Here is a 57,671-nt window from a genome sequence, read left to right on the forward strand (position 1 = left end):
TTCGCTAATCACCAAATTTATAGACACTTATAATTCGTCGAACTCACGTTATTTACTATGGTTTTGCATTTCTAGTTTTAAATAAATAGCGCCATTTTTGCCTTCGCGTCAACAAAAAAGTGGCATTTTTCCATGCATTATTTTCTGCGTTTTGTAGCAAAACGCATTGCGTTTAGCACCAAATAGCCTTGCGTTTTGCTGCATATTGCAAGGCGTTTTGCTGCTAAATGCAAGGTATTTTAATGGTTTTTACAGCGTCATTTTGCTGCAATATTAACAATAAACGCAACTATTTGCTCACCAAAACAAGATTAAGAAAACACAAAGCGCTTTTTACATCCAATTCACTAACAGCGTATAAAAAGCAGTCTCATCACAAACAAACTGGCGCTTCGCCAGCGAGAATTATCTTTATTGCAGGACTAAAAAGGGGTTTTTAGTATAAAAACACTGTAAACCACAAGAAATCAGCACCTTACAAACTTTAAAAATACGCGCGTTTTTTAGCCCTATACTCGAAAATTTCGCACCGAAGGCACTCTCAGTGTTAAAATTTAGTGCAAATATTTTACAATTCATCAAAACCATTAAACCCAAACCAGTCATTAGAGAGCCTAGAAACAACACAAAAACAAGAATTCTGGAAACATTGTGGCCTAATAACCGATTGGAGTTAAAAGTGTAAACTTGGTTCGCACTACAGCAAAATGCAGTTCCCTGCTCGTGGCTGTTAAAGCAAAACAATACCATCGAGCAAATTATAGCCCCCAAACGTCGTGGTGATGGTTATTGTTTGCGCAACGTTTTAGCCTTTCGCGGCAAATAAAGTTTAGCCGAGCCCACCGTATTTATTTGCTTATCCACCTCCATCAGTAATGGTGCAGAGATGGTTATAGCATCCTTTCCATGCAAGTTAGACAGCATTTTGCTATATTGCTTACGCATAAAATACAACAACGAATTGGCTTTGGGTTCGGCAGTCTGCAACTGATATAAAGCCGTGTAAGCACTTCGCAGCAGGTCAACAGCCTGTATTCGTTCTGGTGCGATGTCGGCATACCGGTCTAAAGTCAAAAGCATATCCCGCCACGAGTCGAATATTTGTTTGCAAAATTGCTCTCTTTTGCTTGCCATTGGCACAGCCAGCAGTCGTTCGAACCTAGCATCGAAGAGCCATGAAGGTGGCAAAAAGAAATGGCGTTGCAAAAACTTCACTGCATTTTTAGCTACGTGGGGTGGTTCTAGCTGATTGAACACCGAAGGAGGGAGATTGGCTTTTTTTATACCATTGATATGCCTAATCACATGAGAGAGCATGTGCTGATAATGCTCAACCAATCCTTCATGGCGGTTGCGGAAGAGATTTCGTTGCACACTGTCGCGCGAAATCCATATTGCAGAATCGGCACAAAGCAGCCTAATATTTTCTATGCCTTGCTCGTTAACCGCCAGATGGTTGTTACCCAAGTCTTCTGCACAGGCCATAACATCTGCTCCGCTGTCGAAAGCCAGCAAGCTATCGCCCTTGGTTTCGTTAATCCATCGACTGCGATTGGCCTGCCTCTCAGCCTCATCTTTACCCGGAAACCAGCGATAAGCACAGGCAATAGCCCAACAATCGTACACCCCTAATCGGGCAATGCGGTTGCGCAAGCTTACCTTATCAGTTGGTTTTAGCGCGTAGTTGCATCGCACATAGTCCATAACCGAGGTTGTTATGCCGTTGCGATGAAGGAAATCGTTGTTGCGAAGACTATCTAGCGAGAAATGCGAAGACGCTAAGAAATTGTGTTCTAAGCCCAATGAATGCCCCACTTCGTGTGTAAGCACCAATTCGAGCAGCACATTGAGCACCGAGTCGGGCAGTTCAGGCTGCCTAGCAGCAGGATCGTTGGCACCACATTGCACAAAATACCACTGCTTAAGCAAGTCTAACACCCCGCTAAACACGCCAATATGGCATCCCACCACTTCGCCTCCGCATGGTTCGCACGGTGTTGGCCCATAGGCATTACGAAAATTAGACTCCTTCCACGAAATAAACGGCACAGTTATGTCGTAGGGACAAAAGTAGGGATTAACCGAGTCTTCAGGTGCCAGCTGCGCATCAATGGCGTTTTTAAAGCCTGCTTGCTCGAAGGCTGGCAACCAATTGCGTACGGCTTTGATGGTTGCATTGCGAATTTGTTCGGGCATTTGGCGATCAACATAAAACACAATGGGGCGTATTGGCTCTACCAGTTCGCCATTAAGATAGCGTTGGTGCAGTGCTGGTGGCACTTCCAGTCGCCATCGCTTAACAATGCTGCGCCGAGAAGGCATACTTTCTCCCCCAATAGCTAGGCGCGAAATAGTAAAATACGAACCCAACCCTACCGTAACAGGCTCTAGCAATTGCTTAGGCATGAGTGCAATGCACACCCCCGTTAAGTAAGAAACCGTTTTAGGGGTTGTATCGGGCTCGTGGGGAGAAGATAAAAACGAATTATAATCATATACACGCGACACCTGAAACAAAAAACGGTCGGGCTTAACGTCAATCTTCTCTATCTTATCAAACTGCTTTTGCTTGTTGCCAAGCTTAAAATCTAAGAAGGCAATGCTCATGGAGAACAGCGGAAAATGCTTAAGCCACTCGCCCACTTCAACCAAAATGCTGTTGGCCGAACGCTGAATGATAGGCAACCGCTCGTAAACACGAGTAGTGGAACTGGTTAATGCAAGGCGCGAAAACACCGAAGTGCTATCCGTGAAATAGCGATTATACTGGGGATGAGTAATCCACAACTTGTCGCCATGCACCTCCATGCCAAAGAAAACAGGACCAATCATGTCGCCTGGATAACCCCATTTTGGGCCGCTTTGAGTTGTCTTATCCAGTTTTTGAGCCTTAAGCACCGTAATGGAAGACACAAACTCTCGCCCAAACAATGTGTCGGGGATTTCCCAATAAAGCTTTTCGCCCACCTTATATGTGGTGAAAAGTCCGTTCGACACATTTGTTTTGGGATTATTAGAAAAGAAATGAGAAACCGTTTGCCCCTTGGCCACCACAAAAAGCAGGGCAAAGACAACGATCAGACCAACTTTGCGCAACATGATTAAAATAATCGTTTCAAAGAAAAGAAAAACGCACGCTAAGCACAGTATGCCCAGCGCACGTTTCTCTTTACACCTTTATTCGTAACTATAAGTAATATCTGCTATTTTTCCAAAGGGGAGACTACCATTGCCATAAACAAAACTAGCGTTGGAAACATGCGCTAAGTCGCCCGAGGCAGTGAGTTTTAGTTCAACCACCATGCCTTTATCACCCTGATTATAAGCCACGCCCATCGTTGTACCCAAGATTTCGACCGTTTCGCGGTTCTTAAATTTGGCGCAAACCACCTGTGCATCGCTCGGTGCAGCATACACTTCAACCACCTTATTGCGTTTTAGGTCTACACGATAAACCTTGTTTGCAGCAGCCATAAACAGCAAGTCGGCCGAAAAGGCGTAGCTTGCAGCAAACTTAGCGGTGCTTAAATCTACCTCTGACGGCATGTTTACCGTGTATTGCGCCACGCAATGCGGCTCTGTGTCGCGACAACTAAACTTGTACACCGTGAGTTGTTTACTGCCCGTGCGATATCCAATGCCATATAATTGACTGCCATAGGCGCCACCAGCAACAATATCGGTAATGGTTAAGTCGGCCGGAATGGTATCAGGATTGAAGGCGTTGACATAAGTGTCGCGCTGCCCCACAGGTCTTACAGGCACACCACGGTCTACCCATGCGCTACCATATCGGCGCATAGAAACCGACTTATAGGGTGTGCCATAGAAGTCGGACAGTCCGAAAGCCGGCCGTTTTAAGAAGCGATGGTTTTGCGAATCGTAGAAATATAGCACGTTTTGGCCAGCCCCATAAGCCGAGATGGTGGGATATTTGTCGCCCTCTTTCACCGAATAGGGCACACACGTGCCATCCATGTGTGCGAAATAGGCTTTGCCATCGTTAACCAATAGTTCGCCATGTGCATCCATCTTATAGGTTTGCAACTTAATTTGCTTACCATCAGCAGTGGGTTCGAAGAGAATTTTTTCCGTGGAATATTTCACCGCAAGTGTGCTAGGCGTAACCAAAGCCACCCCCTTTGTGGTGGCAATAACCATTCCGGGATTGGCCGAAAAGCCCAAAAAGCCGAACACACTGGTGGCCTCTTTGCTGCCATACACCTTACGTGCAGCCAAGGCAAGCGGTTTTCCTTGGAGTGGGAATGGCTCGTTGCGTTCCGACTTGTAAACATCAGCATAGACAAAATAGCCATCGGGTGCGCCTTCAACGGCACCCAGCATCGTTTTCCCATCTTTTTCGTGCAACACAAACCAGCAAGGATTAAACGGTTTCACAATTTTCACCTGCGTTTTTTTGTACCATTGCGTGCCATTTGCTTTATCGGTCACCACAAGCAGCAGTCCGATATTGTCTGTCTGCCCAGCTTTCACCGTTACCTTGCACTCCTTACCCTTAGCATAAGGCATATAATCGTTCATATTATCCGATAGTGCTTTGGCATCTTCTTTGATTATCAGCCATTGAAAATCAAGATTTTCATCGCCCGTTGCCATCGTTTGCGCGATAATGGGCTTGAGTGTCACCTCGGCATCATCGGTTTTAGGCATACGTACTTGCGGTTCGTCTATCTCTATTTTTACGCCATTCACATCGTGGTAGTCGTAGTTTCCCTTATCTTCGTAGCATCCTGCCAAGACGAACACGGCACATGCAAGGGCAAACCTTATTATTTGTGGTTTCATTTTCATTATTACTGTCGATGTTAATTGGTAATTATTCTGGCTACACGTATCTATTTCTTGCGTTTTGCAAGATTTAGCGATGCATGAGCAACGTTATTGCGCCAGTTATTAACATTTACGAATTGCTTAGAAGGATATAGGCATGCCTTTATCGTCGACGATGGCCGGTTTACCTGCTGCCAAATAGGCTTCGTAAGCTTTGCTAACCGTATCAAAATCGTCGTAAGTGAGCTGCGAATAATCTTTACCCAGCACGTCCATCATATAGATATACTTGGCATCACTATATTCACCCCAGTCGCCTTCGTCCCAGTTATAGGGTCGCAATTGCCACCGCACGTTCACCAACATTTGGTTGAGTTCCACCAGTCCCTTATCAAATTGGTGGTTGGGATTGGCCTGATCGAACGCCACTAAGCATCCAAAGGCTTTGTTACCACGCTTAAGTTCGGGGCGTTTAACCCGATAGTAGTAGGTTTGGCACACGGTGTCAAGCGCCGAGAACGTGTATTTGTCGGCCAATTGCAGTTCGGGTGAAGCCTCATAGCCCTCAGCAGGCATCACTTTCAAGCAGAAGTTGCGTGGTGCTTCGAGGTTAACGCCCTGAATGCGCACAGCAAAGCTATCGGTTTTAAACTCCGTTTTCTTCACATAATCTGTATCAACAAACTCCACGATGCGTTGTCTTGCATAGAAGTTTACGCGTGAAGATTGGTTGTAAAGTTCAATTTCGTTTTGCTTACAGCCCACAAAGGCGCTTGTAACAAACAACAGTGAGAGCATATATAAGATGTGTTTCATACCTTCGTTACCTTAATTGTTATTACCATGTATCGTCTCATCATCGGGGAGTGGCATCCGATATTGCGTCTTAGTCATGCTATTGACACCGCATCCCAACCATGTTTCGTAGTTATGCGCTTTGAGAAAGAAGAACAATTTGCCCTCGGCGAAGAACTCCTTGCGATATTCTTTCATGATTTCGTTGATGCGTTTGGTTTGCGTTCTGGTTACTCCAGCCATGGGTTGGGCATCGTCATAATGCTCTGTGCGCACCTCATCGGCAAACGATATGCCACGCGCAAAGCGCACAGCATTAAGCGCATCGGCACTTTTCTGTGCATCGGGTTCGCATTCGGCAACGATATAATACATCTCGGGCAAGCGAATAAGCGGGATGGCATCGGCTCCAACGTAGGTGTAGGCTTCTTTCAAAGGTTTCTGATTATACTTACGACAGAAGGCTCTGACGTCAGAAGCGCCCGTTAGTTCGAACATTTCGGGCAGTTTACGCCAATCGGTAACGCCCACACCCGCTGTTTCGAAGAACTCGTTAAAATGGCTTTCGCTGGTGGTATAATGCATATCGCTGCGTTCGCCTTCGGCATCCATGCCATTGGCAGTAAGCAATTTGTCGAGTTCGTAGACCGAAAGACCAAATATTTGCTCGCTATAACGGATGGAATTATAATTGGCAGCCGACTGTGCATCAATGAGTTTGAAGTGTTGATTGGCGTCGATTACCTCGCGCGCATACTTCAAAGCTAGCGCTTTACTTTCGGCATCACCTTTATAACAATACACCCTAGCAAGCATGGCCTTTACGGCAAAGAGATTCATACGAAACTCGCGGTTGATTAAGAAGGCGTTTTTCGACTTATAACCCTCGTCGTAAGGGTCGGTAAAGAAGTCGAGTGGGTCTGATGATTTCAACAGGTCCTCTGCCTCGTGCAAGTCTTTTAGCACCGCTTCCACCACAGCTTGAGCCGTTAATATGGGTGTAGGCACGCGGTCGTAGGTGGTGCGATAAGCGATAGCCTTTGCGTTAGACTCTTCTTTATATATAGGTCCGAAGAGTCGCAGCAGGTCGAAATGCAAGAAAGCACGTAGGGCCAAGGCTTCACCGCGCATAGTTTCGTAATATCGCGGTGTAACAAGAACCTCGCGTTTGGATTCGGTGTGAGCAATAATATTGTTTACATTGGCAATGACATTATAGAAATCGGCGTAGATAGCGTTCTTTTTAGTCTTGAATTTATTATCGTAATCGTACACCATACTTTGGTCGAAAACGATAGAAGTTTCGTATCCAGGATAGCCCGAATAGATGCCTGCCAGTTCGTCTATGTAGCCATACGAGAGGTCGGCTCCATAAAGTGTGGCCGAACCCATTTTGATATACACGCCCGTTAGTGCGTCTTTAAATCCCGATTCAGAACTAAACTGTTTATCTGTAGGGATAGAGGTTTTGGGATTTACGTCTAACCAATCGTTACAAGCAGTAAGTCCCAGCATCGCTCCCAGCAATAATATCTGTATTTTCTTCATCATTGAGTTCTCCTAAATTAAAATCCGACGTTGAGCGAGAATATAAATTGGCGTGAGAAAGGATAGCTTGTACCCCTTTCGCGCTTGACAGTAGAGAGGTAGAAAAAGTCTTCCATGTTGAAAGCAAGCCTTGCCGAGTTAACGCCCACGCGTTTTAAGAAGGGAGTATTGTTGCGGTCCATGCGGTAATAAAGCGAGAGCGAACTACCTTGCAGCACATTTTCGTCCATAACAAAACGCGAGGTGGCCTTGGTTTCCGAGCCATTGGGGTTTATTTCGCGGAACATAGCCCTATCGCCAGGCCTTAGCCATCGCAGTTGCGTTACGCGGCGGTCGGCATTGTATTTAAGATTGGCATTCTCAACCTTATCAATGAGGGTTTGATTGTACACCTGCCCGCCGAAACGGAACAGCATGCTCGCGTCTATACCCCAGCCCATGTAGGTGAACGAGGTGTTGATATGGCCTTGCCAAGTTGGTTCGGTGTTGCCAACAGGTACTGCATCTTTGGCATCCCAATATACAGCACTAGTCATTTCGCCATCGCGTCTAAGCAAAATTTCATCGCCCGAGGCGGGATCGATGCCTAATGAGCGCACCACCCAAATGCGATTAACCGACTGTCCTTCTTCGTATCGAGGCAAGGGAGCATTTTTTAGGTTTCCAGCATTCACGTCATTGATGTGTCTCATGGCCTCTGATATTTCCAAGAGCTTGTCTGTGTTGTGCGAACCATTAATGGTAACAGTCCAATACGACTGTTTGGCCATGTTGCGATAAGGAATTGCCGAGAGTGTCAGTTCCCATCCGCGGTTCTCCAGTTTACCAATATTTTCGGGATATTGGGCAAATCCCACGGATGGAGCAAGGCTCACCATGGTTATCATGTTATTAGTAACCTTGCGATAGTATTCCACGCGTGCCGTAAGTCGATGGTCTAGAGCCCCCAATTCCAATCCCAAGTTGAGGTTATGTGTTGTTTGCCACTTTAGTTTTTCATTGTGCATAGCAAGAATTTCGCTACCTGTGGCGTCCGAAGAGTAGTAAGGCAGCAGCAAGTTGGCGTAAGTGTAGTAGCCATGAGCCTGATAGGGGTTGAAGCCTTGCGAGCCTGTAGTGCCGTAGGTGGCACGCAGAACGAAGTCGGAGAGCCACGAGAGGTTAGCCAACCACGTTTCTTTCTTAGCATCCCAACGCAAGCCAGCCGACCAGAATGGCGCCCAACGGTTGTCTTTACCAAACTCTGACGAGCCATCCAGTCGTAAATTGAAGTCAATCGAGTACTTATACTTATACGAATAGCCACCAGCCAGCACCCATCCAATGCTTCTGCTGGTGCTTTCGATGCCGTCTACCTTCTCATTATATTTCTTACCGAAGAGCAAGTTGTCCATATTGTCGTTTGGAAAGCCCGTAACATAGTTGCCATAGGTTTCTCGGCTGTGTTCTTGAACACTCATTCGGGCATTAGCCGTTATATAATGGTCGGCCAATTGCTTATTCCAGCTACCAGTAAGGTCGATGCCCCACTTCACTAATTCGCTTTGACTGCGGCGATAATCGCCCCTGAGTGTGGGGTCGGTTAGTCCATCAAAAGCCGTATGTTGTGCAGGTCGGAACTTATCTCTGCTTCCCACGCTCTTGGAGAGCGAGAAAGCAGCTTCCAATCGCAAATCTTTCAGCGGTGTATATTCCACCTTAAACAGTTCGCGAACACTAAAATTCTTACTTCTGTCTTTACTGTTAAACGTGGTGTTATACATTGGATTGAGGTAATCCGAGTCGCCTCCCAGTCCTGAGAAGTCGTCTAGTCGCTTCAAAAGTTCTCCATTTTCGCTATAAGGTTTAAGATATGGGTTGAGCAATGCATATTGGTCGAAGCTTCCCCAGGGCGATTCGTCGGCTGTAGAGTTATCCAGTGTGATGCTATTTTTGAGCAACACCTTAGGCAATCGATATTGAAAATCGAGTGCACCAGTAAGCACATCGCGCTTACTACCTTTCATTACGCCAGGCGAATGGTTATATCCCACGTACATACGATAGCGTAAAGCCTCATCGCCACCTTCCAACGTAACGGTGTGTCGTTGCTGTAAGGAAGTTTGCAAGGGTTTATCAAGCCAATAAGTATCGACTCCCGAAAGCACTTGTCGCAACTTAGATTGGTACAATCTCCATTTATCAACTGTTGCTCCACCCATAGTATACAGTCCGCTTATGCGTTCGGCCTCCAGTTTTTCGCTAGCGTTCATGAGGTTATACCCAGTGAGGTCGGGATTTTCCACGCGGAGTTCGCCGCCATAGGTCACCCATATACGTCCAGGTTTAGGTGTTTTTGTTTCGATTACGATAACGCCGTTAGCGGCTCTCGAGCCATAGATGGCCGTTGCGGCGGCATCTTTTAGCACCACAACAGAAGCCACGCGGTCGGGGTCGAGGTCGGCTAAAGTTTGCACACTTATTTCAAAACCATCCATGATAAGCAAGGGTTGGTTGGCATAGGTTTCGTATTCGCCTTGCACAGCAAGCACCTTACTGCTAGCCGAGCTAGCTAAATCCATGTTCGCACCTCCTCGCATGCGCATGTCGGGCAGGTTGTTGGGGTTAGAACCGCTAACGATATTCTCGGCGATACGTAATCCTGGAGCGATGGCCGACAAAGCTTTGGCGATGTTGGTGGCGCTGTATCGCTTGATATCTTCGCCTTTCATGGTAATGGCCGACCCAGTAAATCCTTCTTTCTTTCTATTAAACATACCCGTAACCACAAACTCGTCGAGCATCTTTGCACCCAATTTAAGCCTTACGGTGACATTAGCCTTGGCCCTAACATTGATGGTCTGCATACCCACATAGGTGATATGTAGTTCGGTTCCCTGCTTAATGCCCGGTAAGAAGAAGTTACCATCTCCGTCGGTCACGGTTTTTTGTCCTGTTGCGATAGCCGTAACGGTGGCTCCCATCACGGGTAATCCATCCTCATCTGCCACCACATGTCCTCTCACATCCACTCTGCCGTCGTCGCCTTTCTGCAAGAGTGGCGCGCGTTGTGCGCCCTTATCTGGTGCAGATGGAATGGAGCCCCAGGCACAGAAAAAGGGAAAAAGCAGAAGTGAACACGAGGTAATGCCTCTTAGCACTAGGTTCTTTTTCATAATCAGTTGTTTTGAGATTGGTATTTTGTAGCCTGTTCACATTGGCAACAATTTGCGCGAGCGCATCGAGTAAGCCTTGTTCTGGGCTATTGTGAAGCTAGTTGTTTGTGTGTCGGCATTGCATGGAGAAAGGTCGGCACGGGGTTAACGATGTGTCTAGTATATGGTATGTGTAGGAGAGCGGTGTCTTGGCACACACCCTAGTTACTTTAAAACATGTATTTACGTTCGCAAATTTAGGATTTATTTTACAAACATGCAAATATTTTGAATGTATTTGCGCCCTTTATTCATATTAAATAAAGTATAAGACAATTTGACTACGCTACAGCCAGAAGACAACGCTGCCACTAAAGACTATAACTCTCATCGCTATCGTTTGCCTACTGCAGACGAGTTTGAAGAGCTTCCAACAAAATGCGAATGAAAATGGGTAATACGCAATAATATTAAGGGTTATATTCTAAGTCGCAATGGTGCGTCTATCTTCTTGCAAGCAACAGACGATAACAACAATTTTCCCTCACTTAGATATTGGTCTCGCTCGCTCAATACTAAGAATTGCAATGAAGCAATGATTCTTCAAGCACAACATTTATTTGGCATTAAAGTTGTAAAGTAGAAGGATATGCCCGCACCCTTGGTAGCTTTATACGCCTTGTGCCTCAATAGTTACCATATAACCCGTGGCATAACCAAGCGTTACAACCAACAGCATTTCATCGCAACATGGTTAAACCACATGCATTTAGCTAGCAAACAATAGGCGTTGCGATGAGGGAAGCGCGAAAACGAAGTGCATTTCTCACACCCCTTGGCTACAGTCGTAGTCTTTATTGGGCAAAAACAGGGTGCGGAAGCCCTAGAACGATGCACACAATTTCAACTAATCAAAACAGACACAAGCCATGCAACTTAGTATATTTTTGTGCCTGTTTTTAATTTTTTTCGTTTAACACCACTAACGATTTGTGCGCTTAACACGTAATATCGCGGGCTTTGGCCATACAAAAATGCCACATTCCTTACGCGCTAGACAGCCAAGGTGCAACTCAATTCGCCATTTCCGAAAGGAACTTAATGCGCACCAACCTAATTTCATCGTCGGTATAATCACCTCCAAGTTCTTCTGCAGCCGTATCAAGGTCGTCGGTTTCGCTTTCCCTGAAATAGTCGTATATTTCATCAACGCGGTCTTCGTCAATCACTTCTTCAAGGAAATAGTCTATATTGAGTTTCGTTCCGCTGTTCACAATAGTCTCAATCTCACTCAAAAGGTCGTCAAACCCCATGTTAAGTGAGTCGGCAATGTCGTCAAGTGCCATCTGCCTGTCGATGTTTTGAATAATTTTTACCTTGTTCATGGATTTTTTGGCTACGGTTCTTACTCTTAGTTCTTCTGGCCTTTCAATCTGATTTTCTTCGCAATATGTCTTTATTAATTGGCAGAAAGCTTCCCCGTAGCGTTTAGCTTTACCCACTCCCACACCAGGAATGTTTTGCAATTCTTCAAGTGTAATGGGGTAAGCCACGGCCATTTGTTCGATAGACACATCTTGAAAGATAACATAAGGTGGCATGTTGTGTTTTTCAGCCACGTCTTTACGCAGCTGTTTGAGCAAGGAATACAATTGTGGGTCGAGTGTTGAGCCACATGCATCTCTCGATTCTTCTTCAAATTCGTCGTCGAAATCGGTATCTTCCACAATCATAAAGGGCTGCGGTTGTTTAATGAAACGTTTTCCAGCCGAAGTAAGTTTCAGCAAACCATAGTTCTCCACATCCTTTTTAAGATAGCCTGCAATAAGTGCTTGGTGTATCACAGGGTTCCAAATCTTGTCGTCTTCATCCTCTCCTGCCCCGAAATCTTCCAATTCGTGATGCTTATGCGACACCAAATCGTCTGTTGGTCTGCCCTTAACAAAATCGACAACATAGTCACTTCTAAAGTTTTCTTTAACGGCCATTACCGCTTTAAGCACGATGAGCAGAGCCTCTTTGGCCTCGCGTTTGGATTTAGGATGTAAGCAATTATCACAGTTATGACAGTTTTCTTCCATATATTCTTCGCCAAAATAGTGGAGCAACATTTTGCGACGGCACACCGACGACTCGGCATAAGCGGCCGTTTCCAGGAGCAATTGTCTGCCGATATCTTGCTCGGACACGGGTTTGCCTTCCATAAATTTCTCCAGTTTTTGCAGGTCTTTGTTAGAATAAAACGTCACACAAAGTCCCTCGCCACCGTCTCTACCCGCGCGACCCGTCTCTTGATAATAGCCTTCAAGACTCTTTGGGATGTCGTAGTGGATAACAAAACGTACATCGGGCTTATCAATTCCCATACCAAAAGCGATGGTAGCCACAATCACATCAATACGTTCCATCAAGAAATCATCTTGTGTTTGCGAGCGTTTGGCACTGTCTAAGCCTGCATGATAGGGTTCGGCTTTGATGTTATTGGCCTTTAATATGGCCGACAACTCTTCCACCTTCTTACGCGAGAGACAATAAATAATACCACTTTTACCTGCATGTTGGCGAATAAACATAATAATATTACGGTCAACATCTTGCGTTTTGGGGCGCACCTCGTAGTAGAGATTAGGGCGATTAAACGAACTTTTAAATTCCAATGCGTCGCAGATACCCAGGTTTTTTTTGATGTCCGACCGCACTTTGTCTGTTGCTGTTGCCGTAAGCGCTATAACGGGCGCCTCGCCGATACGCAAGATGGTGGGCCTAATATTGCGATATTCGGGGCGAAAATCATGTCCCCACTCCGAAATACAATGCGCTTCGTCTACAGCATAGAACGAAACCTTCACCGACTGCAAAAAGTCCACATTCTCATCTTTACCCAACGACTCGGGTGCTACATACAAAAGCTTCGTTGCACCACGTCTCACGTCGTTCATTACCTGCTGTATGGCCGCCTTATTAAGCGACGAGTTAAGATAATGAGCCACGCATCCGTCTTCGCTCATGCCGTTCATCACGTCCACTTGGTTTTTCATCAGTGCGATAAGTGGTGATATAACGATGGCTGTTCCTTCCATCAAGAGCGACGGCAACTGGTAACACAGGCTCTTACCGCCACCAGTTGGCATGAGTACAAAGGTGTCGTTACCCGCAAGAAGATTGCGGATGATAGCCTCTTGGTCGCCTTTAAACGAGTCGAAACCAAAATATTGTTTTAGCGGTTCTGTAAGATTAACGTCCTTAGTCATAAATGGTCTAGGTTTCACAGATGTGAGATTATTAGCTTTCGCGCAGGGAAAGAGCTGAAACAGGTGGCGCTGCCAACTTGGTTGTATTAGCCCAAGGGCCATTCTTGGCTAGCAAGCATGTTTAGACGTTTTTGTTTTGCGGCCGATTCTCGTCCACAGCGCCTCCTGTTCATGTTTTATTGTTTAGCCAGCCTGTTCTTGCAGGCCCGACTTGTCTAATTGTTCTTTAGCATAGGTCAAGGTAACATCGAAGTTTTTCACCTTCTTCGATGGCACTTCGAACATAGCATCCATCATCACAGCCTCGACAATGGAACGCAGTCCGCGTGCGCCAAGTTTATATTCCACGGCCTTATCCACGATATAGTCGAGCGCTTCGTTGTCAAAGTTCAGGTTTATGCCGTCCATTTTAAACAGTTTTTCGTACTGTTTGATAATCGAGTTTTTCGGTTCCACCAATATTCGGCGCAAGGCTTCGCGGTCAAGCGGATTAAGATAAGTGAGCACGGGCAGACGTCCAATGATTTCAGGAATCAATCCAAACGACTTAAGGTCTTGTGGAAGGATGTATTTCATCAAGTCGCCCTTGTCTATTTTGCGCACATTTTGCACCGAGTTATAACCCACAACGTGCGTATTGAGTCGTTGTGCAATCTTTCTTTCAATGCCATCAAAAGCCCCACCGCAGATAAACAGAATGTTTCTTGTGTCAACATGGATGTAATCTTGATCGGGATGTTTACGTCCACCCTTTGGTGGAACGTTTACCATGGTGCCTTCTAGTAGCTTTAGTAATCCTTGTTGCACACCTTCGCCACTAACATCACGTGTGATGCTGGGGTTATCGCTCTTTCGGGCAATTTTATCAATCTCGTCAACAAAGACGATACCTCGTTCGGCAGCGGCCACATCATAGTCGGCCACCTGCAAAAGTCGGCTAAGTATGCTCTCCACATCTTCTCCCACGTATCCAGCTTCGGTAAATACCGTAGCATCCACAATGGTAAAAGGTACGTCAAGCAGTTTGGCAATGGTTCGCGCCATAAGCGTTTTACCAGTACCAGTGCTACCCACCATGATGATATTGCTTTTTTCAATCTCCACGCCATCATCACCAATGGGCTGTTCCAAGCGTTTATAATGATTGTAAACCGACACCGAGAGGTAGCGTTTAGCCTCGTCCTGCCCAATGATATATTGGTCGAGATAAGCTTTGATGTCCATTGGTTTGGGAACATCTTTCAAGGCTTGGTTCTTTTTTCCCTTACTGGGTTTGGCCTTTGAAGCATTGGCCGACTTGGTTATCTCGTACGCCTGCTGAGCACAGTTATCGCAGATATAACCATTAAGTCCTGCTATAAGGTAGTTTACATCTTTCTCGCTTCTTCCGCAGAAGCTACATACATTCTTTGGCATTTATTCCTTTCGTTTGTTAACGGCTTAGTTCCGCTTGTCTTGTTGGTTTTGTTTGGCCTTCATGTAATGGTCTAAACAGATTGTCCCACACGCTATGCCGAGGTTCAACAGCTATGTACACCTGTGCATAGCCTTAGCCAATGCACAGGTTTTTCGCTGTTTATATTATTTCTTCACCAGCACAGAGTCTATCATTCCATACTCCTTAGCCTCTTCGGCGTTCATCCAGTAGTTACGATCAGAGTCGTTCCATACCTTATCGAATGGCGTATGCGAATGATTCGAGATGATGGTGTAGAGTTCTTTCTTAAATTTAAGTATCTCTTTAGCCTCAATTTCTATGTCAGAAGCCTGTCCTTGCACACCTCCCAATGGTTGGTGAATCATCACCCTACTATGAGGAAGAGCCGAACGTTTGCCTTCTTGACCCGAAACCAGCAACACTGCAGCCATCGAAGCAGCCATACCCGTACAGATAGTAGCCACATCGCTAGAGATAAATTGCATGGTGTCGTAGATACCAAGACCTGCAGTAACGCTTCCACCGGGGCTATTGATATAGATAGAAATATCTTTTCCTGCATCAACAGAGTCGAGATACAACAACTGGGCTTGCAATGTATTGGCCGTATAGTCGTTAATTTCGGTACCAAGGAAGATGATGCGGTCCATCATCAGGCGCGAAAACACGTCCATTTGGGTTACATTCAGTTGGCGTTCTTCCAAAATATAGGGGTTGAGATAAGCTGCCTGAGCCTTCATCACATCGTCTACCACCATCCCGTTCATACCGAGATGTCCAGTGGCATACTTTCTAAAATCGTTCATATTCGTATTAATATCCTTTCTTGATGATTGGGGTTTAGGGCCTATTGACCACCTATCCCGTTTGTTTGAACAACAAAGTTAATAAAAAAAGTGTCTACTCCAAAAATATTAAGGGTATTTTTCCACACCCTTTTTAATGGTGCGCACAACCGCTATGCCACCACCTCGCCACACCTATTATATAAGGTGCGTTCTATCTCGCCACACATGCAATGGCGCGATGCAATTACTTACGCACCAATAACACTGTTGCAAACGTCATACCACAACCACGTTAAATCAGCAACAAGCTATTGCGGTTGTCGAAATAATATCGTAAATTCGCAATTGGAATGTCCCTAAAAACCCTCATCCCTGCTCCGCACGCACAAAAGAAAATCAAACATCGCCAATTATGAAACAAATTTGCTTATTGATTTGTGGTTTGCTATGTTGCACAAACGCCCTTGCACAGGAACAAAAGAAGCTCCGAAAAACGGTGCAAACCACCGAACGACCGTTGCCCAAACCCCGACTGGCAGAGCCAAACCCCACGCTAAGTCCTGCAACGCCACTCTTCACCAGCCCCAACGTGCAAGAGAAACCGCTCTCGATAGCCGACTCCATTGCCATTGCCAACCGTTTTTGGAATGCAAACGACAACCTAAACCTACGCCTAACACAGCCCATGCCCACGCAAACAACGAGCCTATCTTCCACGCCTGCCACCAACTACAACCGCGCTGGACAGCTAAGCGAATGGAAAGGGCTAAACTTTTACGGGCAGAGCTACCGCGAAACTTTTCCTACCATGCTTGTAAGGCAAGGCGCAACGGTGGGCGTTAGTCGCACTTGGGACAAGCTTTCGTTCTCGGTTTTCGCCTCAGCCAACCGCTATCGCACATTCCACACAGCCACACAATTCGGTCTTGGCGGTTCGCTCTCCTATCGGTTCAGTCCTTATGTCAGTGCAACAGCCTTCGGTAGCTATTACAGCGTGCAGCCTTTCCTATCTATGGCCGCCTTTCCTTACGTCAACAGTTCGGCCTACGGCGGTTATTTCACCCTCGAAAACGATCGCTATGGTGTTGACCTTGGCGTGCAACGACGTTACGATTCCTATCGCCGCGAATGGATTGTTTCGCCCATTCTCACACCCAAATATCATTTTTCTAAGAAGTTCACCATAGAAGTTCCAGTTGGCGAAATGGTACGCGACGTCCTTGAAAAACTCATATTCGAGCGTCACAACAGTTCGCCCACAATCATGCCAGCAGTCCCTCACACTCGCTAGTCTCATTCAATGCTTGCACACCAGCCACCAATCTACATCTTTTTTATTTTGTGGAGTAGCACGTTTTCGCTACCTTTGCAGCAATGAGTGAACCATTAGCCGAAAGACTGCGCCCACGTTCGCTCGACGATTACGTTGGGCAGAAACATCTAGTTGGGCCAAATGCCGTGCTTCGCAACATGATTGAAGCAGGGCGCATACCCTCTTTCATACTCTGGGGGCCACCTGGGGTAGGTAAAACCACGCTTGCACAAATCGTTGCTAAGAAGCTAGAAACACCCTTCTACACGCTTAGCGCAGTGACAAGTGGCGTAAAAGATGTGCGCGATGTTATTGAAAAGGCCAAAGGTGGGCGCTTTTTTGGTTCGCATTCGCCCATCCTTTTTATCGACGAGATACACCGTTTTAGCAAATCGCAACAAGATTCGCTACTGGGAGCGGTAGAGAAAGGCGTGGTTACACTTATCGGTGCCACCACCGAAAACCCTTCGTTCGAGGTTATTCGCCCCTTGCTCTCACGTTGTCAGCTTTATGTTTTGCAGAGTCTTAGCAAAGAAGACTTGGAAGAACTGATACAACGCGCCCTCAAAACCGATGTGATTTTGCAACAGCGACACATCGAAGTGAAAGAGAATGCCGCCCTAATAAGGTATAGCGGAGGCGATGCGCGCAAACTTTTAAACATTCTTGAACTGGTGGTTGAGGCCTCACCGCTTAACACCGATGTACTGATAACCGACGAAATGGTGGTGAAATGCCTGCAACAAAACCCCTTGGCCTACGACAAGGATGGCGAAATGCACTACGACATCGTGTCGGCTTTCATCAAAAGCATTCGCGGAAGCGACCCCGATGCTGCTCTCTACTGGATGGCAAGAATGATTGAGGGGGGCGAAGACCCACAGTTTATTGCCCGCCGACTGGTTATCAGTGCTGCCGAAGACATCGGATTGGCCAACCCCAATGCCCTGCTCATCGCCAATGCGGCCTTTGATGCCGTGATGAAAATAGGCTGGCCCGAGGGTAGAATACCCTTAGCCGAGGCCACCGTCTACCTTGCCACCAGCCCAAAGAGCAATTCTGCTTATCAAGGCATCAATGCTGCACTCGAAACGGCACGCTCAACAGGCAATCTCCCCGTGCCTTTGCACCTGCGTAATGCACCTACAAAATTGATGAAACAACTGGGTTACGGCAGCGGATACAAATACTCACACAACTACGAGGGACATTTTGCACAACAACAATATCTGCCCGACGAACTTAAAGACGCACGTTTTTGGTTCGCACAAAACTCGCCTGCCGAAGAAAAGCTACACCAACGCATGGTGCAACTGTGGGGAGACAAGAAGAAATAGGCCACCACAATATGGCTTTCCTGAATAATTGCCACAAAATGCCTACTGCATCACTGGCAACAACGGCAACAGGCACTCTACTTGTTGGCTGCAAAACGCGTCAAAGATTAATATATCAACAACATATCACCCAAAAATAAAATTTAAAACATGAAAATCGTAATATTAGATGGCTATACTGCCAACCCCGGCGACTACTCCTGGAAAGAGCTAAACACCTTTGGTGAGGTGGAAATATACGACCGCACTTCGCCTAACGAAGTTATTGAGCGCGCTAAAGACGCAGACATGATTCTAACAAACAAGGTGGTTCTCAAGGGCGACACACTCGCACAACTACCCCAACTCAAATATATTGGCATTCTTGCCACTGGTTATAACATCATCGATGTTGACGAAACGCGCGCCCGCGGCATTGTTGTATCTAACGTTCCTGCATACAGCACCGACAGTGTTGCACAAATGACGTTTGCCCATGTACTCAACATCACCAACCGCATTGAACACTACGCCAACCAAAACCGTAAGGGACAATGGAGCGCAGCTGCCGACTTCTGCTACTGGGATACACCACTTTGCGAGCTGGCGGGCAAAACATTCGGTATCGTGGGACTAGGAAACATCGGACAAAAGGTGGCGTGCATTGCACGCGCTTTTGGCATGCGCGTCATTGCCCTCTCAAGCAAAAAGGCCGATGAAATGCCCGAAGGCATTATGAAAGCCAACCTCGACGAACTGCTTTCGCAAAGCGACGTGCTGTCGTTGCATTGTCCGCTCACCGAGAGCACACGCGAAATGATTAACAGCCAGTCGATTGAAAAGATGAAACAGGGAGCTATCTTGGTGAACACTGGGCGCGGACCGCTGGTTAATGAGGTCGACGTGGCCCAAGCTTTGGCCGATGGCAAGCTGGCTGGCTATGGCGCAGATGTGATGTGCAGCGAGCCACCCAAAGCCGATAACCCACTACTCAAACAGCCCAATGCCTTTATCACACCCCATATTGCATGGGCTACGGCCGAAGCTAGGGGCCGACTGCTGGCCACTGCCATTGCTAATGCCAAAGCTTTCATTGCAGGAAAACCCCAAAACGTGGTTAACGCTCTCTAACAAGCGCTGCCACCAATCACCTATAAGGCACGGCACGCAAGCTCTAAGCCCCGCCGTTCACTATAACAAGACAAACTATTTACACATCGAGCGTTCGCCTTGTGCGCGAACGCTCGATAACAACAAGTTCCCAAAACATGGGCTTTGCCCATCCCTTTCCCTTTCAGGATAATTTATAAGAAATGATATACAGAGACCCCGAACTGGTTCAAACCGTTCAAACCATTATAGAGATAGTAGGAACTTTCGCTTTTGCCATATCAGGCATACGCCATGCATCTGCCAAACAGGTAGACTGGTTTGGCGGATTGGTATGCGGCATCGCCGTGGCCATTGGTGGCGGTACGATGCGCGATGTAATGTTGGGCGTGCGCCCCTTTTGGATGACCTCCTCTATCTACATGATTTGCACCGTGCTAGCCCTGCTTTCCATCATCGTTTTTGCCAAATACGTAAGACGCCTTAACAATGCTTGGTTTGTGTTCGACACCCTCGGACTGGCCCTTTTCACCATTGCAGGCTTACAAAAAACCCTGGCTTTGGGCCATCCCTTTTGGGTGGCCATCATCATGGGCTGTATAACGGGTTCGGCTGGTGGCGTGGTGCGCGATGTGTTGCTCAACAATGTGCCCCTCATCTTCCGCAAAGAGATTTACGCCATGGCAAGCATAGCAGGCGGATTGCTCTATTGGGGACTTTACGCCTTGCGCATTGATGTTGGCCTCATCGTGGTTATCTGCTTCCTTTTCATCTGTCTTGTGCGCTTCTTTGCTATGCGCTATCACATCTCTTTGCCCACTCTGCGCGAAGAAGAGATAAAGGAATAAACTTACTAACATAGCTTTTAAGCCACAAATTTTATCTCCCCAAAAACCTCTCGTTATGCAAGAAAACAATCCTTGGTGCGCTGCAGCTGCACAACTGGCAAGGCAGCTGCATACCCATCAAACCGACAAAGCGGGCGTTGATTATTTTGAGGGCCACCTTTCCACTGTGGCCTCCATGGCAAAAACATGGCAAGCCTGCGTTGTAGGCTATCTGCACGACGCCAGCGAAGACACACCTCACACAGTAAACCAAGTTGTCGACATGCTCGAAAACATCTGCGGAGCATCGCTTTCGCCAACAGATAGGGCCGACATTACCACGGCCTTAACGCTGCTCAATCACCACAATGCGCCCGATAGAGAAACTTATATTCAGCGCATTGCACAAAATGCCCTAGCAACAGCCGTGAAACTAAACGACCTTACACACAACATGGACCTTAGCAGACTGCCCAATCCCTCGCCTAAAGACCTTACGCGCCTTGAACGTTATAAAAAAGAATACGCCTATTTGCAACTTTTTTGTCCCTAACTTAGTCTAATAGTAAAACAAAAACATAAAAATCATGAGTATAGGAAAAGGAATATATCGTTCAAGAGACCGCAAAATTGCAGGCGTTTGCGGTGGTATCGCACATTATTTTGACTTCGATGTCACATTGGTACGCCTTATTTATGCGCTCGCAACCGTAACAACCGCGTTCTCGGGTGTGCTCGTTTATCTCATTGCCTGGCTTGTTGTGCCTAGCGAAGAGTTCACCCTCGACAAACCCGAATAGGCTTAAGCCTTATTTAAGTAAACTGGAATAGTTCTAAATAATGTTCGTCTGTGCTTGCCCTTATTGGCAAAGCACTCCCCATCTGTGCCAACAAACTCTACATACGTTTGCCACAGATGGGTGTTATGTTTTTAAGGTTAGGCCTCTTTTTAACCCAAATCGATAGTTAGGGCCGTTAAAATTTTGCATCTTATTGAGCACATTGCCTCTTGTTATGCAAGACAACACCTTAACCCCTTAGCCTTGCCACCCATAAACACCTAAGATTTTGGCTTTTAGAAAGGATTTATTTGCCCCTTGTTTCATCCTTTTAAAGCCTACAAAACTGTAAAATATTTCCACTGTTTTTTAACATTATGAATGCCCTCGGCGCAAAATTCTCTGCCGTCGGGCTTATTTTCGCGCGTATTTTAAAAGTTTGTAACAAGCTGATTTACACCCATTTATTTATTTTTATGGTAAAAACAGCCCTTGTAAGGTCTTCATCAAGGATAAAATACCCTGCCAAGGTAGCAATTAATCAGCAACAACTTTTATTATTATATGCGGTTAGAAATTCTCTCTTTAAATCGTCTTTATGACATATATACGCGCATTTTACAAGCATATTGTTACTAAAACAATAAAGCAAAAATCAAAACGACAGCGTAATTTGCAGCAAAACACCTTGCATTTAGCAGCAAAACGCAGTGCAATCTGCAGCAAAATGCAAGGTGTTTTGCTGCTAAATGCAAGGCGTTTTGATGCAAATTACAAAACGAAAAGATAAGAAAAAGAACTGTTTTTGGGTTGTTGCGAACACCAATTTGGCGCAACTTTTCGTGAAATAGAAATGCAAAAACATAGTAAATAGCAAAAATCGGGGCGAAAAATGGGCTGAAACGTGCTTCCATTTTTCGCTCGCAGGGGTGTTTTATATAGGTTTTAGTAGTTTTTTTCGTCTAGAATGGTCGGCCAGAAAATCATGTTTTGTAAAATATATTTACTCAATTAACACATCGCAGCAACGATATTATCCCCAATCGGTCATGAGAGCCTAAACAGATTTTGTTTTATTGTTGAGCATATTGTCTGTATTTGTAGCGCAGGCGTAGCGGGCTACGTCAAGTTGCAAAGACAGGCAAGATGCCGACAAGAAAATAAAAGATGTTAGGAAACAACACAAAAACAAGAATTGTGGAAACATTGTGGTCTAAAGACCGATTGGGGATTATACTATAAGCAGTGCCAACAACCACAAAGATAGGCATTCAACCTCAGGAAAAAGCCAACCAAAAAGCGCAAAGAAACGACCAACAACCCAGTCCAACAGACATGCCATTGCAGCTATACAAAAAAATCAGTCTGCCCGTTTTGCAACAAGCAGACTGATTTGGGTTTAATCTTTGTAGCTAAGGGTGTGCAAAATCATGCAAGGCAACAAGCCATAGGGCTTTCGCCTTGAATGGTAATAAAAGCACTTAAGCGGCAACTATTTTTCCCATACCACAGTTTTAGTCTTCAGTTCTTCACTATTAGGACCAACCATGATTTCAAATTCACCCGGCTCAACCACATATTTCATGCTATTGGTGTAAAAACCCAAGTCGCGTACATGTAAATCAAACTCCACGCGTTGGGTTTCGCCACGCTTAATGGACACCTTTTTAAAGCCTTTCAGTTCTTTAACCGGTCTAACCATCGATGCCACTTTATCAGCCACATACAATTGCACCGTCTCTTCGCCATCCCTTTCGCCCGTATTCGTTACGTTGACAGCCACCTTCAAGTGGCCATTAGCATCAAAACGCGAAGCACACTCAACAGCGCCATAGGCAAAAGAAGTGTAACTAAGTCCGTAACCAAAGGGGAAAAGGTTTTTATTTTTCAGGTCGATATGGCGCACAGTAGACGTTTGTTCCATGTCGCCAGGTCTGCCCGAGCGTCTGTAATTATAATGATTGGGAATTTGTCCCTCGGCATAAGGGAACGAAACCGTGAGTTTACCCGAAGGATTAACGTCGCCAAAAAGCACATCGGCCACAGCATTACCACATTGAGTGCCAGGGAACCAAGCCTCAAGCAGTGCATCGGTTTGCTCGTTAACATGGCCCAGGGTGAGTGGGCGGCCATTCATCAGCACCGTAACAAGCGGTTTACCAGCCGTTTTAAGCGTATCGATAAGTTGCTGTTGCAAACCAGGCAGCGACAAGAAGGCACGGCTACGGCTCTCGCCACTCATCAAAGCCTTCTCTCCCACCACAGCAATCACCACATCGGCATTAGCAGCAGCCTGGCGTGCCTGCGCAAATTCGTTGGTTTTGGTATCAAGGAAGTCGCAACCGCGAACGTACACCACCTCGGTGGCAGTTCCCAGTTTGTTGCGCAAGCCCTGCACCACGGTAATCACGTCGGCATCTTCGCCACGAGCTTTCCACGAGCCCAACACTTCAGCCCTATTATCAGCCAAAGGACCAACAACGGCAATGCGTTTGATGTTTTTAGACAAAGGTAGCAGCGCATCTTTGTTTTTTAACAGCACCATACTCTTGGTAGCAGCCTCGCGGGCCAAGGCCATCAGTTCGGCCGACTTAACAGTTTGTTGCTCGCGCGCTTCGTCAAGGAAGGCATAAGCATCATCAAACAAGCCTAAACGATATTTCTGTCTGAGTATTCTTTCAACCGAAGCGTTCACTGTGGCCTCGCTCACCAAGCCCTTTTTCACAGCCTCGGCAATGTGTTCGTTGTAGAGTCCATCCACCATATCCATGTCGAGCCCAGCGTTAAGCGCCATGATGGCCGCCCCTTTATCATCTGCCGTCACGCCTTGCGTTTTGAGTTGCACCACGGCATTCCAATCGCTCACCACAAAACCCTTAAACTTCCACTGGTCTCTAAGCAGCTGGGTGAGAAGCCAATGACTTCCCGAAGCCGGTTCGCCATTAACATCATTAAAGGCCGACATAAAGGTTTGCACGCCAGCATCAATGCAAGCCTTATAAGGAGGCAAATACATCTCAGCAAGCGTAGAAGGTGCGAGGTCTACCGAAGCATAGTCGCGACCAGCCTGCGGAGCGCCGTAGGCAGCAAAATGTTTGGCACAAGCCAGCACCGAATTGGGTTTACCCAAGTTCCATTGAAAGCCTTTAACACGAGCCTCGGCCACCTTACAACCCAAGAAAGGGTCTTCGCCGGCACCCTCAACGATACGTCCCCAACGAGGGTCGCGTGCCAAATCCACCATCGGAGCAAAGGTCCAGTGTATGCCCGAAGCCGAAGCCTCGATGGCAGCAGCCTTTGCAGTGCGATACATCAGGTCTAAATCCCACGAGCACGACTCGGCCAAAGGTGTGGGAAAAATGGTTTTATAACCATGAATAACATCGAAAGCAAAGAGCAAAGGAATTTTAAGTCGCGAGAGGCGCATGTTTTTATCTTGCAATTGGCGCAAGTTGGCCACGCCACCCACATTCAATATCGAGCCCACCATGCCCCTAGCCATGAGCGAATCGCTAAGAGCACCACTCTTAGGGCCCGTTAACAGCGAGCCGCCAACGTATTGCGACAGCTGTCCCACCTTCTCATCGAGGGTCATTTTGCTAAGCAGTTCGGCCACAAACTTATCTTCGGCAGTGGCCTGCTGCGTTATTTTCTGTTGGGCAATGGCCTTTTTAGGCAATTTGGGGCGTGCCTTTTGGGCGTTGGTTACTAAGGCCGTACCCATAAAGAGCATGGCCAGCATCGTTGCACGTGGTAATTGCAATTTTAAATTCATGTTGTGTTATCTGTTGTTTGTTATGGGGAAATGCAGACCCTTTGTGATATTATTTCGCTTTAATTTCTAACTTTAACTCGGCATCTTCAAGGCCAATGGACTTTGCTTTTAGGTTAACTTCTCCCTCATCGTTGCCAGCTTGCACCACCACGAGGCACTTTCCAAAGAAAGCCTTACGGCGATTATCCTTAAATCGTTCGAGTGAGAAGGGGCTACCATTGTCAACCCCAGCGATGGAGGCATGGCCATTGAGCGAGAAAAACACCTCGTTTTCGGCCCAAGGACAAAGGTTTCCATCCTTATCCACCACTTCGACGGTAATAAACACCAAGCTTCGGCCATTAGCAAGAAGCGTTTTACGGTTGGGCGTAAGTCGCAGATGGTGAGGTTGTGCAGCCGTGTTGACGGTTCGTTCGGCCACTTGGCGTCCAGCCTTTCTCGACACCACGCGCACCGTTCCCGGTTCGAAGCGTTCGCGCCACATCACATGATACTCGTGTTCGTTGGCTTTTCGTTTCACGCCACGTGATTGTCCGTTAACAAACAGTTCCACCTCGTCGGCGTTGTTATAATAACACCACAGGTCAATTGTTTGTCCAGGCATCCAGTTCCAATGCGGGAAAAGATGCAACACCGTTTTGTTAGTCCACTCACTTTGGTAAAGATAATAGGCATCCTTAGGAAATCCGGCAAGGTCTACAATGCCAAAGTAGCTGCTTCGAGCAGGGAAATTAAAGGGAGTGGGTTCGCCAATATAATCGAAACCCGTCCAAATAAACTGTCCCGAGCAGAAGGGTGTGTGTTTCACCACATCCCAAGTAGCCTCGTGAGTGGCACTCCACGAAGTGCACGAGTTATCGTAAGACGAGCAAAGAAACGATGTATCGATAAACGGGCGGCGCTTACCTGGCAGTCGTCTTATCGAGTCGCTGGGCATGGCATAGAAGCCTCGCGTTTGCAAAGCCGATACACTTTCGGTCAACAAGAAGGGTTTGCCGGGGAAATTCTCGGGTACTTTAGCCACCTGCTTACTATGATAGTTAAAGCCAATAACGTCTATCGCCCCACTTTTAAACAAATGGTTGTTGGGCGAAGTTTCGTTACATCCCGCCGTAATGAGTCGCGAGGGGTCGTTACGGCGTACAATATCGGCAAGCCATCGCGTAATTTTAGAATTGTCGCTAAGTTCTTTATTATCTGCCAATCGCGAGGGGTCGCGGGCGTTATTAAGTAAGATGTTTACATCGTCGAGGTCAACCCCTTGGTTTTTGTCGGTATTCCATTGCTCAAGCACCTCGTTTCCGATACTCCAAAGAATAATACTAGGGTGGTTTCTGTCGCGAAGCACCATATCAGTGATGTCTTTTTCGGCCCATTTATCGAAGAACAAAGCGTAGTCGAACTGAGTTTTGCCAGTTCGCCATTGGTCGAAAGCCTCGTCCATCACCATCAGTCCCATGGTGTCGCACATGTGCAGCAGCTCGGGTGCAGGCGGATTGTGCGAGCAGCGAATGGCATTAGCGCCCATATCCTTCATCATGCGCAACTGTCTGTACAAAGCATCCTCGTTGATGGCAGAGCCTAGACACCCCAAGTCGCCATGCAGGCAAACGCCATTGAGCTTAGTGTTTCGGCCATTGATTGCGAAACCCTTTTTGGCATCAAAGGCAATATTGCGCAAGCCCATGGTGGTGGTGTCGCGGTCAAGCACCTTTTTGCCATCAATAAGTTGGCTCACCACCTTATATATATAAGGAGCATGTGGCCACCACAGCTTGGCATTAGTCATTTTTATCTTTTGGCTCACCGTGTTTTTGCCCTCATGGGCCACACAAGGAGTGGTGGATTGGGCCACGCAGCGTCCCTCGGCATCGTAAACCATCTGCTTAAGACTTAGCTTACGAGCTTGTGTAGCAAAACTTTCAATCGTAGAGTTGAGTGTAATGTTAGCCCCACGGCCTTTGAGTACGGGTAAGACCTGAACGCCCCATTGTGCAAGCCGAACCTCATCGCTACGCAAGAGGTATACATGCCTATAAATTCCGCATCCCGTGTACCATCGGCAGTTGGGTTGCTGTGCATTGTCTATGCGTACAGCTACGACATTTTCGCCCTTTTTGTTAAGAAAAGGCGTGATATCAAATCCAAAACCAATGAAACCATAAGGCCTAATGCCCACCAGCTTACCATTTACGTACACCGAAGTGTTCATAAACGCCCCATCGAAGTGCAGCACATATCGGCTATGCTCATTGTTGTCGGTGAGCATTAGGCGCTTGCGATACCACCCAACCCCACCTGGCAGCGCGCCACCAACAGCACCCGAGGGATTTTTAACATAGAAATTGCCTTCGATAGCCCAATCGTGGGGCAGGTTAAGCACACGCCAAGCAGAGTCGTCGTAGGAAAGTTGTGCCATCTCAGGACTATCAGCCAATGCAAATCGCCATTGGGCATCCCACAATTGGCGCTCCATGGCATGCCCGCCCATAGGCAAGCATGCCACGAGGCACAACAAGAGTGCTCGGCACAAACTCCCCGCACGAAGCGAGAAACAGCTAATGCGGCCCCCTAAAGAATGAAAGAGGGCCCGCATCATTTCACAATCACCTTTTTACCGTCAACCACATAAACGCCCGAATGCAGTTTGGTATGTTCAAGAGTGTCGGCAACCTTCACACCTGTAACGCTATAAACACCTGTTGAAGCCTTGTGCGATTGGGCCTTAGGCAAATCCACAGCCGTGACAACAGCCGTTTGTGCAGGCGTGTTAAGCGTAGCAATGAAGAGGCGCACATTGTGAGCACGAAGCACACAGCCATCTTTTTGAAGACGTTCAACCATTGCCTTGCTGCCAATGTTAAACACAGCATGGGTAGAACCTTGTTTCAAAGCGAACGAAGGCTTAACCAATTCGTTGCCATGAGCATCGCATAAAGTAACCGAAGGCGACGAACCAAAAGTCTCGATATCGAGCACAAGCGCGTCTTTCTCGTTAAGTTTGGCAAAACTGCTTGCATCCAACGCCACTTGAACATTGGGCGATGTAACTTGTTGCAGGTCTACCGAAGGCACTTCGCCAAACCAAATGGGTCTGTTGGCACGCTTATACACACGCACCCAATCAAGGTCGAGATGATATTTGGTGTTTTGGTTAAAACGCTTTCCCTTCAATTCAGGATTGTCTTCGGGATAACTAACGCCCAGATATTTGCCACCCATCTGCCCAGTAATAGCTAAATCCCATACTTGGTCTTCGCCTTTAGGCATGTTTTCGGGTTTGAGTAAACTTTCGAACTTACTAGTAGACTGCCAAACAGAGCGCACTTTGCCATCAAGAAGGAAAGTAACCACAATACCATTGCGATTGGTTTGCTTGTCTACCTGCACGCCATAAACATGGTAGTCGGCACCAGGATTAAAATCGACAGAGCGAATACGGTGGGCAGAGTCGTTGATGTTATAATGCACTGTTTCGCCCCACTCCACATCTTTACCATGAATACTCTGGTTAACCATGTATTTACCTGGATGGTATCTGCGGGCGCTGCTCACGAAAACCTCTTCCAAATCAATTTCAAACATGCTTGCTCCCATGATATGTCGTAACCACAAAGCCATCCAAACGCCATATTCGTAAGGCACTTTGGCCCTCATCTCGATGCGCGAATATAAAGGATAATACTTCTTGGGTTCAGCAACATAGTGCGTTTGAGGATTTGATTGATAGGGATGCGTGCTAGACAATGCTCCCGAACGCCAACAAAGCTTGCCTGGAGCATGCGGAGCAGTTGTGTGTTTGTCTACTTGTGCCGAGATACGAACAAAGTCGGGCTTGCCAGCAGGCAACAGTGTAACCTGACTTGCATGATAGTTTTGCACGCTACCTTGCCCTGCATTAAAACCATAACTCCAACCTGCTCTATCTTCACCACTACCATAGACAAACCAATATGCGGGATTGAGCGTAGGCGAAGTAAACTCGTCGCCATCATAATAGGTCCAACCAGCAGGCTGTTCTTCTTTAGGAACAGAGCCGTTAGCACCCTTATGCAAGCCCTGTGCGCCCATAACGATAGGCGACAACAGCAAAATGGGTAAAAGAAAATACTTATTCATGATTTATTATTTTGGATTTAGAACATAGGTCAAGCCCATATTTAAGAACATCAGGCCTTTGAAGAGTTCGCCAAGCCATCTGCCTTCGACGGCAAAGCCTGGCGAGCAGCAACAAAAAGCTTAAGGTTTAACGATGGTGGCCTTCATCGTTTCGAAGTTAATAGTAATCTTCGTGCCGGCCGTCCATACGTAATCTTTATTAGGTTCGGGGTCGCCTTGCTTGCGATAAAGGAACTCTCCCGTCTCAGGAACAACGTAAACCTCGCGTTTCCAGTCGCCAAACTTCTTGACATGATTGAATGTTGGGATGCTGGGATACATTCTCATACGCCCCGTTTCGGGCAGAGTGGCGCTCATACTCTTACCATCGGGGTCGACAGTAAAGGTGGCCGAGCTGCTTCCCGACCATGCTTGAAGCTTAACAGGCTCGATTGCCACCTCGCGCGAATCAAGTCCTACGTATATCATATATATACCATCGTTAGCCACAATGGCGCGATTGTTTTGCACAGTGAAGCCAGTAGAAGTGGCAAGAGTAGCAAAATTGCCGTTTCCGAAAGCCTTCTCGTCGCTAAATTGCACGCCAGTGCCAGCCTTGAGGTAAGCAATATAGAACCAACGCGACTTTCCTGCATAGCCATTTTCAAGACTAACAACGCCAGGCGAAGCCCAATTCCAGCCACCAAAAGCGTCTCCCGTGAGGTAAAGGTTGTCTACACTACCAGGGAGTTTGTTCTCGGGTGTGGGGTCACCAAAGTCTGCGCTGCCCTCAGCAACGTTCAAGTTCACCGTTGTTTGTTTAGCAACAGGCACAGCAGGCACGTTGTTCGTGTTCAATCCAGGATAAACAAGCTTGCCATTGTTGATGGTTAAGAGCATCGTATTCCAATCGCGAGCATTATATTTAGATGTGGCGTAAAGCTTTAAAGCCCCAGTGCTAGAAGTGTTCAACGACAATTTGTCGCCAACAATATCAGCCTTAACTTCGCCCCCTCCAAAACATTCGCCCGTGCCATACACTTCAGGTTTCTCAAAAGCGAGCAATTTGCGGTTCAAATCAACATAAACAAGGTACAAACCTGTTTGCGACACTGTGGCTTGACCATTGCCATCGATGGTGGCTCCCACCACACTACTAAAGGCAGACACAGAATTAGCACCATCGGGCGATGTAGACAAGGCCACGGTTTTGCCAGCTTCAACATAGCGTAAGCACCAAAATTCGCCGTTACCAGCAGCTCCCACGGGCGTCATGGTTACCATCTGGGGCGAGTTCCATGCGCCAACGCCAGTACCGGCCATATAAAGTTGCTCGGAAAGACCAGTGGCTTCAACGCCTTCACCGCCAACGCGAGCAGTAAAAGCCTTGTCGAGAACGCTATATTGCACACTGATGGCATACTGTCCCTTAAGGGTGAAACGCAAATTTACGTCGGAATTAGCCGTGAGTGGTGCGTACTTGGCATTAAGCACATTGGTACGAACACTTTTACCAGTACCCGTTAGCACAGTGGCAAAGGTGTCGGCCAGGGCCTCATTGTCATCACTCACCACCACAGGTTTGGCATTAGCAAAGGCAAAAGTGTATTCGGTGGGCAGCACAAACTGTGTGGTGTCGGCATTACTCCATGTCACCACGTGGCGCAAATGGTCGTATTCCATCTTAGCCAGAGGCAAAACGCGGTCGCCCTTATCGTTCAAAGCCAATTCTCCCTGCACGAAAAACTTCACAGGAATGATGGTTAACTTCTTTGTTTGTTTACTTACCACTAGGGTGTAAAGGCCTTCGGCAGGCACGCTTATTTCGTCGTTGCCCTCTTCAAGTTGGCATTGCATCACACCCGAAGCAGCATCGGTGGCTGTTATTTTTCCACCATAATATACAGGATGGCCGTCGTCGCCCACATAGGCGATGCGCAATCCGCCATTTGTTGATAGCCAAACGTTGTGGCTAAGAATATTTTCGTGGGTCTTGGCCGCAAGCATACCCGTGGCGATGGGTCGCGAAAACTCGGTAGACGAGCCAGAGACGTAAACGCCAGCAGGAACGTTTTCAACGGGGTCGAACCCTATATTATTGTCTACGCAGCTTGCCACCAACGGCAGAAGTGCGGCTAGCAGTGTATGTTTTAGCTTTATCATGACTTTATCTTATTTCGTTTTGTGTTCTATTTGTTGATGAGCGTTAGAGCTAACTAGCTGAACAGATGCAGAACAAAGCAATATCGTGGTGAGCAAGTTCTATGCTTAAGCGTTTCTATTGTTTACACATGCTTTACGCTTATGCATTTGTTTCGCCCAGAGTTTATTGCTCAACTACTTCTCTTATAAACGTTCGCGGTTCGTATAAATTACGCAACGTCGAGTGTATAACATGTTTTGCAACAAGAGTTCTGCCATCTGTTCAACCAAGTTAAACACCCAATCACCATTGAGGGTTTTGTTTCCAGCCTTTGAGTTTGAGCAGTTCAGACTGTGGAATGGGATACCAATACATCTTAGGTTGGAACACACGCTGCTCCACCACATAGGGAGTATAGGTGTAAGTGGGCGTTGCCTGCGTGTTATCACGCTCTATACGCATACCCTTTAGCGGAGCACCCAGTGTAGACGAAGCCACTTTCCAGCGTCTAACGTCCCAAGCACGATGTTCTTCGAAAGCCAATTCCACACGCCGTTCGCGTCTAATGCGTTCGCGCATCTCGTCTTGCGTAAGTCCGTTGGGCAATGCAGGCTGGTCAGAACGTTCGCGAACTAGGTTCACATAGCGTTCGATGTCGGGATTGCCAGGTGCATATTCGTTTAGCGCCTCAGCATAATTCAAGTAGATTTCGGCCAATCGGAAGTAGGGGAATGTATGTCCCAGCTTTCCTCCGCCAGTCTGAATGTTCACCGACTCGTTGAGATACTTACGCAGATAGTGTCCAGTTGTAGTGGCATTGGTTTGATACAATCCATCTTTACCTCCGATATAGCTTTCAACTTTACCATTGTGGAAAGTTTGTTCGTTAAAGAGGAACGTGGCATCCATTCTACTATCACGGTCGGCATAGGGGTTTGCAGCCTGTGCAGCGTTGCTCCACGAGAAGTCAGAACCATCTGTCATCTCATATGCATCCAGCAAGTTAACCGAGGGATTGGTGCCACCAGTTCCACCAAAGCTAACAGGGAAATTAGCTTTTTCGAGATTATCCGACACCGCATAGCGACGCAAGAAGATGTATTCAGCATCTTGGAACTGGTTATGGAACAGTTGCACATAATTGTTCGAAAGCGAATAAACGTTTAAGTCAATAACTGCTTTAGCAGCCTTAGCAGCTTGTTCCCACTTGGCGGCATTGGTTGGGCGGTGTGTTTCGTCCAGGTTTTCGTAGTCAAGATACAAAGGACTGGCTGCATAGAGCAACACACGGCTCTTTAAAGCCAATGCAGCGCCCTTAGTGGCATGGCCCAATGCGGTGTTATCGCGCCAGGGTTGCAGCTCTAAGGAGTCGGCTGCAGCGTTGCACTCATTAACAATAAAGTTCACACACTCGTCCATTGTGGGGCGCGTTACATTACTGTAATCGTCGTTAATATTGAGCGACGTTGTCACGATGGGCACAGGACCGAAACGTTTTAGCAGTTCGAAATGGAAGAAGGCACGCAAAAAACGAGCTTCAGCCTTCCAAATACGAATATCTTTTTTACGGTTGGCATATTCGGTTCTTAGTTTTGGGTCGAGCCTATAGGTCTCTAAATCCACTTTATCTGCATTCTCCATCAGTTCGCAAGCCATGCGAATACCCATATAACACCGTTCCCAAGGGTTGTCGGGATTGGTAGTTGCATCCCACGAACCCGTGTTAATACTTTGCATATCGCCTGTTTGCAGAGCAAATTCTGCATCGTCGGTAACGCCATCGAACATGGCATTGCCATCCATGCGCGTGAGTCCTTCGGGTAACAAGGTATATATATTGGTGAGATATTGCTGTGTGCGAATATAAGAAGAAAAGGTCATATTCTTGTCGATGTACGAGTTAGACTCCCTATCTAGGAAGCCACTGCACGATACGAGCGACATGCCACCACCCAAGCAAAGGGCAACAAAGGCATGTTTAATGATGCTTTTACTCATAGAATTGCTGTTTTTAGGAATTTATAGAATATTCGTGCATTTAGAATGCCACTTTAACGCCAAGGCTCAAGGTGCGCATCAGCGGATAGTTGTACAAGTTACCTGCTTCGGCATCGCCCAATTCGTGCAGTGCGTCGATGGTAAACACATTTGTGGCATTGGCATAAATGTAAACGTTGCTCAATCTAATGGCATTTGTCAAACGGTTTGGTAGGGTGTAACCCAGCTGTATATTGCGCAAGCGCAAGAAGCTTCCGTTGCGTTTCCAGAAGGTAGACGAGCGGTAATTGTTGTCGAAGTTCACCGTAGACAGGCGTGGATAACTAGCCGTTGGGTTCTCCTTCGTCCAGCTGTCAAGTGCCAAGGGCGATGCAGTGCCATTGTCTTTAAACGAGTAAACAGCGGGGCCACTGAGGTAGATATCGCGTTTGGCTACACCTTGGAACATCACATCAAGGTTAAATCCATTCCATTTACAACCCAAACCTAGCATGTAGTTCCATTGTGGAACAGTGGAATTGCCCACAGGATAGGCATCGTTGCCATTGATAATGTTATCGTGGTTTTGGTCAACATACTTGATATCGCCAGGTGCAACGTGGCCAAATTGTGGCACAGGCAATCCAGCCTTAAGCGTTCCATCGGCCTCGAAGTCGCTTTCTTGATACAGTCCATCAGCCACAAGCATAATGGGTTGCCACACAAGATGGCCTTTTTGGTAGAGATAAGGTTCGGTTTTCAGGTCTTCTCCCTGTTCAGTAACCTTACTTTTAGCAAACCACACACCTCCTTCAGCATAATAAGAGAATTGATTTTGCAACGTTTTATCATAACGTGCAGAGAACTCGAAGCCCTTATTTTCTACGCGTCCGATGTTGGCCATTGGCAAAATACCACCCCACGAAGCACCTACGAATCCTGGTACTTTCGAGTAAGGACGGGTAAGGATGCCCGATTGCACCTCGTTAAACACATCGGCCGAAAGCGAAAGACAATTAAAGAGGTTGGCATCGAAGCCTAGGTTAAAGATGGTTTTGTCTTCCCATCTCATTTCAGGATTAGCCAATGTGGCCTCGCGAAATCCGCCAGAGCCATTATCGGTAGTACCAAAGAGGTAGCCTCCGTTATAGTCGTAGGTGGCATCAAAGATATATCTAGCCTTGGTTTGGTTGTTTCCCACCTTACCATACGATGTTCTCAGCTTCATATAGTTGGCCCATTCGGCATTCTGCATAAAGCTTTCGTTGCTGATAACCCATGCCAACGAAGCAGCAGGGAAGAAGCCAAAACGATGATTGGGCGAGAAATTGTCGGTTCCCATATACGAAGCAACCACCTCGGCCACATAAGTTTTGTTGTAATTATAGGTTGCACGACCGGCCCAATTAAGATAACGTTCGTCATCACGCATGCCATACACCTTATATATATCAGAGACGAACATGGCCATAGCGTCCACTCCGTGACGTCCAAAGGTGTTGCCGTAAGCAATTTGTGCCCTTAGATTGGCGCGCGTAAAGTCGGTTCTAAAGCCTTCTACGCTTTGCAAAGGTTCGTTTGCTCCATATTGGGTGTACTGATACACGGGCATATTGTTGGCGTCTAGGCCAGTTTGCGCTATTGAATAGCGCGCATAGTTGCGTTTTTTCTGCGAACTCTCGGCCACATAGTTGTTATATCCCACTGCTACATTGGCGCTAAGTCCCTTCACCAGCTTATCGAAATCGTAGTTCAACTTAAATATTACTTGCATTGAACGGGCGTTTTCTTCATACAAACCACGTCCGAGTACATTGCCAACAGGGTTGGTGTAGTTGCTTGTTCCGCCGTAGCTGCCATTAGGGTTGTAAACGGGGAAGGCGTTAGGAGGTGTTGTCCACATAGAACGAATTATCTGTCCTGCGCTTATTCCACCGCCTGGTGTACTTTGGTCGCCAATGCTCACACCGCTATATAGCGAAGCTGTTAGTTCGGGAAGCACATTAACATCGAGATTTGCTCTGAAGTTGTAACGCGAATAGGTGGCATTAGCATTCTCTTTTTGCTTACGGTCGGTGCCTGCATATAGACCACCGTTGTGCAAAAGACCAGCCATTACATAATAACGTATGGCCGAACTACCACCGCGGAACGTCATTTCGGCCATGGTTAGTGGTGCCGAGCTGCGTAGCAACTGCTTTCTCCAGTCCACATTGGGGTAAAGATAAGGGTCGCTACCATTTTGGTAGGCTGTCAAAGCATCGTCGGTATATCGTGCTGCCAAGCCATCGTTGGCTAATGCCTGATTGTAAAGACGAGCATAGTCGTAGCTTCCCAGTGGTTGCAGGGTGGATGTAGGCATTTGCAAGCCCGTTTGCACCCTGAAAGAGATAGAGGGAGGAGCCACCCTACCCTTCTTTGTGGTTACAAGCAGCACACCATTGGCACCACGAGCGCCATACAGTGCCAACGCTGCAGCATCTTTAAGCAGCGAGACGCTTTCAATCTCTTCGGCCGAGATATAGTCGAGCGGTGCTTCGAAGCCGTCAACGAACACCAGCATCTGCTGTCCGCCAACAAAAGAACTTAGTCCGCGGGCATACATGTTTTGCATGTAGAAGTCGTATCCGGGTTCGTCGGCCTGCTGCAGCACAGTAAGTCCAGGTAACAATCCTTTAAGAGCATTGCCCACAGTGGGCGAAGTGATGCGCATTAGTTGTTCTCCGCCAACGGTAGACATAGCCGCCGACGTTTTCCAAGCGTCTTGTTTGCCATAGGCCACATGGCTAACGTTGCTCACATAGCCCACGGTGTTGCTATGCCCTTGGCCTTCTAGGTTGCCTGTTTCTTTCTTCTCCACCTTGTCGGTTTCGCTTTGTGGCTTTGCCATAAGTCCTATTGGCAACAGTGAGCAAGCCATTATCAGGCTGAAATATCTTCTTATCATAGTTGTTTTTCAGTTTGGATGTGTTGAACATATTTACCAACCAGGGTTTTGCAAGAGTTGTCCCTTGTCTACTTCTAGCTGTTTCAGCGGATGCAGATACGAGTGTCTGCTCCACGAACGGGTTTCAAACACATAGGGTTCGTAGTGCACATGAGTCTTATTTCCATCGGGCGACGAGATGTTCAGTCCGTACATTTTTCCTCTCATCACGCCTTCGTTCTCTGCAATCATCCATCTACGAATGTCCCAGAAGCGATGATCTTCGAACGCCAGTTCAACAGCGCGTTCGTTGCGAAGCTTCTCACGAAACTGTTCTTTGGTAAGCGTTGAGGGGAAGTTGGGCATGCCAGCGCGTTGTCTCACCTTGTTTACAGCGTCGAAGGCCTCTGCGGGAGGCGTGTCGGCATACTCGTTGAGTGCTTCGGCCAAGTTTAAGTATAGCTCTGCCATACGGAAGTTAATCCAATCTACGTTCACCGAGTTGAGCGGAGGCGTTACGCGCAGGGTGCGAGGTGCCCATTTGTGCAACAGGTGACGTGTTTTGTCGGTGCTAGAGCGGTGTGCTCCACCGGGAAGGAAGTCGATAAATGTTATCTCGTTGTTCCACGATGAACCATGATAAGCCACTGTTTGCTTAAAACGTGGGTCTAGCGTGTTGTAAATATCCATTAGATTGTTACCGCCTGCTGGGTTCCAGTCGGCTGGTGTTCCGTCTTTTTTCTCGTAATACTTCACGAAGTTAAAGGTAACATATAGTCCACCATCGCCCCACGATTTGTTCATAGCCCACACAGGGAGGTTGGCCACTAGTGGCAAACGGCTCACTTTGAGGTCGCGATATTTCTTATTGGCTAGAATTATCTCCACGTTATCAGGTTCGGCCCATACATTTTCGTAGTCTTGGTCGGGATTTCCGGTGTTCAGCAGGGCATAATGTCCTGTTGCTGTGGCCGTATTGAGGGCCTCTCTTGCAGCATCAGCAGCTTTCTTCCAGCGCTCTTTGTCGTAATTGCCATAGCAAATCAGGTCTTCATGGCCAGGGAAGGGCATGTAAGGCGTGGCGGTGTTAAACAGCGGACTGGCTACATATAGCAGCACTCTACTCTTCAATGCCAAGGCAGCAACGCGTGTGGCGCGTCCCACTTTGGTGTCATCGGTATAGTAATCGGGCAGAATGGCCGCAGCGCGGTCACAGTCTACCAATATCGAATCTACACATTCGGCAAACGAATTGCGTGGATGCAACGAGAAGTCTTTTGCATTTAGCACGTCGCGGATGATGGGCATGCCACCATAACGATATGTGCCTTCCCACAGAAGCATGGCTCGCATGAAGTAAGCTTCGCCCTTAGCGCGCTTATTAAAGTCGGGGTCTCCAGCATCATAAGGCACTTTGTGCACATTTTGCAATATGCGATTACACACGCGCAGCACACTCCAGCGTTGGTAAAAACGGCTATCTTCGTCCCAGTCGATGCTATTGTTGTTATGATTGTCTACGTTCCAGGAAGAGTTTCCTTTAGCCCAAACAGCCACATCTTCGGCTTCGTCGCATGCCGAACCAAGAGTTGACGATGACCCAAGCCTTCTATCGGTGTTGCTTGTGCTGGCATTAAAGCCCAAAGGCAAACCTTGCGCATAGATGCCAGTGAGGTATTTCTCGGCCAAGGTGCGGTCGGCAAACACTTTATCCTCGTCTAACTCTACCGAGGGAGGTGTTTCAAGGAAGTCGGAACATGCCGTGGTCAATGCCACCAGCATGATGGATGATATATAGATGAACTTCTTCATAATTGTCAGAAATTGATATTTAGACCGATATTGTATATCTTTTGTAGCGGATAGGTGTTAATTTCCACGTTACCCCCACGCGAAGGTGCCTCGGGGTCTAGGTCGATAACATCGCTCCAGGTAAGGAGATTAGAGCCGCTAACATACAAGCGCACGCTTTGTACACCTAAGGGGCGCACCAATCTTTTGCCAAAGGTGTAACCCAATTCCACGTTTTTGAGGCGCAGGTATTTGGCATCGCGTGTCCAGAGGTCAGAGTCTTTATAGTTATTGTCGGTGTCTTTGTTAGGACTTTGCGACAAGCGAGGGAAGCTAATGCGTTCGCCGCGAGCATATCTCTCGGCAGTCCAGCGCTCCAGTATCAGACTTTTAGCACTCTCTTTGCCATTGATGAAGGGCCAGAGCGAGCGTCCAAAGTATTTAATAGACACGTTGGCTGCTCCTTGCAATAGTGCAGAGAGGTCGAAACCCTTCCAGCTTAATCCAAAAGAGAAACCGTAAATAATTTCGGGCGTGGGCGAATAGCCAATGGGCACCATGTCGTAATCGTCTATTTTGCCGTCTTTGTTCACGTCTACATAGCGCACATCACCTGGTTGCAACTTGTTTCCGCTCCATGCGCTCACTGGTCTATCAAGAGCATTTACCTCTTCCCACGTGTTATAATATCCGTCAAAGAGCAGACCGTAGAATTGTCCCACTCGGCGTCCTGTTTCCATTTGGTAGGCGTATTTCTTCTGCACTTCGTCTTTAAACAGCACTTTGTTGCGTGCAAACGAATAGTTGAAACGTGCCCAATAACGCAAGTCGCGTATATTGTTACGATAGTTCACATCTAATTCCCAACCTTTGTTTTCCATCTCGCCCATGTTGTAAGCTGGCAAGTTGGCACCTATCACCATTGATAGTGTGTTGCGGTTGGCCAAGATGTTGTTGCGATGCTCTTTAAAGAGGTCGAAAGCCACTGTAAGGTGGTTCTTCAAGAGGTTCATCTCAACACCAAAGTTCAGTTTTCGTGCCTTTTCCCAGGTTAGTTCGGGGTTTCCAATCTTGTTTTCAACCACCATCAACGAGTTAACGGGCTGCGAAGCCTTACCGAAATTATACTTGTTGATATCTTTGTTTTCGGCATCGCCATACGAAGAGGGTAGATATAGGAAGCGGTCGCCACCAATCTTGTCGTTACCCACTTCGCCATAGGTGGCTCTAAGTTTTAAGAACACCACGTAATCGTTCTTGGGGAAGAAGGGTTCTTCGCTCACAACCCAACCTGCCGACACAGCAGGGAAGAAACCAAACCTACGTCCTTTGGCAAAGTTTTCGGTTCCGTTGTAACCCATATTAAACTCGGCAAGGTAGCGCGAAGCATAATCGTAGGTAACCCTACCCACTACACCTTGATAGGCATTGGGCACTAAATACTGTAACGAGGGAGAATAATACTTGCTTTGGTTGTAAAGCAACAGTCCTGTTGTGTGGTGTTTTCCAAAAGTTTGGTCGTAGTGTAGGCCCACTTCGGCATATATCTTGCGGTTCTTTCCATAGTCGGACGAGGCTGCCCACACCGTTTCTTCCTCCTTAGGAACGAATACCACGCCCCCAGCAGCATTAGGGTCGCGCTCGGGCGTATAATAATGAATGCTCTTGCGGAACTTCTTACGACTGTAATAATAGCTGTCGAACGATATGCTTCCATGCACCGAGAGTCCTTTAAGCAACCAACGGCTAAGGTCGTAATCCATTCTTAAGGTGGTATTCACGTTGTTTTTGCTGTCGGCATCATATCCATTGCCCAGCAACATGCTGTAAGGGTTCTGTTCGCCCAACACATCTTGCAATCTAACCACCTTACCATCGATAAGTCCAGGAGAGCTTAGGGGGTTGGCCCACGATATTTCGCGCCATATAGTGCTGTTTCCCGAACCTGGTGTGCGCACGTTTTCAACCTGTGCAGCCAACTGCAAAGAGGCCTTAAAGTCTTTCGTGATGGTGAAATCAAGGTTAGAACGGAAGTTGAAACGCGCGTTATGAGCGTTTACATCGTGGTCGGCATCCACCTTGGTGTGGTTGTACATACCTTCTTGCGAATAATATCCTGCCGACACAAAATATTTCACACGGTCTGTTCCGCCTGTAAGCGTAAAGTTATGTTGCGTTCTTAGCGTTGTTTTGCGCAAGAAATCGCCTGTCCAGTCCATGTTGGGATGAAACAGCGGGTCGCTTCCATTGCGATAAAGTTCGATATCTTGGTCGCTAAAACGTGGCATGTAGGCCGTTCCCGACGTGTAGCTGTCGTTCAGTTGTGCCTCGTTATACAGCATAGCATAATCGGCACTATTAAGATAAGAGGGAATAGCAGTGGGACGTTGTATAGCCACATTACCCGAATAACTTAACTGGGGCTTGCCCGTTTTACCTTTACGTGTGGTGATAAGTATCACACCGTTGGCACCACGCACACCATAGATGGCTGTGGCCGAGGCGTCTTTAAGAATACTAACCGACTCGATTTCGTTTGGGTCGATACCGTTATAGTTGTCTCTTTCCACACCGTCAATCATCACCAATGGTGCGGTGTTGTCGGTAAAGGTGCTCACACCACGAATTAAGAGCGTAGAACCGTCTTCGCCAGGAGCACCACTGCGCTGCATGGCGATAAGTCCAGGCATTTTACCCACCAGCATGTTACTGATGTTTGCCTGTGGCGTTTGGACCAGGTCTTTTGTTGTAACCGACGAGATGGCGCCCGTTACGCTGGCTTTCTTTTGTGTGCCATAACCCACAACCACCACTTCGTTAAGTTTCTTAGCTGCATCTTCGGCCATGGTAATGCTCAGATGGTTTGTGTTTTTCACACTCACCTCTTGCGGAGCAAAGCCAATGTACGACACAGAGAGTGTGGCATTGGTAGGAACATCAAGAACAAACTCGCCATCCATGTTGGTAATAGTACCCTGATTGGTACCCTTCACCATAACGCTAGCGCCCACAATGGGTTCGCCAGTATCGTCTTTCACCACGCCCGATATTTTTTTGCCATCTTGATTTCGGCCCGTGGCGCCTAACTTTGGGTTGGTTTGGCGATTTGATGCATCATCGTTTTTGCGCACAAGCACCACCGTGTTGTTGTTAAACGAGAACTGCACGCCCAGTGGTGTTAGCACTTGCGTCAACACTTTTTGCAGTGGTTGGCCGTTGCACACCATTGATACGCGCGTCTTAGGATTAAGCACGCTGTTGCGATACACAAACGTGAAGGGGGTTTGCTTCTCTACCTGCCTGATAAAGGTTGCAACCTCTTCGTTGTGAAGGTTGAGCGTTACGCGCTGTGTTTGCGCATTAAGCGTCTGAACCATCCACAAAAGCAAAGCTACAAGCAGCCACATGCGCTTGTCTTTGTGTTCACTTCTTCGGTTTCTAGTCATTTTGGAAGTATTTAGATTTCTTGTTTTAGGGAGTTATGTTCATTGCTTGCTATGCCCTTTGGGGCTTAAGCGCGCTTTAAACCCTCACTCCACAATGATTTTATCTCCTTGTTTACGATAGGTAAAGCCATATTGCATGCTCAAGCTGTGCAACACGCTCTCTAGTGTTTCGTTGTAAAACGAACCTGTTAGCAGGTCGCCTCCTATACGTGGCCTAGCCAACTGCAGTTGCACACCATACCAATTGGCTATCTGTTGCAGCACATCATTGAGTGGTGTAGAACTAAACACCAAATAGCCTTCTCTCCATCCGGCATCCCGATGTAGGTCGTTGGGCATACATCTTAGCGCTGCAGTGTCTGCCGTGTACACAGCCTTTTGTCCGGGTTTCATGCGATAGGGGCGGTTAAGGTTGTTGGCCGTGAGACGCACCGCACCCGAGAAAAGGGCTGTTTCCACCCTCCCACGGGTTGTTTTCACGTTAAATCGAGTGCCAAGCACCTCTACTTGCATGCCTTTTACGCGCACATGAAAAGGACAATTGGCATCTTTAGCCACATCAAAAAAGGCCTCGCCACTGTTAAGCACCACTTCGCGACGCTCGCCTGGCACCACATCATAGCACAAATTTGTGCCCCCATTAAGGTCGATGCGTGTGCCATCAGGCAACACCGCACTAGCTTTCTGCCCTGGTTTCACGGTGATGGTGGCATAATGTCGCACTGTGGCGTTGCTCATGGCATACCACGTGTAGCCTCCAATCATCACAAATAGCAGCACAATGGCCGCTGCCACGTAGCGCAACTTAAAACTTTTGCGCTGTGTTTTGGTTTCTCTTTCAATATTCTCTAACACACGCTGCTTGGCGTCGAATGGCATTTGTGTTGCCTCCGAAGCATTAACAAAGTCGAGACACATCAAGTCCCACAGGTCGTCGTCGGCTGTTTCGGCCACCAATTGCCTAAACTCCTCCAACTCCTCGGCCGATAATTCGCCTCGCAAATAGCGTTGATATAATATGTCTATGGTATTTGCCATAACTGTTTTTTGTTATTGCTTATACGTGGAAGAATGTTTTTAGTACTACATTTTAATATCTGTTAATACTTTAAACAACAAGGAAAGAAAGCCTGAAGGGAGCAAACGATGTGGATTAAACTCAAATCAGCTGTTTGAGCTATGTAGATTTTGGGTTTTGTTGAGCACATTGTTTGTGTTATTCGTCAAACTGTAGTGCACCACGCCACATGAATAACACGGGCATGATGCCGACCTGAAAACGAGGGATGAACAAGAAACAATGAAAACCAGATAAAAACAAATGCGCAGCAACTGTTTAATTGCTAAAGCTCAAACATTATTTTCTAATTCACACCTTATACTTTTATAATAATGACATGCCAACTAATAGCGCCAACCAACAAAGAAAGCCTAATTTATCAGCTTAAGAATTAAAATTATTAATAATTCTATGGTTAATATAAAATAAATCTGTAAATTTGTCTTCGGTATTTACACGGAAGTCTGTTTTTATTTAATGCTTTCAGCAATATCTTAACAACAGCACCGCCTATTTACCCTAACGTTAATATATTTAAAACTAAACCCTATTGACTTGCAGCAGATGTGAATTTTATATGAGCTTATCAGCTATCATGCATAATAGCATCATATAGTTGTTTATATTTACAAAGACATAAATGAGAACCTAAATTCCTGAAATTCAGAAAAAAATTACATTAATAAAATAAATTATTATGCCTAAAAACTATTATTCTCTCCACAAGCTGGGCAAACCTTATGGCCCAACTTGTTCAAAGATGGCAGGGATAGGACTCTGTTCCTTGCTGTTATGTGCATCTCCGCAGTATGTATTTGCAGATGCGAGTTATGCTAATGCTACAGAAGCAACCCAGCAGTCATCAAAGATTAAAGGTAAAGTAGTCGATAAAGATGGATTGGGCGTCATTGGTGCTGCTGTTGGTGTGAAGGGCACAAACAATCGCACAGTAACAGACTTAGACGGAAACTTCGAGTTAAATGCAAAGGTGGGCGATATTCTTGAAATCACTTATGTTGGTCACAAGACTATCTCTATTGCTGCAACCGCACAATACATGAACATCACAATGGATGAAGACACTAAAGCTCTTGACGAAGTGATTGTGGTCGGTTATACAAGCACTAGTAAACGCGACTTGATAGCATCTGTATCGACTGTTAAAGCAGAACAAATTTCAAATATGCCTGTAGCTAATATTGCTCAAGGTTTGGCTGGTCGCTCTCCTGGTTTGATTGTTAAAACATCAGGAGGTGGTATCAACGCTACTCCGTCTGTTTCTATTCGTGGTGGTGGCGAACCTATTTATGTAATCGATGGTGTAATCCGCTCTTCTTCCGACTTTGCAAACCTTTCACCGGACGACATTTAGAGTATGTCTATCTTGAAGGATGCCTCAGCAACTGCAGTGTATGGTTCTCGTGCAACCAATGGTATTATACAGATTGTAACTAAACAAGGTAAAGAGGGTAGGATAAACTTCGAATATGACTTTAACCAAAGTTTTGCTCAACCAAGCATTTGGCCTAAGAAAATGAGTTCTTACGACCGTGCAATATATGCAAATATTGCTCGCGAGAACGACGGACTTGCTCCTGCTTATTCACAAGAGGGTTTGGACCATTTCAAGAACGGTACAGATCCATTGAACTTTGCCAATACAGACTGGCGTAGCTTAGTTTTAAAAAATTGGGCACCTATGCAGAAGCATTCTATTCGCTTGACTGGTGGCAATGAAACTAATAGATATTATATTTCTTTAGGACACATCGACCAAAACTCGTTGTATAAGAATAATAACCACTGGATGAAGAGAACCAACTTCCGTATCTCTAATTCAACCTTAATCAAACAACTCGGTTTAACAATCAATACTGCTATTGATGGTTATCGCCAGCATAACACACACCCTTACACTTCTACAGCAAGTAATTATTATGGTGTGTTCTCTCACATCAATGATAAACACAGCCGTTATCCTGGCCTTAACAAATTCGGTTTACCTTATAATATTACAGACAATCCCGTTGCCGAAACATCTAAGGATGCAGGTTATATCCGCAACATAGAAAATGTTATTAATGGAAAGGGAGAATTGATTTGGGCTTTGCCATGGGTAGAAGGCTTGAAAATTCGTGCAGCTAGTAACTATCGCTACTATGGAGAAACTCAGAAATCTTGGCGTAAAGATGCTGCTCAATACGACTGGGATTCTGATTCGCCTATCTATGCTAATAAGCCTCTATTAAATCATCAATCATCTACAGGCTATTCGTTTACGAATCAAGCTTTCTTAGAATATGCAAAACAGTTTAACAAGCACTCTGTTTCAGCTTTAGGAGGTTTTGAACAGTACTACGAGAAGACTGAATGGTATTCATCTCAACGTGAAAATTATGCGTTTAACATCGACCAAATTGGTGTTGGTGACGCTAACACGCAGACCAATGGTGGCGAAGAAGCTGAAATGGGACGTGCAGCATGGATCGGTCAGTTAAAATATAACTACGACAACAAGTACTATGCAGAAGGAAGTCTTCGCTATGATGGTTCAGATCGTTTTGCTCCTGGCAAACGTTGGGGAGCTTTCTTTAGCGGTTCTTTAGGTTGGGTTGTGACTGCCGAAGAATTCATGCAAAAGTTAGTTGAAAAGAACATTTTAAACTCATTGAAGTTACGTGTTTCATATGGTGAAACAGGATTGGACCAAAGTGCAGGCCGTTTCCAATACATGTCTACTTATTCTTACGACCCACGTGCTTACGTAATGAATGGTCAATACCATCCAGGCTTCACTGAAGGCAACTTGGCTTCTCCAGATTTAACTTGGTATACTACTAAGCAATTTGACATGGGTTTTGACTTTGCCTCTTTGAATAGTCGCCTTTATGGTTCGTTTGACTATTTCTATTACTCTACTAAGGGTTACTTGGTTGCTCCTATTGGTGAATCATACTTAAACACTGCTCTCGGTATAGGTTTGCCACGCATCGCATCTAATTCAGAACATCGCCGTGCAGGTGTTGAGCTTTCATTGGGTTGGAGAGATAACATTGGAGACTTTAAGTATGATATCGCTGGTAACTTTACTATCTATAATACGATTTGGGCTTTGGATGAAAGTGAAGCAGAAGCTTCACGTTTGAATCCATACCACCGTTCACAACAAGTAAAGCAAAACTACTATGGTGCTATGTATAAAAATCTTGGATACTATACTAGTGCAGAAGATGTATACAACTCACCTGGTATTATTAACTCATATAACTCTGGCTATTTAACTGCTGGCGACATCAAGTACGAAGACACCAATGGTGATGGCCAAATTACTTCTGAAGACTATCGTCGTTTAGGCAGGTCTAGTACGCCTCACAACCAGTTTGGATTAAATATTAATTTGAACTACAAAGGTTTCTACTTCAGCACCCTATTCCAAGGTTCATTAGCTTTTGATTTATATACTTCAAGCTCATTGGCAATGCAAACTGGTCAAACAGGTGATATGCCTGTAGCGTACGACTACCAAACAGATTTCTGGACACCATCCAACCGCAATGCTCAGTACCCCCGCTTAATGTCGAATACTGGTTTGAACGCTAACAACAACTATGCTTATAGTGATTTCTGGTTGATAGATGGTTCTTACATTCGTATGAAGGACTTCCAGTTTGGTTACGACTTAAAGTATAGCCTTTTGAAAAAAGTTTCTTGGCTGAACAGATGTAAAGTAGGTATCGCAGGTCAGAACATCTTTACTATTTCTAAAGCCACTAAGTATGGTCTTGACCCAGAACCAAAGGATACAGGTTATTATGGATACCCTGTAGAGAGAACTTTAGCGTTTACACTTAATTTAGGTTTTTAACTTGTAGACAATTATGAAAAATATATTTAGATATGGCATTTTAAGCTTGGGCCTTGTTTCCATTTCTTCGTGCATCGACACTATGGACACACACCCAACTACAGTTTTTAATGACGAGATTGTTTGGAACAGTAAGGCAACCGTAGAAGGTTTTGTATATGCCGCTTACAGTAGTGTAATTAATAATGGTTATGCTGGTTCTGGCCAAAGTGTTGGATGGGAGGCACGTACCCCTAATTCCGTAAAATGCTCACAGGTTGGCGAAGGAATCGATGGTGTGGCTACCGAATTAGGTGTAAGCTCTGCTAATGATTTTGGTTGTAACCGTTTTACACTATTAAGAAAGGCAAATAAAATTATCCACAACGTAGAGGCCAGCAAAGCCTTAAGCGAAGCTGAAAAGAAAGAACTTTCAGCACACGGTTATTTGATGCGCGGTATGATCTTCTTTGATCAAGCTCGCAAGATGGGACGTTTTGTTCCTGTAACGCAGGTTTTCAGCATAGACAAGCCTGAAGAGGTAAAAATTCAAATGACTAAGACTGCAGCTGAAAGTTATGACATTATTATCAACGACTTAACAAAAGCAGCAGATTATTTGCCAACCACCAACACCCCTGGTCTTCCCACCCGCTATGCTGCAGGAGTATTACTCTCTAGAGCTGCTCTCCAGGCATACGCCTATACCAAGGACAGCAAGTATTTGGATATAGCTATAAGATATGCTACTGATGTAATCAATAACAGCGGTTCAACTTTGGCTACAAACTTGTCTCCAATCAAAAGTTTGTGGAATGAGACAGATTTGTACAATCGTGAAATTCTGTGGGCTTACTATCGTGAAAAAGAAAACACTTATGTACAGAGCTTCGAAGAATTGATGCGCACTTATCCAAACATTTCTTCCGATAATGTTAAGAACTCACAGAGTCCTGTTGCTTTAAAGCAGGCTAATGGTCAAACCTTTGAAGGTTGGGCAATTTATTTCCCTACACAGGATTTGGCAGATCAGTTCTTGGTAACAGACGAAGCAACTGGTGCTGCCTTGCCTTGGTATGAAACTTCGCAGTATACCAATAATGTTGATATTCTTGACCCTACTACTATCACTACTGCAGGTCAGGTTGATCAATACAACCAATTAAACGGCGACTTGCGACGCATACCTACACCTCAAGACTTTAATCAGACAAAGAATGGCTATCCTGTATTCCAACGCTACCATAAATTAAAAGCTGGAGTTGCACGAGACCTTAGTGATTTGATGTATCAAGGTCGCGACAAGCGTTTTTACACAACCATGGTTTATGACAAGTCTAATTGGATGAATGAAAATGTAGGATTAAACCTTGGGGGTAATATATCTATGGGCGTGCGCGACAAGGAAGATGGTGGATGGTACAACACCACCACTGGTTATTACTGGAGAAAGAGCAACATTGAGAGACCCGAACCACGTGCTTACTACAACTCAAAGGTTGCACTCCACTTTAATATTACTCGCTTAGGTGAAGCGTACTTGAACTTGGCAGAAGCACTATTACTTAAAAAGGACATTCCTGCTGCTGTTGCTGCATTAAATGCAACTCGTACAAAACATGGTGGCTTGGCGCCTTCAACCGCTTCTACAGAAGAAGAAGCTTGGGCAGACTACATCCGCGAGCGTAACTGTGAAATGGCTAATGAAACAGGTGATATTTACTACAGCTATTTGCGCTGGGGTAAATATGGTGGCTACGCTAATCATGGACGTGCTGCTGGCGAGGTTATTGCCGACCTTGACCGCCCGGCATATAAGATTGAGATTAGCCGTGACCGTAGCAAGCTTATCGTTAGTCAAGTTACATTGCTGAACAGTGCACAGCGCGTATTTACAACTAGACGTTATTTACTCCCCATCAGTCAAGACTTCTTGAATACCCGTGAGGCTTACGGTATTATAGATGCACAGAATGAAGGTTGGTAATAGTTTTAATTTTCTAAATAGTAAAAGATATGAAAAAGTTCTTATATTTCATTGCTGCCATATTTATGACCATCTTACCCACCTCCTGCTTGGAAAGCGGCTTGGAAGAACTGGGTAAATACTCAGGCTGCGATATTACTAACGGTAATGTTTATTGGCGTTACTATGGTACAGAAAAAAATCCCGCAAGTGGGGAACTTGCTGTTAAACAGGTTTATTTGGCTGCTGCTCGTACACAAGATGTAGAAAATCGTATTTACAAGATACGATACACCACTAAAAACATCCCTGAAGCGGAAAGACCTAACTTTACTGAAGCAAAGGCCGTTGTTGCTGTAACCATCTCAACTGCTGCTACTATCAAGCCTCTTAATGGCGCACCTACTTTGGGAACTCCTGGCGACTGGACAAAGGACAACCAATATGAAGTGACTGCAGCTGATGGAACTAAGAAAATTTGGACCATTGTAGTAGAACCATATCAGTAACTTATTAATGACATCCTTTAGAGATGTTATTATACAAACTTAGTTTGAAAGACAATCAGAAAAAAGAAAGGGGCGTTGCAAAACGCTCCTTTCTTGATAAATAAAAAAGAATATTTAAGAGAATCAGATTATTTTAGTAAGCAATCTTCTTCAGTTACTTTGTTCTCTACTCCATAACATTCTTTTATTTTTATCTCTAAATTCTCTTAAAGGATTTACATCAATTAAGCAATCAATAAAACGCAGATAAAAAATGAAAATGAATAAACTTGTTGCCATAGCATTAATGGTATTATCAGTAATAAGTATCCAACCTGCCCGAGCACAGTCTTTATCGCCTTCTACCAAGTGGCATTGGGACAAAGGAACTATTGTAGTTGAGACTCCTGAACGTCCTGCAGGGCAGCATCATGTCTTGGGGCTTACGGCCGACCCTATCAAAAAAGTACGTATTGCTTTTGTTGGTTTGGGAATGCGTGGACCTTCGGCCGTTATACGCTTCTGTCAGATTCCTGGTGTTGAAATAGTGGGGCTTTGCGACTATGAAGAAAAACGAGCTGAAGCTCAACAAGCTCACCTACGTAAAGCAGGATTAGCACCTGCTACCATCTATTCTGGAGAAAAGGGTTATGAAGCACTCTGCAAACGGCCAGACGTAGACCTGGTTTACATTGCTACCGACTGGAATCATCATTTCCCTATAGCCAAATATGCAATGGAAAACAATAAGCATGTTGCTGTAGAAGTGCCTTCGGTTATGAATTTGGAACAATGCTGGGCTCTAATTAATTTGTCTGAAAAGACACGCAAACACTGCTTTATATTGGAAAACTGCTGTTACGATGACTACGAAATGAAGTCTTTATTAATGGCTAAAGATGGCGTGTTTGGTGAAATAATCCGTGCTGAAGGGGCTTACATTCATGAGTTGTCTGAGTTTTGGAGTCACTACTGGAAAGATCCTAATGACAATGATAAAGACAATCTCCACTGGCGCATGAAATACAACATGGAAAATCGTGGAGACCTATATGCAACTCATGGTCTCGGCCCAGTGGCTCAATGCATGGACATTCACCGAGGCGACCGATTCACTACTCTTATTGCTATGGATACTGAAAGTTTTGCTGGTAAAGATTGGGTAAAGAACCATACAGGCAAAGAACCAACAACTTTCTTAAATGGTGATCATACTACTACACTGATGCGTACTGCTAGGGGTAAGGTGGTAGAAATACAGCACAACGTAATGACTCCGCAGCCATATAATCGCTTATTCAAGTTAACAGGTACAAAGGGATATGCTACAAAATACCCCACCGAAGAATTTGCAATTGCTGGTGATGCATTGAAGGGAACAGATGCTCCGAAAATGGATGATATCAACGCCCATGGATTCTTAAACAATGAACAAAAGAAAGCCCTTATGGAAAAATATCGCCACCCTATCTTGGAAAAATACGCTGAAAAGGGACGTCACTTAGGCCATGGTGGTATGGACTACGTTATGGATTCTCGTTTGGTTTACTGTTTACAACACGGTTTGCCACTTGATATGGACGTATATGATATGGCTGAATGGTGCGCATTGGCAGAACTTAGTGCGCTTTCTATGAACAATAACTGTGCTGCAGTAACATTCCCCGACTTTACACGCGGTCATTGGAACGATGTGAAGGGATATACACATGCATATGCTACTCCAGATCAAGAAGCTGCGCAAGAAACTTATGCAGCAGCATACACTGCAGCACAGAAAGAAGCTACAGTAAAATTGAATTTATGGACTCTTTACGATGCTGCTAAGAACGCAAAAGGTAAGAAAAAAATAGCTGCTGAAAAGAAGTATAAACGAGCTATTCAAGAGCTTAACATTCAAATTGAAAATATACTGAAGAAAAAGAAGTTCTAATCTATCGTAATGAAAAGATTATATTATTTAGCAATCATGCTTAGCGTTGCATACGCTGCAAACGCAACAGACTTTAAAGGTGGGCTTACCATTTGGTTTGATAGACCTACTACGTTAGCAAACAAAGCTATTTGGTGGGGACATGCCCCCGAAATGTGGAAAGGTGAGAACAAACCTGAATCTGCTGGAGACACTGCCCAAAATCCAGATGCTGAGTGGGAATCTCAATCTCTACCCCTTGGAAATGGCAGTTTGGGTGCAAATATTATGGGTTCTATTGAAGCTGAACGCATCACATTCAATGAAAAAACCCTATGGCGTGGTGGTCCAAATACGTCAGCTGGCACTGATGCCTATTGGAATGTCAACAAACAGTCGGCACATTGTTTAAATGAAATCCGTAAGGCTTTCCTTGAGGGCGACGAAAAGAAGGCTGCATTGTTGACTTGCAAAAACTTTAATAGTACTGTTCCTTACGAATCGTGGAAGGAAAAGCCTTTCCGCTTTGGAAATTTCACCACCATGGGTGAATTTTACATCGAGACAGGCTTGAGTTCTATCGGTATGACCGAGTATAAACGTGCTCTTTCTTTGGATTCTGCGTTGGCAATGGTGCAGTTTAAGAAAGATGGCGTGAGATATCAACGCAACTATTTCATCTCCTATCCAAATAATGTTATGGTTGTTCGGTTTAAGGCCGACCAACCTGGTAAGCAAAATTTGGTTTTCAGCTACGAAGCAAACCCTGTGTCAACGGGTAAGATGGAAGCCGACGGAAGCAATGGATTGGTGTTTAAGGCGCATCTCGACAACAACCAAATGGAGTATGTAATCCGCATTAAGGCTTTAAATCAAGGTGGCACTATCAGTAATGATAATGGTAAATTCACGATTAAAGGCGCCAATGAGGTTGTTTTCTTGATTACAGCTGATACGGATTATAAAGTTAACTTCAATCCAGATTTTAAAGACCCAAAAACATACGTAGGTGTTAATCCCTCTGAAACAACTTCCACATGGATGAAAAATGCTCTCGCACTAGGTTATGATGCTTTACTTGAGGCACACTATAAGGATTATGCGTCGCTGTTCAAACGCGTTTCCTTGACGCTGAATGATGGGAAAAGCACAAACGACATCTCAACACCACAGCGCTTGAAAAACTATCGCAATGGCAAGGAAGATTTTTACCTAGAGGAACTTTACTATCAGTTTGGACGATATTTGCTAATTGCTAGTTCAAGGCCAGGAAATCTGCCTGCTAACTTGCAAGGGATGTGGCACAATAATGTGGACGGCCCCTGGCGTGTAGACTATCATAATAATATCAACATACAGATGAATTATTGGCCAGCTAGTTCTACTAACTTATCAGAATGCACGCTCCCACTGATAGATTTTATTCATACGCTAGTAAAACCTGGCGAGAAGACTGCAAAGGCTTATTTTGGCGCTAGAGGTTGGACTGCTTCTATCTCTGGTAACATCTTTGGGTTTACTGCTCCTTTTGAAAGCGAAGACATGTCGTGGAACTTCAACCCTATGGCTGGGCCATGGCTTGCTACGCATGTATGGGAATACTACGACTATACTCGAGATAAGAAGTTCTTAAAGGATGTTGGATACGCTCTTATCAAGAGCAGTGCTATCTTTGCATCTGATTATCTATGGAAGAAGCCAAATGGTATTTATACTGCTGCTCCTTCTACTTCGCCTGAACATGGACCTATTGACGAGGGTACAACCTTCGTACATGCAGTAATTCGTGAAATCCTAACCGATGCAATAGATGCTTCAAAGGTGTTGGGCGTAGATAAAAAGGAGCGTAAACAATGGGAAGAAGTATTGAAAAATATCGCGCCATATAAGGTGGGACGTTATGGGCAATTGCTGGAATGGTCGAAGGATATTGATGACCCCAAAGACGATCACCGACACGTAAACCATTTATTCGGTTTACATCCTGGACATACCATTTCGCCTATTACGACGCCGGTGCTAGCAGAAGCGTCTAAAGTGGTACTAAATCATCGTGGTGATGGGGCTACAGGATGGAGTATGGGGTGGAAACTCAACCAATGGGCGCGCCTTCATGATGGAAATCGTGCTTATAAACTCTTTGGAAACTTGCTGAAAAATGGAACGCTAGACAACCTTTGGGACACGCATCCACCTTTTCAAATCGATGGAAACTTTGGAGGTACTGCTGGTGTAACCGAAATGCTGATGCAAAGTCATATGGGCTTTATACACTTACTCCCTGCACTACCAGACGCATGGAAAGATGGAGAAGTGAAAGGCCTTTGTGCTAAGGGCAACTTTGAATTAGATATCTGCTGGAAAAATGGTAATCTATTTGCTGTTACCATTCGTTCGAAGAATGGTGGTAACTGTGAAGTAAGATACAAAGATGATATTTTTGTATTGAAAACTGCCAAAGGAAAGACTTACACACTAAACTATCTCAACGGAAAGCTTGCTCTAAATAACCATTAATTGGGGGTTTTGATATAACGAAGACAAAGGAATTGGTTCAACTACCGATTCCTTTGTTTTTTTTCCACATCCCCAAAGGCATCTTTTTGACCTTTGCGCCTACTGCTTCGTTTGCTTGTTTGTAGGCATCGTGCTTGTGTTATGCTTTGGGTGAGGTGTGCAATAGGGCGTAAAGAGCAACACTGGCGATGTGCTTAACAATACACAAAATCTAAACGGCTCTAACAACTAATGGGGGATAAAGCTGTGTCTTTGCTTTATTGAAGCAAAGCGACTACATCGCCACTGTAAAATGTAAAGTTTTATGTTTAAAAATTAACACAAAAAGAGGCTTTTTTATTCACCAATAGCTTTGTTGCTCGCAAATATTCAATTCTCGCGAGGGTTTGTTTGAGTAAAAAAGAGGTTGATTTGTAAATGTTTGAAAATTGCATTTGCACTGAATATAAATGTGAGATATACAGAAACGTGGGCGTTTTTCACCCAAAAACGTGCGTTTTGCTGCAAATAGCACGCCGTTTAGCAGCAAAACGCAAGGCTAAATGCAGCAAAACGCCGGGTAAAATGGTGCTAAACGCAAGGTAAAATGGTGCTAAACGCAAGGCGAAATGCTACTAAACGCAAGGCAAGATGCATAATGATACACATTTGTTTGTGGGTTTAGGGGGCTAAAAGGGATAAAAACGGTGGTCTATTGGGAATAAAAAGGTGGTAAAAATGTGCGTTTTTACCTACTAAAAGCTGTTTTTGAGCCAGTGAAAAACTGCGAACTTACGCCAAAATAGAAAGGCAAAATGGTGCAAAATGTAGAAAGAAGACTGAAATACGATGTAAAATAAAAAGCAAGAGGCTGAATTTTGGGCCTAAAACACTGCTTTTGAGCATGTATTTTCTCTAGAATGGGTAGGAAAGAAGACCGTGTTTTATAAAATAATAATACCACATTTAACAAAACAAAGAAGCTGCAAGCAAGAAAAAAAACGGAAATACGGCGCGAAAAAACACCTAAGTACAAGCCAAGATGCAGGAGATACCAGTTTTTAGTGCAGCCGTTAAGTTACTGATGTGCAGGAGTATTTCGGGTTTAATGTAGTAGATGGCGGTTTTAGTGCAGCCTTAACCAACTGAATGTCAAGAGAATACAAGAAAAGAAGCAACCAAACACATGGATTAACGGCAACGCTAACAAGCCAAAACAAATGCAAGGTAAAAACATCAACATCCCCTTTGCCCACAGCAGAGCAAAGGGGATGCGATGTAGAAGAAGATGTTACTTCACAACTTTCTTTCCATCAATGATGTAAACGCCTTTATCTAAGGCATCTAAACTGGTGCCCATATACACGCCATCAAGGCTGTAAATACGCCCATCTTTGCCCAAACTTGCAGGCGAAGCAGTGGGAAGGGTGGAAATAGAATTGGTAACCGAGCGCTTAACCAATAGTTCGTCGAGGAAAAATCTTCGCTGACTATTGCGCATTGTCAACCGCATATAGCCCGCGCCCTTAACCGTAAGCTTAAAAGTTTGCCATTTGCGTTTAGGCAGTTTAAAGGTGTTTTGCGACAATTGCACTTTGGGATTGAGACTCTCTACCTTAAAATCGCCATCCTCGTTGCCCCATGCTGCAACCTTAAAGCTAATGGTGGAGCCATCCTCAACGTAGAATACGGGCGTGTTTTCTACCACGCCATACTTTTCACCAGTGCCAATAACGGCGCAATGTCTTCCGGCCGAGGTGGCAGAAGGCACCGAAAAGGTCCAGCCATCATTATCGGGTTTAAACTCGCCATATGTTGCAAAGCCTCCCCAGAGGCCATCGTTTCCTCCCTTACCCTCGCACTTGTTAAACGATTCGTAGAACAAAGTATCGCTTTTGAGATGCTTAGGTCTGAGGTCGTCTAAACGAAATCTAAACGAAGCATCACCTTTGGCGTCAATCCTTATGCCTAATACCGACTTATTGAGGCGGTAGGTTTCGTCCGCCCCCGAGGTAAACACTTCGGTAGCGGGCAAGGAAGTGGCAGTAAGACTGTCGTTACCAGCTTGCGGATAAGGAATGCTATCTTGTGCACTCCATACCTTTCGCTCTCGGTTGTCGGCCGGAACGATGGCGCACCGCTTATGGCCAGGTGTGGCATTAACACCGTTTCTGAGCCATGTTTCTTGGTCGAAATCAACGTGCAGCACCACAAGCCCCTCACCAGGCAGGTGTGCATCCCAGCCTTTTTTGCGTCTATTCTCAAGCAGATAATATTCGTCGGCATTGGCATCGTTGCGTATGAGGTAGGCATCTCCATGGTCGCACATGGGCTTCATGCCCGTAATAACAGTGTCGCGAGTTAGTTCGTGTGGTTTTAACCAGCCTACAAACATTTTTTCGTAGCTGGTGTAACCAGCAGGAACATAGCCATGATTATTGTAACTTCCAACGCTCATTACGTCGAAATAGCCCGTACCAAAGGCGTCTTTATCTGAAGTGTCGTACATATCAGGCAGGCCAAGGCAGTGTGTAAACTCGTGGCAAGCCGTGCCAAAGCCGCCTAACTTAGTGGAATTAAAGTTCAACTCGTTGCTACATGCATAGGTGTTGATGCGCATATTGTTGCCCACAGGTAGGTATTTGCCATAGTCAGAGTATTGCAAAGCCCACTCGTGAGGCCAGATGGTGTTGCTGTTTCCGCCCGAAGCTTGGCCATATCCAGCGAAAATAACCAGCACTTGGTCTACAGCACCATCGCCATCCCAATCGTAATCGCGAAAGTTCACTTTGCCGATAGCGGCTTTACAGGCCTCGGCCACCATTGTTCCCGCCCTGATATCGGTGCGCGAGCCTCTCCAGTCGAGGGTATCTCGGCCATAGTAAGCCATATTATGCTTGAGTTGTACAGGTCCAACCACATCAAAAGTAAGGTCGAAGAGACCATTACTCTGGGCTTTAAAATAGTCGTGCAGACTTCCTTTATGGCCGTCTTTATACGTAAACCCCACCTCGTTGGCCATTCTCGTGAGCAGTTCGTTGGTGTGTTCGGGCTGAAAATGGGCATCTGTAAAGTTGGCCAGCACAATAAGCCCCTTGCGTTTGCCCACATGCTTATGCGATATGCCCACAGTTCGGGTTGCAGCAGCAGCGCGTCGGGCGTTATTTTGTGCCATACGTGTGGCAGCATGCGCCCTCACAGCCTGCATATTAGCAATAGGAGTGGCCACGCCATTATCGTCAACGTTATAGCAAATACCACGTGCATCACGCCAATAGTGCAGGTTTTCGTCGCCCACTTGTTCAAGTCGGATTTGTGTTCCATTGGCAAGCTTAGCCATACGCCATATTCCAGGCATGGTGGGAATGGCCAAAGCAGCAACAAAAGTGGCTAGAAATGCAAGGATAAGAAATTTTATTCTCATAGAAAAGTTAAACTATAAATAATTGTTTGGTTTAAATAAAACGCTAAAATGGCCCTATTGGCCTATCCCCCATTAAATAGATGTAGCACAGGGCGCATGAAAGGAGTTAGTTCGCAGGGGCGCGAAGTGCCGTTATAACCCTCGCGCGACAATGCCCACGTCACAAAAAGGCGTTGTTTGGCACGTGTCATGGCCACATAAAACTTGCGTGCGTCTTCGTTTGTTTGTCGTGCATCGGTGCGAGTGTAGTAATTGGGATAACGCCCATCCACGGCGTCGAATATCAGTACATTGTCGAACTCCAGTCCCTTTGCTTTGTGAATGGTGGTTACATAGATGCGTTCGTCAATGAAGTCGCTACCACAAAGGTCGGCCTCTTTCAGGGTGTTGAGTTCCATAATATGCGCTTGTAACTGCTGAATCAATGCTTGTGCCTCGCAGCCCTGTAACATATTACCTTGCAAATAGGCATTAACATAGGCAATGTTGGGCACAGGGAGGATGTAGCTGTCGGCCACAAGGAAATTGTAAAACTCGTCAATCACCAGCATCATGGCGGGCATTTGGGGGTGAGTGTGTAAGGAGTAGAGTTGTGCATGATGTTTATTAAATAGTTTGGAATAACGCTGTCGCAACGTAGCAGCACAGTTTTGAACGCGCTGACGTGCGAGAAATTGCTGTTGTGCAGGTATTATCTGTGCAGCTTGTTGTCTACAATAGTTCACCAGGCTCACTGTGGCCATCACGTCTTCGTCGGCCAAATGCGAGTTGGTTCCTTCCAAATGCAGCACCTCAAGCAGAGCCTTAAGCTTATATTGCTTAAGTCCCGGTTGCAACAAGCGTATCAGTTTTAGTGAATCAAAATAAGTGGGATGCGCCTCAAGCAGGTTCACTTCAGGGCAATAGCGCTGCAAATTGAAGCGCAAAATGTTATAATCAAAGTCGGCATTATGCCCTAGCAGCATGCTATTACCCACATATTGCATAAAGTTTTGCAAGGCTTGTGCAGGCGGTAAGCAGGGGTTACACTGCAATTGGGCAACAATGGGGTTGGGAATATCGCCAAGCATGGCGGGCACGGGGCGTTGTGTTTGGATAAAAACATTGAAAGCTGAGCCTTCAACCACACGTCCAGCCCTCATTTTTAGGGCAGCAATCTGCACGATATCGTCTTCAAAGACATTAAGCCCTGTGGTTTCGGTGTCGAAAACAACAATCTCTTCGTTGTCGAAACAT

Annotated in this window: 32 protein-coding genes (1 of these 32 running past the window's edge); 13 read left to right on the forward strand and 19 right to left on the reverse strand. The window is 45.8% G+C overall.

Going from position 1 to position 57,671, the window contains the following annotated elements:
- Nucleotides 1–786: 786 nt before the first annotated feature.
- From QME03_RS03015 to clpP, 8 genes are all read right to left on the reverse strand, one after another.
- Complete coding sequence (locus QME03_RS03015) at nt 787–3,099, reverse strand: zinc-dependent metalloprotease (protein ID WP_281723419.1); 2,313 nt, start codon at nt 3,097–3,099, stop codon at nt 787–789.
- Nucleotides 3,100–3,177: 78 nt separating this feature from the next.
- On the reverse strand, nt 3,178–4,812 hold the full coding sequence (locus QME03_RS03020) for a PKD-like family lipoprotein (protein ID WP_281723420.1): 1,635 nt from the start codon (nt 4,810–4,812) through the stop codon (nt 3,178–3,180).
- Nucleotides 4,813–4,932: 120 nt separating this feature from the next.
- The gene (locus QME03_RS03025) at nt 4,933–5,607 is read right to left on the reverse strand and encodes a DUF4843 domain-containing protein (protein WP_281723421.1); all 675 of its coding nucleotides are present in this window, start codon (nt 5,605–5,607) and stop codon (nt 4,933–4,935) included.
- A gap of 12 nt (nt 5,608–5,619) precedes the next feature.
- Nucleotides 5,620–7,137, reverse strand: a complete 1,518-nt coding sequence (locus QME03_RS03030; RefSeq protein ID WP_281723422.1) for a RagB/SusD family nutrient uptake outer membrane protein — start codon at nt 7,135–7,137, stop codon at nt 5,620–5,622.
- 14 nt (nt 7,138–7,151) lie between these two features.
- Nucleotides 7,152–10,289, reverse strand: a complete 3,138-nt coding sequence (locus QME03_RS03035) for a SusC/RagA family TonB-linked outer membrane protein (RefSeq protein ID WP_281723423.1) — start codon at nt 10,287–10,289, stop codon at nt 7,152–7,154.
- 1,052 nt (nt 10,290–11,341) lie between these two features.
- Nucleotides 11,342–13,519 carry a DNA helicase RecQ gene (recQ, locus tag QME03_RS03040; RefSeq protein ID WP_281723424.1) on the reverse strand — a complete coding sequence of 726 codons (2,178 nt, stop codon included), beginning with the start codon at nt 13,517–13,519 and terminating at the stop codon, nt 11,342–11,344.
- A 183-nt stretch (nt 13,520–13,702) separates the two neighbouring features.
- Entirely contained in the window at nt 13,703–14,935 is a 1,233-nt protein-coding gene (clpX, locus tag QME03_RS03045; RefSeq protein ID WP_273115904.1) for an ATP-dependent Clp protease ATP-binding subunit ClpX, read from the reverse strand.
- Between the two features lie 165 nt (nt 14,936–15,100).
- Nucleotides 15,101–15,763, reverse strand: a complete 663-nt coding sequence (gene clpP / locus QME03_RS03050) for an ATP-dependent Clp endopeptidase proteolytic subunit ClpP (RefSeq protein ID WP_110370203.1) — start codon at nt 15,761–15,763, stop codon at nt 15,101–15,103.
- Between the two features lie 394 nt (nt 15,764–16,157).
- Here clpP and QME03_RS03055 point away from each other — a divergent pair, with 394 nt between their 5' ends.
- The 7 genes from QME03_RS03055 (at nt 16,158) to QME03_RS03085 (ending at nt 21,879) form a co-directional block, all read left to right on the forward strand.
- Nucleotides 16,158–17,036, forward strand: a complete 879-nt coding sequence (locus QME03_RS03055) for a hypothetical protein (protein ID WP_281723425.1) — start codon at nt 16,158–16,160, stop codon at nt 17,034–17,036.
- A gap of 83 nt (nt 17,037–17,119) precedes the next feature.
- On the forward strand, nt 17,120–18,394 hold the full coding sequence (locus QME03_RS03060; protein WP_273262856.1) for a replication-associated recombination protein A: 1,275 nt from the start codon (nt 17,120–17,122) through the stop codon (nt 18,392–18,394).
- 150 nt (nt 18,395–18,544) lie between these two features.
- Nucleotides 18,545–19,504, forward strand: coding sequence for a D-2-hydroxyacid dehydrogenase (locus tag QME03_RS03065; RefSeq protein WP_281723426.1), 960 nt, complete (start codon nt 18,545–18,547; stop codon nt 19,502–19,504).
- 182 nt (nt 19,505–19,686) lie between these two features.
- On the forward strand, nt 19,687–20,331 hold the full coding sequence (locus QME03_RS03070; protein ID WP_025815735.1) for a trimeric intracellular cation channel family protein: 645 nt from the start codon (nt 19,687–19,689) through the stop codon (nt 20,329–20,331).
- A gap of 55 nt (nt 20,332–20,386) precedes the next feature.
- Entirely contained in the window at nt 20,387–20,863 is a 477-nt protein-coding gene (locus QME03_RS03075; RefSeq protein ID WP_281723427.1) for a phosphohydrolase, read from the forward strand.
- 34 nt (nt 20,864–20,897) lie between these two features.
- Entirely contained in the window at nt 20,898–21,110 is a 213-nt protein-coding gene (locus QME03_RS03080) for a PspC domain-containing protein (protein ID WP_281723428.1), read from the forward strand.
- A gap of 577 nt (nt 21,111–21,687) precedes the next feature.
- On the forward strand, nt 21,688–21,879 hold the full coding sequence (locus QME03_RS03085; protein ID WP_281723429.1) for a hypothetical protein: 192 nt from the start codon (nt 21,688–21,690) through the stop codon (nt 21,877–21,879).
- A gap of 702 nt (nt 21,880–22,581) precedes the next feature.
- Here QME03_RS03085 and bglX read toward each other — a convergent pair.
- The 9 genes from bglX to QME03_RS03130 form a co-directional block, all read right to left on the reverse strand.
- Nucleotides 22,582–24,864 carry a beta-glucosidase BglX gene (gene bglX, locus QME03_RS03090; protein WP_281723430.1) on the reverse strand — a complete coding sequence of 761 codons (2,283 nt, stop codon included), beginning with the start codon at nt 24,862–24,864 and terminating at the stop codon, nt 22,582–22,584.
- 49 nt (nt 24,865–24,913) lie between these two features.
- Nucleotides 24,914–27,463, reverse strand: a complete 2,550-nt coding sequence (locus QME03_RS03095; protein WP_410521751.1) for a glycoside hydrolase family 2 TIM barrel-domain containing protein — start codon at nt 27,461–27,463, stop codon at nt 24,914–24,916.
- Complete coding sequence (locus tag QME03_RS03100; protein WP_281723431.1) at nt 27,460–28,983, reverse strand: glycoside hydrolase family 16 protein; 1,524 nt, start codon at nt 28,981–28,983, stop codon at nt 27,460–27,462. The genes QME03_RS03095 and QME03_RS03100 overlap by 4 nt, the downstream gene beginning before the upstream one ends.
- A 120-nt stretch (nt 28,984–29,103) precedes the next feature.
- Nucleotides 29,104–31,125, reverse strand: a complete 2,022-nt coding sequence (locus tag QME03_RS03105; RefSeq protein ID WP_281723432.1) for a SusF/SusE family carbohydrate-binding protein — start codon at nt 31,123–31,125, stop codon at nt 29,104–29,106.
- Nucleotides 31,126–31,408: 283 nt separating this feature from the next.
- On the reverse strand, nt 31,409–33,103 hold the full coding sequence (locus tag QME03_RS03110) for a RagB/SusD family nutrient uptake outer membrane protein (protein ID WP_110370200.1): 1,695 nt from the start codon (nt 33,101–33,103) through the stop codon (nt 31,409–31,411).
- 40 nt (nt 33,104–33,143) lie between these two features.
- A complete protein-coding gene (locus QME03_RS03115) occupies nt 33,144–36,029 on the reverse strand; it encodes a SusC/RagA family TonB-linked outer membrane protein (RefSeq protein WP_281723433.1) in 2,886 nt (961 codons plus the stop codon).
- Nucleotides 36,030–36,062: 33 nt separating this feature from the next.
- Nucleotides 36,063–37,820 (reverse strand): RagB/SusD family nutrient uptake outer membrane protein, encoded by a 1,758-nt coding sequence (locus tag QME03_RS03120; RefSeq protein WP_281723434.1) that lies wholly within the window; start codon nt 37,818–37,820, stop codon nt 36,063–36,065.
- Nucleotides 37,821–37,825: 5 nt separating this feature from the next.
- Complete coding sequence (locus QME03_RS03125; protein WP_281723435.1) at nt 37,826–41,245, reverse strand: TonB-dependent receptor; 3,420 nt, start codon at nt 41,243–41,245, stop codon at nt 37,826–37,828.
- 84 nt (nt 41,246–41,329) lie between these two features.
- A complete protein-coding gene (locus QME03_RS03130) occupies nt 41,330–42,283 on the reverse strand; it encodes a FecR family protein (RefSeq protein ID WP_281723436.1) in 954 nt (317 codons plus the stop codon).
- Nucleotides 42,284–43,002: 719 nt separating this feature from the next.
- On the opposite strand from QME03_RS03130, the gene QME03_RS03135 reads away from it, so the two are divergent.
- The 6 genes from QME03_RS03135 (at nt 43,003) to QME03_RS03160 (ending at nt 53,032) form a co-directional block, all read left to right on the forward strand.
- Entirely contained in the window at nt 43,003–43,677 is a 675-nt protein-coding gene (locus QME03_RS03135) for a carboxypeptidase-like regulatory domain-containing protein (protein WP_281723437.1), read from the forward strand.
- A 3-nt stretch (nt 43,678–43,680) separates the two neighbouring features.
- Nucleotides 43,681–46,170: a SusC/RagA family TonB-linked outer membrane protein gene (locus tag QME03_RS03140; RefSeq protein ID WP_281723438.1), complete on the forward strand. Its 2,490-nt coding sequence runs from the start codon at nt 43,681–43,683 to the stop codon at nt 46,168–46,170.
- Between the two features lie 13 nt (nt 46,171–46,183).
- Nucleotides 46,184–48,136 carry a RagB/SusD family nutrient uptake outer membrane protein gene (locus QME03_RS03145; RefSeq protein ID WP_281723439.1) on the forward strand — a complete coding sequence of 651 codons (1,953 nt, stop codon included), beginning with the start codon at nt 46,184–46,186 and terminating at the stop codon, nt 48,134–48,136.
- A 29-nt stretch (nt 48,137–48,165) separates the two neighbouring features.
- Nucleotides 48,166–48,624, forward strand: coding sequence for a DUF5018-related domain-containing protein (locus tag QME03_RS03150; RefSeq protein WP_281723440.1), 459 nt, complete (start codon nt 48,166–48,168; stop codon nt 48,622–48,624).
- A gap of 253 nt (nt 48,625–48,877) precedes the next feature.
- The gene (locus tag QME03_RS03155) at nt 48,878–50,536 is read left to right on the forward strand and encodes a Gfo/Idh/MocA family protein (RefSeq protein WP_281723441.1); all 1,659 of its coding nucleotides are present in this window, start codon (nt 48,878–48,880) and stop codon (nt 50,534–50,536) included.
- Nucleotides 50,537–50,545: 9 nt separating this feature from the next.
- The gene (locus QME03_RS03160) at nt 50,546–53,032 is read left to right on the forward strand and encodes a glycoside hydrolase family 95 protein (RefSeq protein WP_281723442.1); all 2,487 of its coding nucleotides are present in this window, start codon (nt 50,546–50,548) and stop codon (nt 53,030–53,032) included.
- Between the two features lie 1,270 nt (nt 53,033–54,302).
- Here the strand turns inward: QME03_RS03160 and QME03_RS03165 are convergent.
- A complete protein-coding gene (locus QME03_RS03165) occupies nt 54,303–56,435 on the reverse strand; it encodes a M6 family metalloprotease domain-containing protein (RefSeq protein ID WP_281723443.1) in 2,133 nt (710 codons plus the stop codon).
- A gap of 62 nt (nt 56,436–56,497) precedes the next feature.
- Nucleotides 56,498–57,671, reverse strand: partial view of a 3'-5' exonuclease gene (locus tag QME03_RS03170; protein WP_281723444.1) — the final stretch only. 1,529 nt of this gene lie beyond the right edge of the window; only the last 1,174 of its 2,703 coding nucleotides appear in the window; its start codon lies off the right edge, out of view; it ends in the stop codon at nt 56,498–56,500.

It is taken from the genome of Hoylesella shahii (assembly GCF_937990675.1).
In the GTDB taxonomy this organism is placed as follows: domain Bacteria; phylum Bacteroidota; class Bacteroidia; order Bacteroidales; family Bacteroidaceae; genus Prevotella; species Prevotella shahii.

What these genes read in the sequence shown, in the direction of transcription:
- QME03_RS03130 (WP_281723436.1), bottom strand. Translation starts at nt 42,283, where the DNA reads ATGGCAAATACCATAGACATATTATATCAACGCTATTTGCGAGGCGAA.
- QME03_RS03075 (WP_281723427.1), top strand. Translation starts at nt 20,387, where the DNA reads ATGCAAGAAAACAATCCTTGGTGCGCTGCAGCTGCACAACTGGCAAGG.
- QME03_RS03100 (WP_281723431.1), bottom strand. Translation starts at nt 28,983, where the DNA reads ATGAATAAGTATTTTCTTTTACCCATTTTGCTGTTGTCGCCTATCGTT.
- QME03_RS03140 (WP_281723438.1), top strand. Translation starts at nt 43,681, where the DNA reads ATGTCTATCTTGAAGGATGCCTCAGCAACTGCAGTGTATGGTTCTCGT.
- QME03_RS03015 (WP_281723419.1), bottom strand. Translation starts at nt 3,099, where the DNA reads ATGTTGCGCAAAGTTGGTCTGATCGTTGTCTTTGCCCTGCTTTTTGTG.
- QME03_RS03020 (WP_281723420.1), bottom strand. Translation starts at nt 4,812, where the DNA reads ATGAAAATGAAACCACAAATAATAAGGTTTGCCCTTGCATGTGCCGTG.
- QME03_RS03080 (WP_281723428.1), top strand. Translation starts at nt 20,898, where the DNA reads ATGAGTATAGGAAAAGGAATATATCGTTCAAGAGACCGCAAAATTGCA.
- bglX (WP_281723430.1), bottom strand. Translation starts at nt 24,864, where the DNA reads ATGAATTTAAAATTGCAATTACCACGTGCAACGATGCTGGCCATGCTC.
- QME03_RS03030 (WP_281723422.1), bottom strand. Translation starts at nt 7,137, where the DNA reads ATGATGAAGAAAATACAGATATTATTGCTGGGAGCGATGCTGGGACTT.
- QME03_RS03070 (WP_025815735.1), top strand. Translation starts at nt 19,687, where the DNA reads ATGATATACAGAGACCCCGAACTGGTTCAAACCGTTCAAACCATTATA.
- QME03_RS03120 (WP_281723434.1), bottom strand. Translation starts at nt 37,820, where the DNA reads ATGAAGAAGTTCATCTATATATCATCCATCATGCTGGTGGCATTGACC.
- QME03_RS03155 (WP_281723441.1), top strand. Translation starts at nt 48,878, where the DNA reads ATGAAAATGAATAAACTTGTTGCCATAGCATTAATGGTATTATCAGTA.
- QME03_RS03110 (WP_110370200.1), bottom strand. Translation starts at nt 33,103, where the DNA reads ATGAGTAAAAGCATCATTAAACATGCCTTTGTTGCCCTTTGCTTGGGT.
- QME03_RS03135 (WP_281723437.1), top strand. Translation starts at nt 43,003, where the DNA reads ATGCCTAAAAACTATTATTCTCTCCACAAGCTGGGCAAACCTTATGGC.
- QME03_RS03105 (WP_281723432.1), bottom strand. Translation starts at nt 31,125, where the DNA reads ATGATAAAGCTAAAACATACACTGCTAGCCGCACTTCTGCCGTTGGTG.
- QME03_RS03095 (WP_410521751.1), bottom strand. Translation starts at nt 27,463, where the DNA reads ATGATGCGGGCCCTCTTTCATTCTTTAGGGGGCCGCATTAGCTGTTTC.
- QME03_RS03165 (WP_281723443.1), bottom strand. Translation starts at nt 56,435, where the DNA reads ATGAGAATAAAATTTCTTATCCTTGCATTTCTAGCCACTTTTGTTGCT.
- QME03_RS03125 (WP_281723435.1), bottom strand. Translation starts at nt 41,245, where the DNA reads ATGACTAGAAACCGAAGAAGTGAACACAAAGACAAGCGCATGTGGCTG.
- QME03_RS03115 (WP_281723433.1), bottom strand. Translation starts at nt 36,029, where the DNA reads ATGATAAGAAGATATTTCAGCCTGATAATGGCTTGCTCACTGTTGCCA.
- QME03_RS03060 (WP_273262856.1), top strand. Translation starts at nt 17,120, where the DNA reads ATGAGTGAACCATTAGCCGAAAGACTGCGCCCACGTTCGCTCGACGAT.
- clpX (WP_273115904.1), bottom strand. Translation starts at nt 14,935, where the DNA reads ATGCCAAAGAATGTATGTAGCTTCTGCGGAAGAAGCGAGAAAGATGTA.
- QME03_RS03145 (WP_281723439.1), top strand. Translation starts at nt 46,184, where the DNA reads ATGAAAAATATATTTAGATATGGCATTTTAAGCTTGGGCCTTGTTTCC.
- QME03_RS03150 (WP_281723440.1), top strand. Translation starts at nt 48,166, where the DNA reads ATGAAAAAGTTCTTATATTTCATTGCTGCCATATTTATGACCATCTTA.
- QME03_RS03065 (WP_281723426.1), top strand. Translation starts at nt 18,545, where the DNA reads ATGAAAATCGTAATATTAGATGGCTATACTGCCAACCCCGGCGACTAC.
- recQ (WP_281723424.1), bottom strand. Translation starts at nt 13,519, where the DNA reads ATGACTAAGGACGTTAATCTTACAGAACCGCTAAAACAATATTTTGGT.
- QME03_RS03035 (WP_281723423.1), bottom strand. Translation starts at nt 10,289, where the DNA reads ATGAAAAAGAACCTAGTGCTAAGAGGCATTACCTCGTGTTCACTTCTG.
- QME03_RS03160 (WP_281723442.1), top strand. Translation starts at nt 50,546, where the DNA reads ATGAAAAGATTATATTATTTAGCAATCATGCTTAGCGTTGCATACGCT.
- clpP (WP_110370203.1), bottom strand. Translation starts at nt 15,763, where the DNA reads ATGAACGATTTTAGAAAGTATGCCACTGGACATCTCGGTATGAACGGG.
- QME03_RS03025 (WP_281723421.1), bottom strand. Translation starts at nt 5,607, where the DNA reads ATGAAACACATCTTATATATGCTCTCACTGTTGTTTGTTACAAGCGCC.
- QME03_RS03055 (WP_281723425.1), top strand. Translation starts at nt 16,158, where the DNA reads ATGAAACAAATTTGCTTATTGATTTGTGGTTTGCTATGTTGCACAAAC.
- QME03_RS03085 (WP_281723429.1), top strand. Translation starts at nt 21,688, where the DNA reads ATGACATATATACGCGCATTTTACAAGCATATTGTTACTAAAACAATA.